This is a genomic window from Bradyrhizobium sp. Bra64, assembly GCF_024519875.1.
Lineage (GTDB): Bacteria > Pseudomonadota > Alphaproteobacteria > Rhizobiales > Xanthobacteraceae > Bradyrhizobium > Bradyrhizobium japonicum_G.
The window spans coordinates 151232-206320 of the sequence record NZ_JALJRD010000006.1 but is presented as its reverse complement, the minus strand read 5'-3'; the positions used below and the strand labels follow the sequence as shown (position 1 = coordinate 206320).

Genomic DNA, 55089 nt, shown 5'->3' with positions numbered 1-55089 from the left:
AATAGGCGTCCGCCGTGTCGATGAAATTGATGCCTGCCTCGTGCGCCTTCGCGATGATCCGCTTCGACGTGGCTTCATCCGTCGGCCCGCCGAACATCATGGTGCCCAAACAGATTGGCGACACTTTCAGGCCGCTGCGGCCGAGTTGGCGGTATTGCATGGGCTGTTTCCTCGACTTTATCGGAAGCTTCAGCATAGCCGCCCGGTTCGGTCATTGCGAGCGCAGCGAAGCAGTCCAGGAATGCGTCATCTCTCGTCGTCCCGGCCTTCGCCGGGACGACAGCTGTGGGTGGGGAGCGCGGTGGCAGTATGACCGGCCGCCTACTCCGGCCCCTTCAATATCTTGAAGACGCCATTCGCCATCACCACGCAGCGGTCTTCAACCAACACCTCCGTGCTCATGAAGATCAGGCTGCGCGTCGTCCGCACCACGCGCGGGCGGGAGATCAGGATGTCGCCGATCTTGCCGGCTTCGACGAAATGGGTGTCGAGCTGCACCGTCGCCATGTAGTGCTTGCCTGTCTCGTAGCGGGCGGTCATGCCGCAGGTGCGGTCGGCGAAGGTCATCATCACGCCGCCCTGGACCATGCCGCGGCGGTTGTGGTGCTTGTCCTCGGTGGCCAGCGCGAACTCGTAGTGGCCATCGACCTTGCGTTCCCAGAGCGGGCCGATGAGGTGAATGAAACCGCTGGTGTCGACGATCGTCCAGCCGTCTGATTTGAGCTTTGCGGCGGTCTTGTCGATCATCGCCCAGTCCATCCTTGCACGCGTCTTTCTCCTCGTTTCATCAGATGCAGTCCTGGTGTAGTCAAGCATCATGAGAGCTTTCGATGATGCCACCAGACGGAATATCGCAGACGCCTGCGCGTCCTTCGCGCGGCTGCCTGACGAGGCCGAGCCGTCCAAGTTGAAGCGTGCTGCGGTGGTGCTTGCGCTGACCGCATCCGATGAAGGCGACGACACCGCCTTCCTGCTCACGCTGCGCGCATCGCATCTACGTGCCCATCGCGGCCAATGGGCCTTGCCGGGCGGACGCTGCGACGCCGGCGAGACACCGGTCGAGGCGGCGCTGCGCGAGCTCGACGAGGAGCTTGGCCTTCGCCTCACCGGCGCAGAGGTACTCGGCACGCTCGACGATTATCCGACCCGCTCGGGCTATCTGATCACACCGGTCGTGGTCTGGGCCGCCGATAGCGCGGCGATCAAGCCAAACCCGGACGAGGTGGCTTCGGTCCACCGCATCGCGCTCGCGACGATCGAACGCACTGAGGCCTTCGATTTCGTCGCGATCCCCGAGAGCACGCGCCGCGTCATCCGTTTCCATCACCAGGCGAGCCTGATCCACGCGCCGACGGCGGCGCTGATCTACCAGTTCCGCGAGGTGCTGGCGGGACGGCATACCCGTGTCACCGAGCTGGAACAGCCGGTGTTCGCCTGGAAGTGACGATGGTAAACGGCGCGTTAACGTGACGGTTACCGGATGCCTGCTAAGAGGGCGGCATGCGTCATTCGATTCGAAATGCCGTGAGGCTGGTTCCACTCGCGCTCGTTCTGCTCGCGCCCGCCGCGCGTGGTGGCGGGGCCGACGCGCTGGCGCCCGCCGTCCGCGATGCCAAGGCGCAGTTGCTGTCGCAGTTTTTTGCGCAAGGTGGGGCGTCGCCCGCCGTGCTCGAATATCGCCGCAAGCTGCAGGAATATCAGGCCGCACGCGCGGCCTTCGACGAGGAGGCCGGCGCCTATTGGAGCCAGATCTCCGAGAAGCGGAAAGGTCGCAACGCCAAGCGGCGCAGCGGGCAGCAGATCACGCTCGACGACTATGTGCTGGAGCATCCGCCGCTCTACAGCGGGCCGAAGCGGCCGGTGAACCCGGAGCCGGAGGAAACGCCGGATCGCCCGACCAGGAAGCCGATACCCGTCGTCGCCGATCTCCTCCGCGCGGCGCAGGACCTCTACCATTTCACGCCGCAGCGGCCGGCCAGCGAGATCGAGTTCAAGCGTGCCTATGCGCGTTACGCGCTCGCTTCGGGCCTGACGCGCGAGCAGGCCGTGCGGGTCTATTCGTTCGAGACCGGCGGCACCGGCAGCTACGACGTGCAGGCGGGAATCGAGCATGGCGGCAAGCGCGCGATCTCGACCGCGATGGGCTACAATCAGCTCTTGACCACCAACAGCGTCGAGCTGCTGGCCGAGCAGGGCCATGAATTCATTCGTGCGCTGAGTGAAAAGGTCGCACGGACCTCAGGGCCGGCGCGCCAATCGCTCGAGCACAAGCTCACTGTCCTGAAGAAAATGGTGGCGCATGCGAAGTCGGTGCCCGACTCCTGGTCGGAGCACGAGAAGATCGGCAATACCGCGCAGGGCTGGGCCATGCATGCGATGGTGCTCGACATCGATATCGGTCCGATGTTGCAGACCCACAAGCTGCTGACGTCGGTGCTGTTCGCGCGCGCCAAGGGCTACACCCGCCCGCTCAGCGCGGCCGAGCTCGAGATGATGAACCTCACCGGCGACGGCACCGGCCTCGACATGGTGACGATGCCGCAGGCGATGCGCGAGCAGGTGCCGACCTCGAACTTCTTCCAGCGCGGCGGCTATGAGCGCAACCCGGTCGCGATCCGGCACAACACGGTGGCCAAGCTGCTCGCGGTGACGGACACGCGGATGGACAGCAATGGCAAAAATGCCGGCGCGCGGGAGCTGGCGGGGGCGTTTTGACGGCAGCGCTATGAAAGGTGACGTCCCCTCCTTCCGGGACGACGCCGAACGCGTGGCGCCGCGCCGCCCGCCTGCTAATTCGACCCGAACTTGAACTTGCCGTCGCCTTCCAGATACGGGCCGCTGCGCATGTAGAGCTGGCCGTTCTGGCCGATGAAGAACAGCGTGCCCTTTGGCACCTTCTTGGCACCCTTCAGCAGCTCGCCGGCATTGTTGGTGCCCATCTTGTAGGAGAGGGTCTTGCCTTCCTTGTCATAGGCATAGCCGGTGTCGGATTTGAGCTCCCACGGCGTGGCTGTGGTCTGCGCGAATGCCGGCGCGGCGAACGCGCCGAGCGCCGTTACGAGTGCAACCGAAACAAGTGCAAATGTCTTTGTTGAAAATGCCATCATCCATCCTCCCCGCCATTGGGGTCCGCGACTTGAACAAATCACGAACGATGTGTCCTGGTCAATTTGCGAAAGCGCCGCAGCGCATCACGTCTTTCCCAGCAGTTTGTGATTTTCCCTTCGTCCCCGCGCGACTATGTTCCGCTTTCCGTCTAGAACGCAATTCGACAAAAATATGGGGTAGGGGATGATTCGGATGAACCTCGTCACTAAAGCTTGCTCGGCCGCCGGCCTGTTGCTGACCGCGTTGGCGCCGGCCGCCTGGGCCGATGATTACCAGCTCAGCCACAACCAGCGGATTTCGTGCAGCCGCGGCCTTGCCCCGGGCAAGCTGAACACCGCGACCTGCAAGTCCTACACTTACCTCTTCAACACCAAGACCTCGGAATATTTCCGCTGCCAGGTCTCGCTGGCGCTGACCCGCGACAACAAGGAAGTCATCAACGTCCAGACCGACGGCGGCTGCACCAAGAAGCCGCGCATCTTCGAGGGCGACGGCCATTATGATTTCGACGTGACCGAGACCGAGCCGCCGAACACCAATTCGTTCTTCGGCCCCGGCGGCTACTCGGTCTGGGCCGCCGACGTCAACGCGCAGAAGATCCGCGGCTGCATCACCATCTCCTCGGGCCTCGGCTCCGACATTTCCAAGTGCCTGGACATGACTTTCCAGTAGGGCTTGCCAGTAGGGCATGCCAGTGAGCTGGTCGCGCGCTCGAACCCGATCGGTTCGGGCGCAGCCATCGTCTCCGGCTGCGCCACCTCGCCGCACCCGCCGGGTTCCCCAAAAGCCGAGCCGGATCGGCCGTTTACTGCAGTCCTGTTTTGCCTATTGGATGGGTTGACCCGCACCCCTCATCCGGCCAATTTCGCCGCCGGTTTGGGGAGTACAAAATCATGAAACGGACGATCATCGGCGTGGCCGCGGCTCTTGCTCTGGCGGCGTCGGCACCTTGCGCCCAGGCGCAATCCTTCATCAACGTGCTGACCGGCGGCACCTCCGGCGTCTACTATCCGCTCGGGGTCGCGATCGGGAAGATCTACGGCGACAAGATTCCGAACGTGAAGACGCAGGTGCAGGCCACCAAGGCGTCGGTCGAGAATTTGATCCTGCTCCAGCAGGGCCGCGGCGAACTGGCGTTCACGCTGGGCGACTCGCTCAAGGCCGCCTGGGATGGCGACGAGGAGGCGGGCTTCAAGACCAAGCTCGACAAGCTGCGCACCATCGGCGCGATCTACCCGAACTACATCCAGATCGTCGCGACCGCCGAGAGCGGCATCAAGACGCTGGCCGATCTCAAGGGCAAGAGCCTGTCGGTCGGTGCGCCGAAGTCGGGCACCGAGCTCAATTCGCGCGCGATCCTCGCGGCGGCCGGCATGAGCTACAAGGACCTCGGCAAGGTCGAGTATCTGCCGTTCGCCGAATCCGTCGACCTCATGAAGAACCGGCAGCTCGCAGCGACGCTGCAATCGGCCGGCCTCGGCGTCGCCTCGCTGAAGGATCTCTCGACGTCCAGCCCGATCACGGTGGTGTCGGTGCCGAAGGAGACCGTCGACAAGATCGGCCCTCCGTTCATCGCTGCGATCATTCCGGCCAACACCTATGCCGGCCAGGACAAGGACGTTCCGACCGCAGCCGTCGTGAACTACCTCGTCACCAGCTCGGCGGTGTCGGACGATCTCGCCTACCAGATGACGAAACTGGTCTACGAGTCGCTGCCGGAATTGCAGAACGCGCACGTGGCCGGCAAGGAGATCAAGCTCGAGACGGCCGCCAATGGCAGTCCGGTTCCGCTGCACCCCGGCGCGATCCGCTATTACAAGGAAAAAGGGCTGATCAAGTAGGACAGGTGTCATGGCCGGGCTTGACCCGGCCATCCATCCTCAAACAATCGCCTTTCGATGGATGCCCGGGTCTACGCGAAGACGCGCTTCGCGCTTTGGCCCGGGCATGACGTATTCAGGGCGCAGCGCGAATGCTGTAAGAACGCCCCAGCAGGGCGCGGGGACATATCGATGTTGCAGGCAGAGGGTAGCCAAGCGGCGCCCATCAAGGTCGAGTTCGACAATTTCGAGCATGGGTTCCCGGAAGGGTTCGGTCCGGGCTGGTGGGGCCATCTCGCCTACTGGATCGGCATCGCGTTCGCGACCTTCCAGCTCTATGTCGCCGCCTTCAACTATCTGCCGAGCCAGGTGGTGCGCGGGGTCCATGTCGGCTTCCTCGTTCTCCTCACCTTCGGCCTGATCGGCAACTTCACCGCGAAGAGCGCGGCCGGCCGCGCGCTCGGCTGGGTGATCGGCGGCGCCGGCTTCTTATGTGGTCTCTATCAGTGGATCTTCTACGCGGATCTGATCGCGCGCGACGGTGATCCGACCCGCCTCGATCTCGTGGTCGGCACACTGCTCGCGGTGCTGATCTTCGAGGGCACACGGCGCCTGATGGGCGCGGCGCTGCCGCTGATGTGCGGCGCCTGCCTCGTCTACTGGTTCTTCGGGCAGTATCTGCCGTCGCCGCTCAACCATCGCGGCTACGATTTCGACCAGATCATCACGCATCTGTCGTTCGGCACCGAAGGTTTCTACGGCGTGCCGATCTACGTCTCGGCGACCTACATCTTCCTGTTCATCCTGTTCGGCTCGTTCCTGGAGCGCGCCGGCATGATCCAGCTGTTCACTGACGTTTCTCTTGGGCTATTCGGCAGGACCCGCGGCGGCCCGGCCAAGGTCGCGGTGTTCGCCTCGGGGATGATGGGCACGATCTCCGGCTCGGGCGTCGCCAATGTCGTCACCGTCGGCCAGTTCACCATTCCGCTGATGATCAGGTTCGGTTACCGCCGCGCCTTCGCCGCCGGCGTCGAGGCCACGGCCTCGATGGGCGGGCAGATCATGCCGCCGGTGATGGGCGCGGTCGCCTTCATCATGGCGGAGACGCTCGGCGTCCAGTATTCGGAGATCGTGAAGGCGGCCGCGATCCCCGCGATCCTCTATTTCGCCTCCGCCTTCTGGATGGTGCATCTGGAAGCCGGCAAGCACGGTCTCACCGGCATGAAGCGCTCGGAGATACCGAGCGCCTGGAAGGCGCTGGTGACACGCTGGTATCTCGTGCTGCCACTCGCCGCGCTGGTCTACATGCTGTTCGAAGGCTTCACGCCGCTCTATGCCGGCAGCATGGGCCTCGCGCTCACGGTGGCGTTAATCCTGGGCGCCAGCATCACGGCGGGCGTCTCTCACACGGCGATCCGCACCATCTTCTGGATCGGGCTTGCGCTCGTCGTCGCGGCGCTGTCGCGTGACGGCCTTCAGATCGTGCCGGTTGCAGGCGTCGTCGTCGGCTTGATCGTCATCACCGCGTTCGTGCGCGGCGGGTTTGCCGCCCTGCGCGCCTGCCGCGATGCGCTGGCCGAAAGCGCCAAATCCGCCATCACCGTCGGCATGGCCTGCGCCATCGTCGGCGTCATCATCGGCATGATGTCGCAGACCGGCGTCGGCACCATCTTCGGCGGCTGGGTGATCGGTCTCGGCGAGAAGAGCCTGTTCCTGGCGCTGATCATGACCATGCTGCTGTCGATCCTGCTCGGCACCGGCATTCCGACCATCCCGACCTACATCATCACCGCTGCGCTCGCCGCGCCCGCGCTGGCGAAACTCGGCGTGCCCCTGATCGCGAGCCACATGTTCGCGTTCTATTACGGCATCATGGCCGACCTCTCGCCGCCGGTGGCGCTGGCAGCGCTCGCGGCGGCTCCGATCGCGAAGGAGAACCCTGACAAGATCGGCTGGGAGGCGATGCGCATCGCGCTCGCCGGCTACGTCATTCCCTTCATCTTCGTCTATTCGCCGGCCCTGATGCTGCAGGCCGGCGATCCCATGGCGGCCAAGCTCGGGTTCTACGGCGCGGTGGCGCTCGCGAGTTTCAAGGCGCTGGTGGCGATTGCGCTGTTCGGCATGGTGGCGATCGGCTTCCTGTTCACGCGCCTGACGCTGCTCGAACGCCTGGTCGCGCTCGGCGCCGCGCTCTGCCTGCTCGGCGACTTCCCGTTCAGCGACACCGCAGGCTTTCTGCTCTCTGCCGCGGTGGCGCTGTGGCAGTGGCGGCAGCGTCCGCCGGCAACGGTCGAGGCGGTGTGAGCCTCTGTCTTGCGACAGCCTCGGGCGTGAAGGCGCTGGCGCTGACCGCCTTCACGCTGGTGTGGACGCATTCGATCGCAAGGGTCGACTGGCAGGAGGACTGGCGCGTCACCCCCGCCGGTCTCGAACTGGTGCAGGCGCGGGTGAAGGGCACCGGCCCCGGCATGGAGCCGCCGCCCGAGGCGCGGCTGGTCGACGGCTGGTTTCAGTGGAGGCCTGAGCGCGCGCCGATGCCGGAGGTCGTGCTCGGCAATTCCGGCGCGGCGGGGGAATGGCGGCTCTGCCATGACGGCACGTGCCGGACGTTGTCGGAGATTGTCGGTCATCCCATTGGTGCTAACGTCACCACGATGAAGGTCTGCGAAGAACAGCAGAAATAAGGGAGACACGCGATGGATCGGCTCAAGGGCAAGGTTGCGATGGTGGTGGGCGCCGGTTCGATCGGACCGGGCTGGGGCAACGGCAAGGCTACCGCGGTGACCTTTGCGCGCGAGGGCGCGCAGGTGTTTTGCGTCGACCGCAACGGCGCGGCGGCCGAGGAGACCGCGAAGCTCATCACGGATGAAGGTGGCAACGCGACCGCTTTCACCGCCGACGTCTCGCGGCCTGCCGAGATCGAGGCGATGGTCGCGGCGTGCCTGAAGGCCTATGGCCGCGTCGACGTGCTCGACAACAATGTCGGCATCGCCGAAATGGGTAGCGTGGTCGAGGTGACCGAGGAGAGCTGGGACCGCGTCTTCAGCGTCAATCTCAAGAGTGCCTATTTCGCCATGAAGCATGTCATTCCTGTCATGGTGAAGCAGGGCGGCGGCTCGATCATCAACATCTCCTCGATCGCCTCGATCCGCCACATGGGCATCTCCTACGTCACCTACGGCACCTCGAAGGCGGCGATGAACCAGATGACCCGCACCACCGCGATCGAGTTCGCGCGCCATCATGTGCGCGTCAACGCGATCCTGCCCGGCTTGATGAAGACGCCGATGGTGGAGCATTCCGCCGGACTTGCGAACAGCTACGCCAAGGGCGACGTCGAGGCGATGTGGCGCGCGCGCGATGCGCAGGTGCCGATGGGCCACATGGGCGACGCCTTCGACGTCGCCAACGCCGCGCTGTTCCTGGCGTCGGACGAGTCGAAATATGTGACGGGGATCGAGCTGGTGGTCGACGGCGGGATCACCTGCAAGGCGGGCGCGTAAGCCGTCTCATACTCCGCTGTCGCCCCGGGGCGCGCAGAGCGCGAACCCGGGACCCATAGCCACAGGGTAGATTTGTTTGCTGAGTAGTCACTCCGAGAATTCGTAAACACGGCGTCCTGTGGTTATGGGCCCCGGATCGGCGCTGCGCTTGTCCGGGACGACGGTGGAGTGTCTGGCTGCTACTGCGCCAGCGCCAGAATCCCGCCGGCGAAGGAATGCCACGCCGTCGTCTCGCTGATCGGCCAGTTCAAGACCTTCACCGCCAGCAGCGCGAGCGTGCCCGTGATGTAGACCGGATGCACGCGGCCCTCGGTGCGCCAGTCGCGCACCATGGCGACGACGAGCAGCAGCGAGGCGACCACGGCCGGCGCGATCGTGACCGGCACCGGCGGCGGGCCGGGCGGTCCCGGAGGCGCGAGGAAGGTGAGGAACCAGCGCGCGATCGCGGCATCGAGGATCGAGACCGCTGCGAGCAGCATCAGGCGCTTGTGAATATCGGGCTTCCGCGTGTTCATGATCGCGAGCACGAACGCACCTGCGAAGAACGCTATCCCGCTCATCGGCACGATCGAGAAGGCGATGCCGGCGTCTTTCTGCCCGAGCGCGGCGGAATGCTGCATCACATGCACGGAGGCGAGGAAACCGAAGATCGTCATCGCGGTCGCGAGCGAGACGCCGGCGATGCCGAGCGCCCGGTGATTGACCACGCGGCCTGAGGCTGCGAGCCAGGTCTGGATCACGAAATAGAGAGACCAGGTGAAGAACAAGAGTCCGTGAAAATGGATCACCGGGCTTGCGGAAAATGTCCGGTGGGCGAGCGGCACAAAATAGGTCGGTGCAAAGCCGAGAAATGCGGTGGCAGCACAGGCCAGGGACATGTGGAAATAAAAATATCGTGCAGGCGACGCATCACGCGCGCGTACACGACGGTCGTCGATCAGGGTCGTCATGAGTGATGAGTCTGGAGAGGCGGCGTTTGGTTCAAACGCCAATGTCGTCCCGGATCGGCGCGCGCCTGTCCGGGACGACGAGCCTCATCCCCCCGCGCTCAATTCCGCGCGATCGAGCTCCTCCTCGATCCGGTGAAAGGCGTCGTCACCGATCACCTCGGTGGCGCGCAGGCTGAAGATCGATTTGCGCGCGGCTTCGATGGCGCGGCGGCGCAGGGGATCGGCAGGCAATTCGCCGTTGGTGATGCCGCCGTTCGGATCGTCGTCCGCCTGCATCAGGATGGCGCGATATTCGAGCCGCAGGATCTCCGCTTCTTCCGACGGATCGTCCTCGATCGCGTCGAGCGCGGCGCGATAGGCCGCCGCGCGAGCGCGCGCGACCTCGATGCCGACGGGATCGTCGTCCTTGAGGTTGAAGGCGAGGATCAGCGGCCGCAGCGTCAGGCCCTGGATCACCAGCGACCCCAGCACCACCGCAAAGGCGATGAAGACGATGAAGTCGCGATAGGGAAAGTTCTCCGGCAGGGCAAAGGCGGTCGCGAGCGTGACGAGGCCGCGCATGCCGCACCAGGAGATGATGAGGCCGCCCTTCGGCGAGGCGACGGCCTTGGGATCCTTCGGATGATAGATCCCGCGCGCGATCAGCACGCGCAGCGTGGTGCGGTAGAATGTGATCCAGAGCAGCCGCACCAGCACTACGGTGAGCAGGATCCAGCCCGCCGCCACGCAATATTCCCAGCGTACCTCCGCGTCCAGCCGGGTCCAGATCGGGCGCATCTGCATGCCGATCAGCATGAAGGCGAGCACGTTGAGCACGAACACCATCGTCTCCCAGACCGCGTAGGACGGCACCCGCAGCCGTGCCGGCATGCGCTCGCCCGCCGTGCGCGCGATGGTGATGGCGTAGACCACGATGGTGAGGATGCCGGAGAGGCCGAGATGCTCGGCGGCGATCCAGACCATGAAGGTGGTGGCGAACTGCACGATGATCGCGCTCGGCGCTTCCTTCACGCGCTCCATGAACAGCGGAATGATGCGCCCCGCGACAAGACCCGCCACGACGCTGCCGACCAATCCCAGCGCGATCGTCGGCGCGACCTCGCTCCATTTGAGGTGCTCCATGACGACGGCGCCGACCGCGATCCGATAGATCAGGAGCGCGCTGGCGTCGTTGAGCAGGCTCTCACCCTCCAGCACCTTCACCATGCGGTGGGGCAGCTTGACCTGGCTCAGGATCGCGACGGCGGCCGCGGCGTCCGGTGGCGCCACAATGGCGCCGAGCGCGATTGCGGCGGCCCAGGGCATGTCAGGCATCAGCCGGTGCGCGACATAGGCCACGCCGACCGTGGTCAGGCCGACAGCGGCCACCACCAGGGTCGAGACCGGAACCCAATTCTTGCGCAGATCGCGCAGCGAGGTGTCGAAGGCGGCATCCAGCAGCACCGGTGCGACAAAAAGGGCCAATGCCAGGTCGGGTTCGAGCGTCCAGGACGGGCTGTTCGGCACGAAGGCGATCAGCGCCCCGCCGATGGCAAGAAAGGTCGGGTAGGGGACCTTGATCCGCCGGGCCAGCGCCGATAATGCAACGGCGCCGAGCAGCAGTGCGATGATCCATTCGAATGTCGACACGTCGATCCCCGAAACCGATTTGACCGGCGCCACAAGCTAGCACCAATCCGGCCGTATGATGGATAGTGCGGCCCAAAGGCAAGACCCCAAAGGCAAGATCCGAGGCAAGACTTTCCGACTGTGATCAGCATGCGTTCCTTTCTCGTTCAGTTGCCCGGCGCCGCACTGCTCTGCGCGCTCTCGCTCGTCGCGGCCCAAGGCGCGGCCCATGGCGCGACCGGCGGCGAGCCGGTTGCGGCGGCGCCGCAGGTCGACGTCGCGCCATGCCTCACGGCTGCCGCGGCCGACGACGTCGACAAGGCGGCCACCGCCTGCGCGGTCGTGATCGACAACGAGAAGACGGCCAAGGCTGACCTGATCAAGGCGCTGATCGCGCGCGGCGCGCTGTATGCGCGGCACGACCAGACCGACCGGGCGATCGCCGACGACAGCCGTGCTCTTTTGCTCGATTCCAGCCTCGCCGATATCTTCAACGCGCGCGGCGAACTCTGGCTGAAGAAGGGAGACAGGCCCAAGGCGGTACAGGATTTCGGTGCGGCGCTGAAGATCGACCCAAACCACGAAAAGGCCAAGGCCAACCACAAGGCGATGGCGCGTGAGCTCGAGCGGATCGGGGCGCAGATGGCGGTCGCCGGCAAGCCCAGCTTCAATTGCAGGAGTGCGCGCCGCGCGGTGGAGAAGGCGATCTGCGCCAACCGCGAACTCGCCGACCTCGATCGCGAGGTCTTTGCATCCCATGCGCGTGCCGTCCGCGAGGCGCAAAGCATGCGGAACCCCAACCCCGACGCGCGAACGCTCCAGCGCGAGCAGGACGACTTCGTCGCGCGCCGCAACGCCGAATTCGGGCGTCCCGGCTACGATCTGAAGAAGGCAATGCAGGAGCGCTTGCTGCGGCTGAACGGGGTGGATGGGTATTGAGATTCTTCGCCTCTCCCCGCAGGCGGGTGAGGAGAGCAGGCACCGTCCGCCTCTGATGACGGGCCCGGTTTTGAACCGATTCTTTGCTCCCCGCGACAATGGTGAAAACCTGACGTCATGGAGCCCTCTGTCATGTGCGGCACGCAACCTTCCGCGCAAACCTTGCCATTTACCGGGTCGCCGCTGCGCGCCCTGCTGCTCGGCGCGGCGATGAGCCTTGTCCTGGCGGCGCCAGCGTCGGCCGCCGTCGATTGCGCGCTGGGCAGCAAGGCCGCGCCCGCCGAGTTGATCCCTGCATGCAGTGCCATCATTGATCAGGCTGCCAATCCAGCTTCCGACCGCGCCGGGGCACTGCTGGTTCGCGCCGACGCCAATGCGCGGACTTCGGGGGGCCTCACGCAGGCGCTGCGTGATATCGACCGCGCCATCGCGCTCGACGGCAGGAATGCAAAGGCCTGGCGCCTGCGCGGCGATCTGCTGCGCGAGGCCGGCGGCGATCTCAACCGCGCCGCGGCGGACCTCGGCAAGGCGATCGAGCTCGATCCGCAGGATGCGGAGTCCTACGAGCTGCGCGGCGTGGTCTACACCAATCAGCGCCGGCTCGACCGCGCGCTCGCCGACTACGACCAGGCGATCAAGCTGAAGCCGGACTATGCGCAGGCCTGGTCCGATCGCGGCGTTACCTACTATCTCGGCGGCGACAACGAAAAGGCGATCCGCGATCTCAGCGAGGCGCTGCGGCTCGATCCGAACCGGCCGCGGAGCTACACCAATCGCGGCGCCGCCTACAAGAAGCTCGGCCAGCTCGACAAGTCGGTCGCCGATGACGGCGAGGCGATCAGGCTCGATCCGAAAGTGCCTGAGTATTACGACAATCGCGGCCTGTCGCTGGCTGCGATGGGCGAGTACGACAAGGCGATTGCCGACTACGATCAGGCGTTGCGGCTCGCGCCGAAGCCGAATTTCTTCACCAACCGCGGCGATTCCTATCACCTCAAGGGAGAACTGGGTGCGGCGCTGAGCGATTACGACGCCGCGCTGAAGCTCGACCCGAATTTCGCACAGACCTACAACAATCGCGCCGTGCTCTACAAGAAGATGGGCGAGCGCAGGAAGGCGCTGGCCGATTACGAGACCGCGTTGAAGCTCGATCCCGGCAATGACAACGCCGCCGCCGGCCGCCGCACCATGATCGCGGAGATCGCCAAATTCGGCGCCGAACCGCTGCGGCCGCTCGCGGCGAATTCCGGCAGCGGCCCGTCGTTCGATTGTGCCACGGCTAGGCGCGAGGTCGAGAAGGTGATCTGCGCCGACCCGCAGCTCGGCGTGCTCGACCGCCAGATCGCCGAGACCTACGAGCGGCTGCTGAAGGCGACGAAAGGGCGCCCGGCGAGCGACCTGCGCAAAACACAGCGCGATTTCCTCACGACGCGCAATGCGAGCTTCGGCCGGCCGGGCTATGATCTGAGGAGGGTCATGCAGGAGCGGTTGCAGCGGCTGAACGGGATGGAGAGCTAGCCGTCTGCTCGCCTCTACCCGCAAGAACGGGAGAGGGAGAAGATTCGTTCTTTCAGCTTGAACCGCAGCCCGTTCCCGGGAAAATACCTCCCAAACGAGGCCGGCACTTGATCCGGGTCATGGCGGGACTTTTGTCCTGCCGTCAGGTCAAGGCCAAGCCAATAAAGGGAACGGGAGCGCGGGACATGAGCATCCAGGGGAAGAGCAGCTATCACGAGGTCCATGCGCGGTCGCTGGCCGATCCCCAGGGCTTTTGGGCCGAGGCGGCGACGGAGATCGACTGGATCGAGCCGCCGAAGACCATCTTCGATGCCTCGCAGGGCGTCTACGGCCGCTGGTTCAGCGGCGGCGTCGTCAACACCTGCTACAACGCGCTCGATCGCCATGTCGAACGCGGCCGCGCCGACCAGGTCGCGCTGATCCATGATTCGCCGCTGACGAACAGCGTCACCAAGTTCACCTATGCCGAGCTGCTCAGCGAGGTGCAGGCGCTCGCCGCCGTCATGCAGGATTTCGGCGTCGCCAAGGGTGACCGCGTCATCCTTTACATGCCGATGGTGCCGGAGGCGGTGGTCGCGATGCTCGCCTGCGCGCGTATCGGCGCGGTGCATTCCGTCGTGTTCGGCGGCTTTGCCGCCAAGGAGCTCGCCACTCGCATCGACGATGCGCAGCCGAAGCTGATCCTGTCGGCGAGCTGCGGCATCGAGCCCGGCCGTATCGTGCAGTACAAGCCGCTGCTCGACGAGGCGATCAGGCTTGCCGGCAGCAAGCCGAAGGCCTGCATCGTGCTGCAGCGTCCGCAGCTCACCTGCGACCTCACGTGGGGCCGCGACTACGATTGGGCGAGCCTGCGCCGCAAGGCGATGAACGACAGCAAGAAAGCGCCTTGCGTGCCGGTTGCCGCCACCGATCCGCTTTACATTCTCTACACCTCGGGCACCACGGGCATTCCCAAGGGCGTGGTGCGCGACAATGGCGGGCATCTCGTCGCGGTGAAATGGTCGATGTTCAACCTCTATGGCGTCAAGCCCGGCGAGGTCTGGTGGTGCGGCTCCGACATCGGCTGGGTGGTCGGCCACAGCTACATCGTCTATGGCCCGCTGCTGCATGGTGCGACCTCGATCATGTATGAGGGCAAGCCGATCGGCACGCCCGATGCCGGCGCATTCTGGCGCGTCATCAGCGAGCACAAGGCGGTCGCACTCTTCACCGCGCCGACCGCGTTCCGGGCGATTCGCAAGGAGGATCCGGAAGGCAAGTTCATCCGGCAATACGATCTCTCCCAATTCCGCACGCTGTTCCTCGCCGGAGAACGCGCCGACCCGCCGACGGTGGAATGGGCGGAGCAGCAGCTGAAGGTGCCTGTCATCGACCATTGGTGGCAGACCGAGACCGGCTGGTGCATCGCCGGCAATCCGGTCGGTCTCGGCATGTTGCCGGTGAAGCACGGCTCGCCGACGGTGCCGATGCCGGGCTATCAGGTCGACGTGGTGGACGAAGCCGCAAAGCCGGTCGGGCCCAACACCATGGGCTCGATCGTCATCAAGCTGCCGATGCCGCCGGGCTGTCTGCCGACGTTGTGGAATCAGGATTCGCGCTTCAAGGAAGCCTACCTCAGCGAATTCCCCGGCTACTACAAGACCTCCGACGCAGGCTACAAGGACGAGGACGGCTATGTCTTCGTCATGGGCCGCACCGACGACATCATCAACGTCGCCGGCCACCGGCTCTCCACCGGTGGCATGGAGGAGATCCTGGCTTCGCATCCGGATGTCGCCGAATGCGCCGTGCTCGGCGTCAAGGACGCGATCAAGGGCGAGGTGCCCTGCGGCTTCCTGGTGCTCAAGGCCGGCGTGAAGCGCGCGCCTGCCGAGATCGAGAAGGAGATCATCGCGCTGGTGCGCGACAAGCTCGGTCCCGTTGCCGCGTTCAAGCTTGCGATCACCGTCGGCCGCCTGCCCAAGACGCGCTCCGGAAAGATCCTGCGCGGCACCATCAAGAAGATCGCCGACGGCGAATCCTGGACCATGCCTGCGACGATCGAGGACCCCAAGGTGCTCGACGAGATCGGCGAGGCGCTGAAGGGGCGGGTGTGACGGTCGCGATGGGGCTTGAATAGGCCGCATTTTTCCGCTCAACCCTCATCCTGAGCCGCGCGCCTGGCGCGCGTCTCGAAGGATGAAGGGCCTGCCATGAATTCGAAGCCGTTTCTTGCGATTGCGTTTGCGGGCCTCGTCCTTTCCGCCTGCTCCGCGCGCTATCAGACGCCGGTGGCGATGGGCGGCGATGATGACGATGCGGTCTGCCAGGGTCGTGGCTATGCGGCCGGCTCTCCCGAATACGTGGCCTGTCGCAAGGACCGCGACGTCCAGCGCAGCGCCGCCACCGCACGCTCCGACCGCCGCCAGCGTGATCTCGGCGAGTACATGCTGAACCATCCCGATCGGCCGTAGGGCATTGAGACCTGTAGCCCGGATTGCGCTGCGCCCCATCCGGGCCACGTCGTGCCCCGACGGATTGCCGGGCCTCGTTCAGAAGCCGAAATAAAAACGCGGCAGGTTTCCCCGCCGCGTCCAAATCTCATCCGATGGTAAACGAAGAAGCGGAGCTCTACTCCTCGTCTTCGTCCTGCTTCTTGCCGCCGAGCGTCTTCAGCTTGGCGAACACGGCGTCGACGTTGAGGTCGTCGCTCGATCGCTCCGCCGGCTCGAACTCGTCCTTCTTGGTGGTCTCGGAGGCCGGCAACAGGGTCGCGCCGCCATAGGCTGTGTCGATCGGCTTTTCCTTGGCTGCGCGCGCGACCTCGAAATCCAGTTCGATCTGCGAGCAGAGACCGAGGGTGACCGGATCGATCGGGGTCAGCGACGACGTATTCCAGTGGGTGCGATCGCGGACGCTGGCGATCGTGCTCTTGGTGGTGCCCACCAGGCGCATGATCTGGGCGTCCTTGAGCTCGGCATGGTTGCGCAGCAGCCAGAGGATGGCGCTCGGGCGTTCATGGCGGCGCGAGACCGGAGTGTAGCGCGGGCCCTTGCGCTTGGGCTGGGGGGGCAGCACCACCTTGCTCTCCTGGAGGCGGAGCCTGTAGTCCGGGTTCTTCTCGCCCTTCTCGATCTCCTCACGGGTCAGCTGGCCGTTGGAGAGGGGGTCCATGCCCTTGATGCCCTGGGCCGCGTCGCCGTCGGCGATCGCGCGCACCTCGAGGGGGTGCATTTTGGTGAAATCGGCGACCTGGTCGAAGGTCAGCGCGGTGTTGTCGAGCAGCCAGACGGCGGTCGCCTTGGGCATCAGAGGTGCGTTGCTCATGGCAAATCTCCTTTGTGCTTCGCCCACCCCTCAGGAGGCGAAACCGGTAGTCATCAGCGATGACAGGGAATTGGCGCTATATAAGCCCGGAGGGGGTAGCCACGCAATGGTTCTGCTATAGATAGTGCCTTGACAGCGCCCGAAAGGGGGCCCAATTCCCTCTCAGGTCGCCGTAAGCTCGTACCTTAGCCCTATTCCATCCATCGACCGCTTCCCGCCATTTGGCGAGGTGATTCGGTCCCGAGATCGCTCAATGTCAGCCAAACCAGACCTCAAGATCGTGCTTTGTTCTCCCCGCGGCTTCTGCGCCGGGGTGGTCCGGGCGATCGACACCGTGGAACGGGCGCTCGATAAATACGGCGCCCCCGTCTATGTTCGCCACGAGATTGTGCACAATAAATACGTCGTCGACGGGTTGAAGAAAAAGGGCGCGATCTTCGTCGAGGAGCTCGCCGAGATCCCGGAAAATACCACCGCGCCGGTGGTATTCTCGGCCCATGGCGTGCCGAAATCGGTTCCGGCCGACGCGACGTCCCGCAATCTGTTCTCGCTGGATGCGACCTGCCCGCTGGTGACCAAGGTGCACCGCGAGGCCGCGATCCATTTCAAGCGCGGCCGCGAGATCTTCCTGATCGGCCATTCCCATCACCCCGAGGTGGTGGGCACGCTCGGCCAGCTTCCGGTCGGCGCCGTGACGCTCATCGAGACCGCCGAGGACGCCAAGACCATCTCCCCGAAGGATCCGAACAATCTCGCCTTCGTGACCCAGACCACACTGTCGATCGATGACACCGCGGAGATCGTGGCGCTCCTGAAGGAGCGCTTCCCGAACATCAACGGGCCGCACAAGGAAGACATCTGCTACGCCACCACCAACCGCCAGCTCGCGGTGAAGAAGGTGGCGCCGGTGGTCGACGCGCTGATCGTGGTCGGTGCGCCGAACTCGTCGAACTCGCAGCGCCTGCGCGAGGTCGCCGAGCGTGAAGGCTGCCCGATCGCAGTGCTGGCGCAGCGCGCCACCGAGATCGACTGGAAGCGGTTCGAAAACATCACCAGCCTCGGCATCACCGCGGGCGCCTCGGCACCGGAAGTGATCGTCGAGGAGATCATGGACGCGTTCGCCGAACGCTTCACGCTGCATGTGGAGACGGTCTCGGCCGCGGAAGAGAACGAGTTCTTCCCGCTGCCGCGCCAGGTGCGCCCCGAAGCCGCCGCCGAGTAGACCTTCATGGCGGTCTACACCGACGTTGCCGCCGACGAACTTGCGGACTTTCTGAAACAATACGATCTCGGCGAATTGCTCTCCTACAAGGGCATCGCCGAGGGTGTCGAAAATTCCAACTTCCTGCTGCATACGACCAAGGGGTCGTTCATCCTCACGCTCTATGAGAAGCGCGTGGCGAAGAACGATCTGCCGTTCTTCCTCGCGCTGATGACGCATCTGGCCGAGCACGGCGTCAACTGCCCGCTGCCGGTGAAAGGAACAGACGGCGAGGCGCTGCGCGAGCTGTCGGGCCGGCCGGCCGCGATCATCACGTTTCTCGAAGGCGTCTGGCCGCGCAAGCCGAACGCCGCCCATTGCGCCGGCGTCGGCGAGGGGCTCGCCAGGATGCATCTGGCCGGCGCCAATTTCGCGATCGAGCGGGCGAACGCGCTGTCGGTCTCGGGCTGGCGGCCGCTGTTCGATACGGCGTCGCCCCGGGCCGACGAGGTTCAGCCGGGTCTGCGCGCGTTTCTTGCGGCCGAGCTCGACTATCTCGCGAGCGGAATCTGGCCGACCGATCTGCCGGAGGGCGTGATCCACGCCGACCTCTTCAACGACAACGTCTTTTTCCTTGGCGACAAGCTCTCGGGGATCATCGACTTCACCTTCGCCTGCAACGACATGCTGGCCTATGACGTCGCGATCTGCCTCAACGCCTGGTGCTTCGAGCCGGATCACTCCTTCAATGTCACCAAGGCGCGCGCCTTCCTCAACGCCTATGGCCGGGTGCGCAAGCTCTCGGAGGCGGAAGAGGCCGCGCTGCCGCTGCTGGCGCGCGGCGCCGCGATCCGCTTCCTGCTGACGCGGTTGGTCGATTGGCTCAACGTGCCGCCCGGCGCGCTGGTTCGCCCGAAGGATCCGCTGGAATATTTTCGCAAGCTGCGTTTCCACCAGAGCGTTTCGAGCGTGCGCGACTACGGGCTGATGCCGTCAGGACTGGTCGCGTGAGCGAGCTTCCCAATGTCACGATCTATACGGATGGCGCGTGCTCGGGAAATCCCGGGCCCGGCGGCTGGGGCGCGATCCTGAAGTTCGGCGACAAGGAAAAAGAGCTGAACGGCGGCGAGCGCCACACCACCAACAACCAGATGGAATTGATGGCGGCGATCTCCGCGCTCGAAGCGCTGAAGAAGCCGTGCACCGTCGATCTCTACACCGACAGCCAATATGTCCGTCAGGGCATCACCGGCTGGATCCACGGCTGGAAGCGCAACGGCTGGCGCACCGCCGACAAGAAGCCGGTGAAGAATGTCGAGCTATGGCAGCGCCTCGACGCCGCGCTGAAAGCACACGAGGTCCGCTGGCACTGGGTCAAGGGCCACGCCGGCCACCCGGAGAATGAGCGGGCAGATCAGCTCGCACGCGACGGGATCGTGAAGGCGCGGCTGCAGCAGCGGGTGGCGGAGTAGGCGCATTGCGCCCACTTACTACCGTCATCCCGGCCTTCGCCGGGACGACACGGAGGATATGGCTGATAGCAGGGGTCGTGTTACAGCTGCCCCAGCAGCGTATCGCCGCCGGACACTTCGACCTTGCCGGGCATCGCCTCGAGGTTCAGTTTCTTGACCACGCCGTCCTCGACCAGCATCGAATAGCGCTTCGAGCGGATGCCGAGGCCGTTGCCGGAAGCATCCAGCTCCATGCCGATCGCCTTGGCGAATTCGGCATTGCCGTCGGCGAGGAAGATGGCCTCGTCGCGCTGGTCGGTATCGCGCTTCCAGGCGTTCATGACGAAAGCGTCGTTGACGGAAACGATGGCGATGGTGTCGACGCCCTTGTCCTTCATGGCGTAGGCGTTGAGGAAGATGCTCGGCAGATGCATCTTGTGGCAGGTGCCGGTATAGGCGCCGGGCACCGCGAACAGCGCCACCTTCTTGCCCTTGAAGATATCGTCGGTGGTCTTCACCTGCGGGCCTTCCGCCGTCATTACGCGGAATTTGGTCTCGGGCAGCTTGTCGCCAGTCTGGATCGCCATCGTCAGTCTCCCTGAAAATCGGTCCCGCTTTTTAGACTGTGCGGCGGGCCTGCACAATATTGCCGGCAGGGAAAGCGGCGACGGATGCCGCCCTTCACCTTGATGTCATCAGCCGGAAAAGCCGCCATTGTCGAGGAAGGCCTGTTCTTCCTCGGTGGTCGGGCGTCCGAGGAGGCGGTTGCGGTGGGGAAAGCGGCCAAATCGCCGGATGATGTCGGCGTGCTCGCGCGCGTATTTCAGGTTTTCGGCATTCTCGGTGCTTTGAAACAGCGCGACGCAGTGCATCTGGTCGGGCAGGTGCTCGGAATGCATGAAGGGCATATAGAGGAATTCGAGCAGGACCGGATCGATCCTTTGATCTGCGCCGCGCTCAATGGCGCGGCGGGCGACGTCGCGCGCCAACGCATCGCTGGCAAAGGCCTGCGTTGTACCGCGAAACATGTTGCGGGGAAACTGATCGAGCACGATGACGAGCGCGAGCGCGCCGTCGTCGGTCGCCTCCCATGACGCGAGTTCGCCGGCGGCCGCCGTCTGCCACAGCGCGAGAAAGCGGCGCCTGACTTCCGCGTCGAAAGCGTCGTTGCGCTTGTACCAGGCATCGCGGCCGGCCTCGCGCCAGAAGGCGAGGATGCCGGCCGGGCCGATGTTGCCGACGTCAGTCATGAACGAAAGAGGCGCTTACGCCGCCTCCGCCTTCTTCTCGTCGCGCAGCTGCCGGCGCAGGATCTTGCCGACATTGGTCTTCGGCAGGTCGGCGCGGAATTCGATGTGCTTGGGCACCTTGTAGCCGGTCAGCTGCTCGTGACAGAACTTGACCACGGCCTCCGCCGTGAGGTTCGGGTCCTTCTTGACCACGAACGCCTTCACCGCCTCGCCCGACTTGGAATCGGGGATGCCGATCACGGCGCATTCGAGCACGCCCGGATGGCTCGCGATCACTTCCTCGATCTCGTTGGGATAGACGTTGAAGCCGGAGACCAGGATCATGTCCTTCTTGCGGTCGACGATCTTGGTGTAGCCCTTCTCGTCCATCACACCGATGTCGCCGGTGCGGAAGTAGCCGTCCGATGTCATCACCTTGGCGGTCTCCTCCGGCCTGTTCCAGTAACCCGACATCACCTGCGGGCCCTTGGCGCAGATCTCGCCGGGCTGGCCGAGCGGCATCTCGTTGCCGTCGTCGTCGCGGATCGAGATCCAGGTCGAGGGCACGGGAATGCCGATCGATCCCGAGAATTCGGTCGTGGTCGCGGGATTGCAGGTCAGGGTCGGCGAAGTCTCCGACAGGCCGTAGCCTTCGGCGATGAAGCAGCCGGTCACCGCCTTCCACTGCTCGGCCACGGGGCGCTGTACCGCCATGCCGCCGCCGTTGGAGATCTTGAGCTTGGAGAAGTCCAGCTTCTTGAAGTCGGGATGATGCATCAGGCCGTTGTAGAGCGTGTTCACCGCCGGGAAGCTGTTGACCTGGTACTTCGCCAGCTCCTTGACGAAGCCCGCGATGTCGCGCGGATTGGGGATCAGCAGATTGCAGCCGCCGGCGCGCACGGCGAGCAGGTAGCAGGCCGTCAGCGCGAAGATGTGATAGAGCGGCAACGCGCAGACGATCATGAGCTGATCGACATGCGGCGGCGAGGCGAGCGCCGGCTGCAGCCACGCGTCGTTCTGCAACACGTTGGCGACGATGTTGCGGTGGAGCAGCGTGGCGCCCTTGGAGACGCCGGTGGTGCCGCCGGTATATTGCAGGAACGCGACATCGCCGGGCGACAGCTTGGGCTTGTTGAAGCTCAGAGAGCGGCCGGCCGAGATCGCGTCGTTGAAGGACACCGCGCCCGGCAACGACCAGGCCGGTACCATCTTCTTGACGCGGCGGACGACGAGATTGACGATCACGCCCTTGAAGCCGAGCAGATCGCCCATGCTGCCGACGACGACGTGCTTCACTTGCGTCTTCGCGATCACCTGCTCGACGGTGTGGGCGAAATTCTCCAGCACGATGATGGCTTCGGCGCCGGAATCCTTGAGCTGATGCTCGAGCTCGCGCGGCGTGTAGAGCGGGTTGACATTGACCACCGCGAAACCGGCGCGCAGCACGGCGGCGGTGGCAACAGGATATTGCAGCACGTTCGGCATCATGATCGCGACGCGGGCGCCACGCTGCAGACCGCGGCCTTGCAAATAGGCCGCCATCGCCAGCGACATCTGGTCGAGATCGCGATAGCTGATCGACTTGTCCATGCAGATGAACGCCCTGCGGTCGGCGAACTTGGTGAAGCTCTCCTCCAGGAGGTCGACCAGCGATGCGTATTGCGTCGGCTCGATATCGGCGGGGACGCCGGGCGGATATTGCTTGAGCCAGATGCGCTCCATGGAAAACTCCCCTCATCTACCAGAGCCCGTTGTGTCTCGGGCTTGCCTCATTGCAGACAGTATCGAGCCTGCCGGAACGGGTGGCAAGCCGTCGAGGCTTAGGACAAAGGTCAGGGAGTGGCTACCGGAATCCTCGCAAGCGGCGCCGCCGCAAGTGCGAAGTGCGCCGCGGTCTCGCCTCGCCGGGGCCGCTAACTATTGTTGGCCGGCTTGGCGGCGGGCTTGGTCGCTGCCTTGGGCCTGGCGGGCTTGGGCGCCCGATCGCCGGCCGCCGCAGGTTTTGCCGCCGCATCGGGCTTGGCCGCGGCATGCTTGGTGCCGGCCGGCTTGGCTGCGGACTTGCCGTCGGTCTTGACGTCGGCCGGCTTGGCATCCGGTTTCGCCGCCGCCGTCTTGGCATCCGCCGTCTTGGCATCCTTCGGCTTGTCGGCCGTCTTGTCTGCTGCGTCAGGCTTCTTGGCGACGCGCGACTTCTTGCCACGCGGCTTTGGCGTGGCCTGCTGGTCGGCATCGGCCGCGACCGCCGCGATCAGGGCGGTGCCCGTGCGTGTCGGGCCGGTATAGACCAGCACGGGCTCGGCCGCCGCCGGGGCCGAGGCCATCAGCTCGGAGGCTTTCATCAGGGGCGGCTGGAGGCCGGCCGTGAAGAAGGTGACCTGGGCTTCGCCGCCGGTGGCGGAGGCCGATCCGGACGTGCCGCCATTGGTCGCGATCAGCGCGTCGTCATCGTCGCTGGCCGGCCGCTTGCGATGGCCGCCGCACATGTCCTCGCGCAGGTTGGGCGGCGAGGCGTCGACCGGCACGAGATTCTCGACGGTGCCGAGCGAGGGGCGCAGCCACGACAGAGTGTCCTGGCTGAAGCCGCGCTCCAGGAGCTGCGCTGCCTTGATGGCGCGCGCGGTGCCGGAACTGGCGCCGAGCACCACCGCGATCAACCGGCGGCCGTTGCGCGTGGCGGAGGCGACGAGGTTGTAGCCGGAGGCGCAGATGAAGCCGGTCTTGAAACCGTCGGCGCCGGGATAGCGGCCGATCAGCTTGTTGAAATTCCCTGTGACGCGCTTGCCGAAGCGGATCGCCGGGATGTGCACGAAGTACTCGTATTCCGGCAGGTCGCGCAGGAAGGAGCGCGCCAAAATTCCGAGATCGCGCGCGGACGTGATCTGGCCGTCGGCAGGCAGGCCGTTCGGATTGACGTAGCTCGTCTGCGTCATGCCGAGCTTCCTTGCGGTGTCGTTCATCATCACCGAGAAGCCATCGATCGAGCCGCCAACGCCTTCGGCGAGTACCACGGCCATGTCGTTCGCCGACTTGACCATCATCATCTTCAGCGCGTTGTCGACGGTAAGCTGCGTTCCCGGGCGGAACCCCATCTTCGAGGGCGATTGCGAGGCTGCCGTCGGCGACACCGTGAGCAGCGTGTCCAGCGTAAGTTTGCCGTCCTTGACCGCCTTCAGCGTCACATAGGCGGTCATGATCTTGGTGACGGAAGCCGGATACCAGGGAATGGTCGCGTTATCCGCCTGCAACACCTTGCCGCTGTCGGCCTCGATCAGGAGCAGTGCTTCCGCGCTCGCCGCGCGCGGGGTTAGCAATGCGGCGCATGCGAGGATCGCAGCGAACAGGTTGAACAGCGATTTGCGAAGCAGCGGGCGAATGGCGTGCACTATCCGATTCCGGTCCTTGGAGACCCGCCGGTTCCGGAGGGCTTCTCGTGATCTGATGTTCGGTTCTGAAATCCAGCGTCGCCGCTTGCGGCGTCGCAAACCTATACCGGCTCGCGCGCCGGGAATAGGGGCTTCCAGCCGGTATTCCGCAATGAAATAGGCCGAATTTCGACGGTCCTGTGAGGACTTGCTAGGGAGACTTGGCGGCAGTCGCAGCAGCCTCAGCCGCCGTCACGCTGGCCCGTGCGTTCTCCTGAACCATGAACTGGGCCCTGGCGAGCTCGGCGAAATGCCCGCCTTTGGCCACGAGTTCATCGAAAGTTCCGCTTTCGATCACACGCCCGTTCTCGAACACCAGGATCCGCGTGGCATTGCGGATCGTGGAGAGACGATGGGCGATCACGAAAGTGGTGCGGCCCTTCATCACTTCGTCGAGAGCGGCATTCACCTTGGCCTCGGTGACGGCGTCGAGCGCGCTGGTGGCCTCGTCCAGGATCAGGATCGGCGGGTCCTTCAGCAGCGCCCTGGCGATCGACAGCCGCTGCCGCTCGCCGCCGGACAGCATGCGGCCGCGTTCGCCGGCATTGGTCTCGAAGCCGCCGCTGCGGTCGATGAAGTCGATGGCCTGCGCGCGCTCGGCTGCCTTGCGCATTTCGGCCTCGGTCGCGTCCGGCTTGCCGACGCGAAGATTCTCCGCGATCGAGCGGTTGAACAGCAGCGCCTCCTGGAACACCACGCCGATGTTCCGCCGCAGCGATGTCAGCGTCACCCCACGCACGTCCATGCCGTCGATCCTGATGAAGCCGGACTGCGGATCGAAGGCGCGATGCAACAGCGCAATCGCGGTGGACTTGCCGGCGCCGGTCGCGCCGACCAGCGCGATGGTCTGGCCGGGCAGTGCGGAGAAGGAGAGATCCTCGATCGCCGGCCGTTTGCCGTCGTAGGAGAAGGTGACGTCGTTGAATTCGACGAGACCGGAGAGCCGCCCCGCGTCGATCGCGTCGGGCCGGTCGTGCACGGCCGGCACGGCATCGAGCACGTTGAAGAATTCGCGCAGGCGCGGGGCTTCCATGAACACGCTGTTGATGAAGCTCACGACCTGCTCGAGCTTCTGGATCAGAAGCGTCGCGAAGCTCACGAACATCACGATTTCGCCGACCGATGTCAGTCCTTGGTCGTGCAGCGCGATGCCCAGCGCGAAGATCGCGAGCACCGTGATGGTGGTTGAGGCGCGCGTGATCACGGTGACGAGCGCCCACCACGACAGTACCGGCATCTGTGCGGCCAGCAATTGGTCAGCGACGGAGCGCAGACCCTGCACCTCGGATTCGACGCGGACGAAGCTCTGCACCAGTGCGACATTGCCGAGCGCATCGGAGGCGCGGGCGGAAAGCTCGCTATATTGCTCCTCGACCGCCATCTGCATGCCGAACGTCTTGCGTACGACGAAGGTGGTCAGCGCGGTGAAGACGATGCAGAGCACGAACAGCAGGATCGCGAGCCGCCAGTTCAGATAGAGCGACAGCGGCAGCAGCACGACGACCGAGAGGATCGCGGCAAAGTGCTCGCGGAAGAAGCCCAGCCACAGCCGCCATAGCGCATCGGTGCCGTTGAGCATCACCTTCATCAGCCGGCCCGAATGGGTGCCGGAGTGGAAGGTCAGCGGCAGTTGCAAAATGTGCTCGAAATAGTCGGTGAGCACCGCCTGGCGCTGGCGATGGGAGAGCCGGTCGGCTTGCAGCGCCACGATTGCGCTGCAGGCGATGGTGAACAGCCCGAACGCGACCCAGGCCATCAGGAACGGCCAGGCCGAGCTGGAGCCTGCGACCGTCTTGCCCGAGAGCACGTCGACGATCCGGCCGAACAGCACGGGCTCGGCGAATTGCGAGGCGGCGAGCAGGAGATTGGCGAACGCCAACAGCCAGCCCAGCCGCGCCTCCTTGCCGAGCAGCTCGAGGACGCGGGTATAGAGGCTGAAAATGGACATGCGGGCGAGGTGCTCGGGCTCAAAGCAGAAAGGTGGGCCTATATTCTAAACAGGGATTGCCAGCGAGATACAGCGGAAGCTGTCAGTTTTACTCAGTTGATCAGCCGCGCCGCGACCGGCGGAAGGAACCGGTCGTCGAAGATATCTCCTGCCGCGGGCCGCTTGCGGAATTTGAAGTCCCGGGCGATCTGGTCGATCGAGCGATCCAGGCGCGCCGGGTCGACGCCGCCGAGGCCGTTGCGGCGGACCTCGTCGGTCAGGATGTTGTCGACGAGGACGGTGCGCAGGCGTGCCAGCTCCAGGTCGCGGTCGCCGTCGTCGATGCGGCTTGCGGCCTCGTCCGCCGCGCGTGCCGGCTCTTTGACGGTTGCGTTGACGCCGGCGATCAATGCGCGGACGAATCCCTTCACCGCGTCCGGCTTCGCCGCGGCGAAGGCGGGATTGACTACCACGGCAAAGCCATAGGCCTCGCAGCCATAGTCGGCGTAACGCAGCACGACGAGATCGGCTCCGGGCACGCCGCGGTCGCGCAGGTTCACTGCCGAGAGATAGCTGAAGCCGGCGACCGCATCGACCTGTCCTGCGGACAGGATCGGTTCGCGCACTGCAGCGCTCATCTTGTGGAATTTCACATGCGATGCGTCGATGCCGTTTTGCTTCGCCAGCGCCGGCCACAGCCGCATCGACAGATCGCCATCGGCAACGCCGACGGTCTTGCCGTCGAGATCGGGCAGGAGGTGGATGCCCCGGCTCCTGCGCGCAATGATGGCGTAGGGCGCGCTGTTGAACAGCACGAACACCGCCTTGACCGGTGCCGCATCGTCCCTGTCGCGGAAGCGGATCAACTCGTTGATGTCGACCAGTGCGAGTTCGCTGTCGCCCTTGGCGACGCGCGCGAGCGCTTCCGGCGATCCGGCCGTCCTGCTGAAGGAGACGTTGAGGCGTTCGGTGCCGAAGCTGCCGTCCTTTGCGGCAAGGAAGAACGGCGCCATGCTCGCATCGATCGGGCGGTCGAAGGTGAAGCGGATCGCAATCGAGGGGCCGGCGGTCTCAGCCGCCGTGACGTCGCGTGCGGCCAGCGCGGCAAGCGAGATTGCAAGGGCCAACAGGCCGCGAAGGGCGATCGTCCTGAATCCTGACATCAGTCGCGCCGGTCCCGCATTGTTATGATTTGGTGACGCTCGCAGCGCCGGCTGACGAGGAGTCTGTCCGCGCCATTATGAACGGCGGATGAGCGGCAGTTGCGTCATGATCACGCAACCCCGTTCAGCTTGTGTTGGGGTTGGGGAACCCAACATGGGATACGGGTGTTTGAAAGACATGAGCCTGTCGTCAGGCACCATTCGAGGTCCCAAGGAGGGTCCAGGACATGTTTGACAGATTTTCGAGATTTGCCGGCCGCAAGGCCGTTCTTGCCACCGCCGCGGTGCTGGCGTTGACCGCAATGACCCCGACCGCTTCATACGCAGGCGGCCGTCACTGGCATGGCGGTGGCGGCGGAGCGGCGGCTGCCGCAGCCTTTGCCGGCATCGTCGGTACCGGTCTTGCGATCGCCGCAAGCCGCGACGCCTACGCGTATGACAACGGTCCGGGCTATTATTACGGCGGCGGCCCGGTCTACTACAGCAGCCCCGGCTACTACGGCCCGAGCTATCCGCAAGAGCGCTATGGCGGTTACGACAAGGTTTGCGCTCACGGCTATTCCGGCTACGGTTGCTATTAACCGATCCGCCCTGAGCCATCGACCAACAGGCCGTCGCGCTTGCCGCGGCGGCCTGTTTTCTGCTTTTATTGCCGTGCGTTAACACGCTTACAATGTGTTTCGAGTAGTTTGAGTACCATGAGTGATTCGCTTGAGCGGCTATATCTGGCTGTGCTCGCGGCCAGGGATCTTGATCCGGCAACATCGCGCACTGCGCGGCTGTTTCAGCGTGGTCCATCCAAAATGGCGAAGAAGCTGGCCGAAGAGGCGATCGAGGTCGTCATCGACGCGGTCAATCGCGATAGCGAAGCCGTGATCCGGGAAAGCGCCGACCTGCTCTACAATCTCACCGTATTGTGGGCCTCGGCCGGCGTTCGCCCCGAGGATGTCTGGCGCGAGATGTCGCGACGGGAAGACATGCTCGGCATCGCGGAAAAGCTGCCGAAGTCGCCGATGAAGCTGCCCAAAGTCGCGTCACCGCGCGTTGCCGCCAGGCGGCCAATTGTCGCGATCGAGGGCCGGGTGGCGCGCAAGCGCCACTAAAAGCGTCACAAAACGCTCAAAAACTCGCGATGGACAAATCCGTCTCATGGTGCTTCATCGCGGCGCCATGCTGAAACGTATCTACGACTGGTGCATCGACGCCGCCCACAAGCCCTACGCGCTCTGGATCATGGGAGCCGTGGCTTTCGCAGAAAGCTCTTTCTTTCCGGTCCCACCGGATGTGATGCTGATCCCGATGTCGCTGGCGCGCCCGCAGCGCGCCTGGCTCTATGCCGCGGTCTGCACCGCCACTTCGGTGGTGGGCGGTCTGCTCGGCTACGCCATCGGCGCGCTGCTGTTCGACTCGGTCGGCCACTGGCTGATCCAGGTCTATGGCCTCGGCGACAAGGTCGATGCGTTTCGCGCCTCCTACGCGGAGTGGGGCGCGGTGATCATCCTGCTCAAGGGACTGACGCCGATCCCCTACAAGCTCGTCACCATCACCTCGGGCTTTGCCGGCTACAATCTCGTCCTGTTCATCCTGTGCTCGATCGTTGCGCGCGGCGGGCGCTTCTTCATCGTCGCGATCCTGCTCAACCGTTATGGCGACTGGATCCGGGTCAGGATCGAGAAGCATCTTGGTCTCTGGGTGGCACTTGGAGCCGCGGTGCTGGTGCTCGGCTTTGTCGTTGCGATCAAGTTGATCTAGGGCTGCGGCGGCTTTGCCGCTGCGCCGGCTTCGGCTACGGTTGCCTCCATGATGGTTCAATCCGGCAATCCGGCCGTCCGGCTGGGGACGCTGACTTCAGCGGTGCTGCTGCTCCTGCTTGGCTCCGGCACAACCGGATGGCCGCAATCCGCGCCGCCCGCGCTCGGCCTGCAGGAGCAGGGGCCGCCGGCCGCGCCGCCGCCATCGACACCCGCTCCGCCGACAGGTGAGGAAAATCCCGGGCTGATCAACGAAATGGGCAAGCTGTTCGACAAGCTGCCCGCGATCCTCCCTCCGATCAAAAGCCCGAGCGAGACCTTGAACGATTTGTCGCGGCTGGCGAAGCCGTCGAGCATGGTGTCGGGTCGCATGGCTTGTCCGGCCTCGTCGAATGGCGCGCCGGATTGCAAGCAGGCAGCCGACCAGCTTTGCCAGAGCAAGGGCTACCGGGAAGGCAAGAGCCTGAATGCCGATTCCGCGGAAAAATGCTCGGCCAAGGTTCTGATCCCGGGCCGGCAACGCAAGCCAGATGACTGCCGGACTGACACCTTCGTCACCAGCGCGCTGTGCCAGAACTGAGGACGTCGCGCGAGCAAGCAAGGAGCGCCCATGAGCCGTACGGAGCAGGACTTCCTCGGACAGCGTGAGATCGCGGACGACATCTACTACGGCGTCCAGACCATCCGCGGGAAGGAGAACTTCCACATCACCGGCATTCCGATGAACCAGGAGCCTTACTTCGTGAAGGCGCTCGGTTACGTGAAGAAGGCCGCCGCCATGGCCAATCGCGACCTCGGCGCTGTCGACACCAAGGTCGCCGAGGCGATCATCACGGGCTGCGACCGTGTCATTGCCGGCGACATGATGGACCAGTTCGTCACCGACTTTATCCAGGGCGGCGCTGGCACCTCCACCAACATGAACGCCAACGAGGTGATCGCCAATCTCGCGCTGGAATCGCTCGGCTTCGCCAAAGGTGACTATCAGCACGTCAGCCCCAACGATCACGTCAATTACGGCCAGTCGACCAACGACACCTATCCGACCGCTTTTCGGCTGGCACTGATCCTGCGGCTCGAGAGCTATATGACGGCGCTGCGCCAGCTCCAGGAGGCCTTCTTCGCCAAGGGCCGCGAGTTCGAGCGGGTGCTGAAGATGGGCCGCACCCATTTGCAGGACGCGGTGCCGATGTCGCTCGGCGCGGAATTCCGGGGATGGGGCACCACGATCGGCGAGGAGGTCGACCGCATCTCGGAAGCGCGCGCGCTGCTGCGCGAGATCAATCTCGGCGCCACCGCGATCGGCACCTCTGTCACGGCGGCCCACGGCTATCCCAAGCTCGCGGTCCGGCATTTGAGCGCGCTCACCGGCGTCGACTTCATCCTTGCAGGCGATCTCGTCGAGGCGACCTCGGATACCGGCGCCTATGTGCAGCTCTCCGGCGTCCTCAAGCGCACTGCGAGCAAGCTGACGAAAATCTGCAACGACATCCGTCTGCTCGCCTCGGGCCCGCGTGCCGGTTTCAACGAGATCAACCTGCCGCAGCTCCAGCCGGGCTCCTCGATCATGCCCGGCAAGGTCAACCCTGTGATCCCCGAGGTCGTGAACCAGACCAGCTTCCTCGTCATCGGGCTCGACACCACGGTCACGCTTGCCGCAAGCGCCGGCCAGCTCCAGCTCAACGTGATGGAGCCGGTGATCTCATTCGCGCTGTTCTTCTCGATCCGCACCATGGAGCGCGCAGTCAACAGTCTGCGCGAGAACTGCGTCGTGGGCATCACTGCCAACGAGGAGCACACCCGCAACATGGTGCTCAACTCGCTCGGTATCGTGACGGTGTTGAAGCCGTTGCTCGGCTACAAGCAATGCGCCGAGATCGCGCGCGAGGGCTACAAGAGCGGCAAGTCGCTGCACCAGATCGTCGTGGTCGAGCGCAAGCTGCTGACGCAGGAGAAATGGGACGAGATGTTCTCGTTCGAGCGTCTGATCAATCCGGACCTGATTGCGTAGCTATTGCTCATCCGCAGCTTTCAACTCGTCATTGCGGAGGAAACGGAAAGGAGCGAATTCCGCGGCTTGGAATTGCGGTCGCGGCATCCGCAATGGCGTCAGGACGCAATACTTGACAGTGGAAAGATTGCCTTGTTGGTATGGTCCCCAACCTTCGATTTGCTCGTCAACAAAGGATCGTTCCGCAATGTCCATGCCTGCCTTGTTCAAGGGACGCCTGTCGATCCCCGTGATCGGTTCGCCGCTCTTCATCATCTCGGTGCCCGATCTCGTGATCGCGCAGTGCAAGGCGGGCGTGGTCGGCTCGTTTCCGTCGCTAAACGCGCGTCCGCCGGAGCTGCTCGACGAATGGCTGGCGCGAATCACCGAAGAGCTCGCGGCCTATGACCGCGCGCATCCCGACAAGCCGTCGGCGCCGTTCGCGGTCAACCAGATCGTGCACAAGTCGAACAATCGGCTCGACCATGACATGCAGCTCTGCGCCAAGTACAAGGTGCCGATGATCATCTCCTCGCTCGGCGCGCGCGAGGAACTGAACCAGGCCGTGCACGGCTGGGGCGGCATCGTCTTCCACGACGTGATCAACCAGAAATTCGCGCACAAGGCGATCGAGAAAGGCGCCGACGGCCTGATCCTGGTCGCGGCCGGCGCCGGCGGCCATGCCGGCACGATCTCGCCGCTGGCGTTCGTTGCGGAAACGCGAAAATGGTTCGACGGGCCGATCGCGCTGTCGGGCGCCATCGGCAACGGCAAGGCGATCCGCGCCGCGCGCATCCTCGGCGCCGACTTTGCCTATATCGGCTCGGCCTTCATTGCCACCAAGGAAGCCAACGCGGTCGAGCGCTACAAGGAGATGATCGCGGGTTCGACGGCCGACGACATCGTCTATTCCAACCTTTTCACCGGCGTGCACGGCAACTACCTGAAACCCTCGATCCTCGCCGCCGGCATGGATCCGGAAAACCTGCCGACCTCCGATCCGTCCAAGATGAATTTCGGCACCGATGCCTCCGGTGAGCGTGCCAAGCCCAAGGCCTGGAAGGAGATCTGGGGCTCGGGCCAGGGCATCGGCAGCGTCGACGGCATCCTGCCCGCCGCAGAACTGATCGCGCGCTTCAAGAAGGAATATGAGGAAGCGATCGATCCGCCGTTGTGAACCATGCTGTCGTCCCGGCCTTCGCCGGGACGACACTTTTTGTTTAACTCCGAATGTGCACCACGGAGAAGCGATGACCGCGATCTACCGCGTCGACGGCAACAGCGTCGTCACCAGCCCGGATGCGGCGGGTCCGTGGGACCGACGCATGCAGCACGGCTCGGCGCCGGCTTCGCTGGTGACGTGGGCGGCCGAACGCATTCCGACCCCGGTGCCGATGGATATCGCGCGCGTCACCATCGATCTGATGCGCCCCGTTCCGGTGGCGCCGCTGACGATTGCGACCGAGGTCTTGCGCGAGGGTCGCAAGATCCAGCTCTGCGAAATCAAGCTGCTTGCCGACGGCGTGCAGGTGGTCGGCGCCACCGTGCTCAAGATCAAGCGCCAGGCGCTGACGCTGCCCGACGACATCAGGGCGCTGCCGGTCGAGTTGCCCGCGCCCGAGGATTCGCTGGTCGAGGATGGTCATGCCGCCACCAGCCCGTTCGTGCGTTCGGTCTCGATGCGTGCTGCGCGCGGCCGCTTCGGCCAGGCTGGGGCCGGTGCGATCTGGTTTCGCGTCGACCATCCCCTGATCGAGGGCGAAGCGGTCTCGCAGGCGATGCGCGCCGTGGTCGCGGCCGATTTTTCCAACGGCACCGCCTCGACGCTCGACTTTCGCGCCTGGACCTACATCAACGCCGACCTTACCGTGAGCTTTTCACGCCAGCCGATCGGCGAATGGGTCCTGCTCGACGGGGACTCCTGGATCGGTCCGGATGGCGCCGGGCTCGCGATGTCGCGGCTCGCAGACAGGCAAGGCTATTTCGGCCGGGCCGTGCAGAGTCTGGTGATCGAGAAGCGGTGAGCGTGACGGCTTTGGCCGCGCCCAGTCCCGGTGCCATTTGAATGGCAGGCTTTGAATGGCAGACTTCCGCCGCCGCGGAAGGGATGCCCTGGTCGCGAACCCCTTCTTGTCCGGAGGCTCTCTTGTTCGACGCCAGCGTCCTGCCAGTTCACATGCCGTAGAAGATCTTGATCTCCCACAGCACCACAACGATAGCCGTGATCAACGTGACCGCAGCCACCGCACTTTCCAAGGAAGCGACTCTCATTTGATACTCCGCTTCCCAGCCCCGTTCAGCGATCTAGTTGATTCGTAGATTCGCCGGCAATTGCCCGCGCACCGCCTCTTCACGCTCTGTGGCGCGCTGTTGTTTGCGGGCCACAACAACCCGTAAAATCCCGGGTGAGGAAGCTGCGGCGCGTCGACTTTCCCGCGGCATGTGTGCAGGGAGGAGAGTGGGCTTCGGCCCCGAGTACAGTTAATCCCGCATACCTCCGGTCCGCTGCGTTTAACGGCAGATTAACCATCGCCAGCCCAGAATCCCCCTCACGGCCGCCAATCGGGGCCGAGAGGGACAGGCGATGGACTTCGATTTTCTCAACGCCAAGACGGCAGCTTCGCTGGACGAAATCCGCGTTCGCGTGGCGCATGCGCTGGCCCGCCACCCGTTGTGCCGCAATGTGCGCTTCGACATCCTCAGTGTCCCCCGCACCCGCCGGGGCGGCAATTGGACGGTGACGCTGCAATCGGTCGAGCCGCGCGCGGTCTGGGAGGCCTCGGAGATCGTAGCGGACATCCAGGACGCCTACGATCTCGCGCTAGCCGCCTGATTTCGTTGGATTTTTCTGATCATGTCGCGGCAGTCCGCGCGATTGCCGCCGCAATGGCACGCTTAAGCCTTAATTTTCGCCTAGTTTCCGGGCACTGATCACATGGACTTGAAGTCGGACGCGGAGAGACGTTTGTCCAGAGCCATCACCATCCTCGTGCTGACCTGTTTCCTCGTCCTCGGCGCTGCCACAACCGCCATTCTCGGCCGCGACAGCGTGCCCGATGTCAGCGCGGAAATGATCTCGCAGACGCCGCCCAAGCCGCTCGCGACCAACCGCGCAGCCAAGGCCGACCGCTTGGTTCCGACGCTGGCGCTGGCCTCGGCCGCGATCGACCCGGTGCAGGTTCCCGCGGACAAGCTGTCACGGATGCCGGTGCTGACCGAGCCGCTGCGCCAGGCGTTCGCTGCTGCGTCGCCGACGGATTTCCCGATGCCCAAGGCGAATGTGAACGAGGCACCCGCGGCGGCGGAGGTTCCGGCGGTCGAAGTCCCGGCCAAGCCCAAGGTCGTGGCCAAGCCGCAGCCGCAGAAATCCTATTCGCTGCTCTCCGACGTTCAGATATCGGGCATCAAGGATCGCCTGAAACTGTCGTCGTCGCAGGAGTATTACTGGCCCTCGGTCGAGGCCGCGCTGCGCAATGTCGTCCGCAAGATTTCGGCCAACAAGCTCTCCAATCCACATGGGCAGGCCGTGCCGATCGATCCCAATTGCGACGAGGTCCAGCAGTTGAAGTCGGCGGCGATGCCGCTGCTGTTCCAGTTGCGTGACGACCAGAAAGAGGAAGTGCGCAAGCTCGCCCGCATCATCGGGCTCGAGAAGGTCGCGCAGCAGATCTGACGCGCAGGTTCCTGCGGAAACTGCACCGGTATCAGGAACATCCGGCAATCGACAAGCGTTGCTCGCTCCAAAGAGGGAGTGGACCAATGCGCGCCTCGACAGCCTATTTCGTCGGTGCCGGAACCATCGTCGTGGCCATCGCCATCGGTCTCGGCGGCGGCATTGTCGCCGGCAATATCATGAATCCGGTCTCGCCCAAGCAAGGTCCGGACACGAGCAAGCTGGCGCAGCGCGCTGAAGCCGCCAAACCCGCAACGACGGACGCGCCATCCGAACGCCTGCAATATCTCACCGGTTCGCAAGCCTTCGGCACGATGATCGCCCCGCCGGCGCAGGCCGAAGCCAAGTCTGACAAGAAGTCCGAAGAAAAGTCCGAAGCCGCCAAAACCGAAGCCGCAAAGCCCGACACGCAGACCACTCAGGCGAACGCGGAGCCCCCGGCGCCACAGCCTTCGCAAGCGGCCGCAGTGGAGCCGCCCAGGCCGGCACCGGCATCGCATCCGCAAGTCGAAAAGCCTGCCGAGCGGCAGGCATCGACCGAGCCGTCATCCTCCCCCGACAACGCTTACGCCAAAGCCAGGGATTCTGACGTGAAGCGTGCCGCGTCCGAACGGCGCCGGACGGAGCGCCGCGACCGTTGGGCCGAGCGCCGTCACTATGATTCGCGCGAGCCGCGAAGTATGCGCGACCGCACGGATTGGGACGACGTCGCGCGCAACATCCGCGAGGATTCCGATGCGCGCGATGTCGCAAGCCGTCCGCGCGGCGGCTTCCCGCAGATCAGGCTGTTCGGGTCTGACGACGACTAGACTAAATTAGCCCGCAGGGTCGCGCGACCCCGTGAAGCTGCGCTCGCCCTGTCCCGTGGTCGCGCAGGAGTGTTGAGCCGAAAAGCCTTGAGCCGTGCGTCAGCCGAGAATCGCGGCCGCCGCGCATTCGGCGATCAGGATGGTCGGCGTCTGGATGTTGCCGGAGATCATGATCGGGATCGCCGAGGCGTCGGCGACATGCAGGCCGTCGATGCCGCGCACCTGCAGGCGCTGCGGATCGACGACGGCCATGGCATCCGTGCCCATCCGGCAGGTCGAGGCGGCGTGATAGAGTGTCGTGCAATGACCGCGAATATAGTCGGCGATTTCGCTGTCGCTCACCGCTTCCGCGCTCGGCGTCACCTCGCTTGCGACCATCTCCTTGAGCGGTGATTGCGCGGCGATGCGACGATTGAGGCGCACGCCTTCGATCATGGTCGCGAGGTCGTTGCCGCCGGCGTCCGACGAGAAATAGCCGGGGTCGATCGCGGGATGCTCGATCGGGTCCGACGAGCGCAGCGTGATCCGGCCGCGGCTGTTCGGCCGCTGCAAGGTCGCATGCAGCGTGATGCCCGGCTTGGACGACAGGAAACGAACATAGTCGCGGTGCGGGCTGATCGCGCCGTAGAGCTGAAGGTCGGGCTCGACGCCGGGACGGCTCCGCACATGTGCGCCGGCGGCGACCCAGGGAGACGTGCGCGGGCCGCTGCGGTGCGCCTGCCATTCCGCAAGGCTCGCGGCGAGACTCTCGTCGGTCCAGGCACCGACGCCGATCTTCTCCTTCGTGTAGAAGGTGATGGGAATGTTGATGTGGTCCTGGAGATCCTTGCCGACGCCTGCCAGCTCATGCACGACGTCGACGCCGACGGCCTTCAATTCGTCAGCCGGGCCGACGCCCGACAGCAACAATTGTTGTGCCGAGCTGATGGCCCCGGAGGCGAGCACCACCTCGCCGGTTGCGAAGGCGCTCTTTGGCTGCCCGTCCTCGAGATATTCGACGCCGATCGCGCGGGAGCGCTCGATGATGATGCGGGTGACGCGCACGCTTGTCTTCAGCGTGAGATTGGCCCGCGTCAGCGCCGGCCGCAGATAGGCCTTGCCGGTGCCGAAGCGCTCGCCGTCCTTGATGACGAACTGGAACAAGCCGGCGCCTTCCTGGGTCGCGCCGTTGAAATCGGGATTGTACGGGAGCCCTGCGGCCCGTGCCGCCTCGAGCCATTTCAGTTCGTTCGGGTCGACATGGGGAACGTCGGCGACGTGCAGCGGCCCGCTCGTGCCGTGCAGGGGATCGTCGATGAAGCGCGCATTGTTCTCGAACGCGATGAACTTCGGCAGCACGTCGCGCCACGCCCAGCCGGCGCAGCCTGCCTTCGCCCAGCCGTCGTAATCGGAGGGCAGGCCGCGGATATAGATCATCGCGTTCATCGCGCCGGAGCCGCCGACCATCTTGCCGCGCGGCCAGAAGATCCGCCGGCCGCGGCAGCCGGCTTGCGGTTCGGTGTAATAGCCCCAGTCGACCGCGGTGTTGAACATCGTCGGCCAGTCCGCCGGAATGTCGGACGCCAGCGGCGCCGCACGGCCTGCCTCCAGCACCAGCACCTTGCGGTGCGGATCGGCCGACAGCCGGTTGGCCAGCACGCAGCCGGCCGAGCCGGCGCCTACGATGATCGTGTCGTACATTGGGAAACGCTCCGCGAAGACCTTCATCCCGCGGAGCGCTTGCAAGATTTGTGCTTCGGAAACGATCGTACGCTCTCACCCTTCCCTCCAGAGGAGGGTGAAACCGTGCTCATCCCCCACGCGACTCGACGACCTTGCGGCAGGCATCGGAGAGCTTCGACTTGTTCTCGCGCAGGCAAGCGTTCATCTGCGGCGGCTTGCCGACATGTTCAGCGCAGAATTTGCTAGCGTCGCCGCGGCAGGCCATCTGCTCCTGCAGCGTCGGGCCGGATTGCGCCGCGGCGCGCAGGGCGGTGGCGGCGAGCAGCAGCGCGGCAAGAACCGAAATCTTCATAGAGCACCTCATTGGGAATGTCGTTGGTCCCGCTTGGGATCGAACGAGCCGGACCATCTCGCGAAGGCCGGGCGCAGGTCCATGCCATGTTCATGGCGTCGGCCGGTCCATCAGGCTGCCGTACCCCCATTTTCATGGCATGTATCTGTCCGCCGTCTTTTGCCATTCAGGCTGCACGTCGGCTGCGAGACCCGGTGATTGCATCGGGACGCCGAACGGGAAGCAGGAGAGCAAGATGTCGAAAAGAGCGGGAGCGCTGAGCGCCGGGCTGACGATCATGGCGCTGGCGGGTGCGGCGATGGTGTCGATGGGCACGAGCCCTGCGCAAGCGGTGGTCTATTGCAAGACGGTCGGCGTGCCCAAGGGCTGCGTGGTGCGGCCGACCGCGGCGGTGGTGGTCGCGCCGGGAGCGCCGGTTGCGGCGGTCGCGGTCGCGACACCCGGTGTCGGTGCGCCCGGTGTTGGCGTGCGCGCGGGCACGCCGATGAATCGCGGTGGTCCGGTCAATCGCGTCGGCGTGCGCTGAGCTTGTCTTCACCTCGTCCCGCTCTTGTCCGCCGAAGCTTTGGCGAACGCGGATGAGGGATGAGGGATGAGGGATGAGGGAGAAGAGTTCGGGCGAAGGAGCCTTGCGGACGAACCCCCCGTCCTCCGCGGGCAAAACATCCGGCCCGTCCCTCTCTCCGCGCGTCCCACACGTTCGGAGAGGGGGCTTTTCAGCTCGCGGCGGCATCGCTGTCGGGAAAAATCTGCGGCAGTTGCAGCCGCACGCGCGTCCCCGAGGAATCCGAATGCAGATCGAACGCCGCCCCGCAGCGCGCGGCGCGGCTCCTCATGTTGCGCAGGCCGCGCGCGGTCTGGCCTGCGCTCGCAACCTCGCCGGCGAGCGCGAAACCCTTGCCGTCGTCGGCAACGCTGATCACGCCATACGGCCCACGACCACCATGACCACCCGCTTGACCATCCCCCTGGCCATCGCCACGCGTCTCGATGGTGACGGTGATGTGGCGGGCCTGGGCGTGCTTGACCGCATTGGTCACGGCTTCGTCGAGGATGCGCACGATCTGGATGACGTGCCATGGCCTGAGCTCGGGATGCAGCGGCAGCCCCTGTGGCGTCGCCACGTGCCAGTCGAGCGCGATGTCGTGCGGTCGCAACTGCGCGGTCGCACGTTCGCGCCAGGAACCGAGTGCAAGCATCAGGTCGCCGCCGATGTCGTCCATGGAATCTATGACGAGGCGGAGGTCCTTCAGCGCGGCGCGGGCGGCGTCGGTGATGGTCGGGCCCTCATGGCCGCGCTCGGAGAGTGCGACGATGCTGACCAGCTGGCCGCCGAGGCCGTCATGCAGGTCCCGCATCAGCCGCGTGCGCTCATCGGCGAGCGCGGCGGCGCGGGCGCGCGCCTCCTCGCGGACGAAGCTCGCCTTCAGCCGCTCCTCGACCTCTCGCACGCGCGTCACGAGCTGGCCTGCAAAACTGTCGACCTGGTTCAACGCGCGGGCGAAGCGCCAGGTCAGGCCGGCGCCGATCGCGACCAGCATCGCCGAATAGGACAGGCGCGAGACGAAGATGCGCTCGTTGGACATGATCTCGAACACCGACAGCATGTCGTGGACCCAACAGGTCAGCACGATCGACACCGCGCAGCCGAGCGTGAAGCTGGCCGCGTCCTGCCGCCGCACCACCGCGGCCGCGGTCACGCAGGCCATCAGGAACAGGCAGACCCCGACCGTCGGGATGCCGAGAACGAGAAAGAGAATGCGCGGCAGCGGCGGGCCGGCGATCAGTCCGACGACGAACACGACAATCCCCGGCGCGAACAGCAGTGTGCCGTAGCGCGGCCAGCGCCAGCCGAAGAACAGCACGCCGAACACCACGATCAGCGCACTCTCCATCGGAGCGGACGCCAGCAGCACGGCGGCGAGCCGGGATACCGTGGCCGGCGGCACCGGCGGCGGCGAGAAGGCCTGGATGACGCCGAGCACCATTGCCGCGGCCAGCACGCCATAGACCGGCTCGCGGCGGCGCATCAGCCACATGATGGCGAGGATGACGGCGAGGATCGACTGCCAGGCGGAGAACACCACGGGCAATGTGACGAACAGCAGCGTGCGTGTTTCATAGGCGGGCCGCAAGGCGGCATCCGGGCCGACATAGACGGTGTCGAGAAAGCCCTTGAGCGGTCCCCACACCAGCAGCCGCACCGTGATCTCGTTCGCCCCCTCGCGCAGCAGCGAGGACGGGATCGCTGCGATCTGGGGTGTGTTCCGGTCGGGCCGGTTGGCATTGGCATCGCGCCGGGAATCCAGGACGACGACGCCGTTGACGGCGACCTCCACCGCGTTGCTGAAGCGCGGCAGGAATACCGACCATCCGGGCGCTGCATCGCCGCGGCGGAACGTGAAGGCGCCGGTGTAGAGCGGTGGGTCGGCGAGCGAATAGCGTGACGAGGTGAAATGCGGCAGCATCACGGGGCGCGCCACGCCGTCCTCCCGCAGCGAGAATTCGCCCAACGCAAAAGCGTCGGGATCGCTGGGCTGGAGCAGCCGCAGCCCGAGGATGGTGGCGACCACGATCAGCGCCTGGATCAGCAGATAAGGCACAAGGCGCGAGGCCAGCAGCCGGCGCCGCGCGGGTTTGACCGCTGCCTTTGCCGCGATCTCGCTCACAGCTTGATCAGGCCCTGCTGCACCGCCTCGAACACCGCTTCGCTACGGGTGTGCACTTCGAGCTTGCGATAGATGTTCTTGATGTGGCCGGGTACGGTCTGCCTGGAAAGGCCGAGATGGCTCGCGATCTCGGCGTAGCTGAACCCTTTTGCGATGCCCCAGAGGATGTCGATCTCGCGTGGAGTGAGTCTGGCGGTATTGAGCACGGGACCCGGCGGAGGCTCGGCCGAATTCTGCGCGGCACCTTGCGTTCTGCGCACGATGAAGCGGGCAATCGAGGCCGAGATCGGCGAATGGCCGGCGACCAGATCGCGCACGGTGGTGGCGATATCGGTGGGGAACGCATCCTTCAGGAGATAGCCGGTGGCGCCGACCGTGATCGCGGAGATGACACTCTCCTCGTCGCCGAGCGCCGAGATCACCATGATCTCGGTGTCGGGAAAGCGCTGCCTTGTCTCGCGGATCAGCTCGACGCCATGGCCGTCGGGCAGCCGCAGATCGGTCAGCAGCACACGCGGCGCACGCTCGCCGAGTCCGGTGCGGGCCTCGGCGAGCGTGCCGGCGCTGCGCACCTCGTAGCCGGTCTTGACCAGCGCGTCCTGGAGCCGCCAGCAGGTCGGCGCGTCGTCCTCGACGAGGAGGATGGTGATGGCTTCACCCGTCTCGCCCTGTTCGCTCATGTTCATCGTCCTGCACCGCGTGTCCCCCGCGGCGCAAGGCCAACTTTAGCGGCGGCGCGGACGCCGCGACACCCATAATCATGGGGGCCGAATAATCAGGGGGGCCAAGGCGGCGACACCGGAAACCGCTGCATCGTGATGTGCATGGTGTCGCTGGTCATGGGCCTGGCCTCTACCTGCCATTGCCGCGGCACGCGCCGCCGGGGCCGATATGGTAGCCGCGCGGGCAGGCATGCGCGGCCGGGTTGGCGTAATTTCTGAGGCAGCCGCCATTGGGGCCGCGGTGCCAGCCGGGGCCGCAGCCGCCGGCGACCGCGATGACGTCGCCATTCGCGCTCCCGCCGGGCGAGGCGAGCGGCATGGCCTCGGCAGAGCCCGTGATTGCGCCGAGCGCGAGGGCTGCGGCGAACATGGTTCGCATCATGTCTTGTGCTCCCGAATGCCGTTGCTTCAATGGCCGGCGGCGAACGCAATGCCGGCGCGCACCTCGGCGATCGCCTGGTCGATCAGCCCGAGCGCTTTCTCGCGATGGCCGCCCTTGTTCGGCTCGGCCTTGCCGAGCTCGGCGCGGGCGGATTGCAGGATCGCGATGGCTTGGTCCATGTGCGGCTGCGCGCCCAGCGCGTAACCGACGCAGAGGCTGGTCGCGATGCCGCCGCCGAGCACGAGGCTGCGGGGTAGAGAGGTTCGCATGTCTTCTTCTCCTCCAGCGGGCGTCAGGCTGAGGCCGCCCGTTTGCCCGGACGCAGTCCGTCATGTCGCGGAATGCCGCATCCGCCGCTTGAATAGGGCTCGCCCGTGCAGTCAGTCTTGGACTGTCCGGCGCCGGCGGCGTCGAGGCTTGGACTGACCGGCGCAGCTTGATTCACGTTGGCGTGCTGATACCCTGCGCTCGCCGGGCTTCAACAGGCGTTCGTTTCAGGCCTGGACAGACTTCGGCACGCTTTCGTGCACGAGCTTTTCCCAAAAGTCTTTCTTGGAAATTCTTTCGATGTCCGTCATCAGGAAGGCGCTCTCGACAGACATGCTGCCGCAGGACCTGTCCGACCGGCAGCGCTTCATCCGCTTCGCCGAGCTGTTCGAGCATTTCTCCAACACCGGCGAGCTCGATCCGGCCTCCGACGTGCCGTTCCGCGCCACGATGAACTCGATCCACATCGGCACCACCATGCTCGGGCGCTGCGACGGCAGCTTCGTGACGGTTCGGCGGGAAAAACGCCAGGTGCTCGAGACCGGCGACGACCGCTTTTGCCTCGCGCGCAACACGGGCGACCGCTCTTCGCAGGTGGTTCATCGCGGCCGCGAATTCACCATGCGGCCGGGATCGATGGTGCTGCTCAAGCTCGACGAGCCGTTCTTTGCCGCCGACGGCGCAAGCCACAAGCGCTTCACCAACGTGCATCTGCCGGTCGATACGCTGCGTGCGATGGTCGCCGACGTCGACGATCTTGTCGGCTGCGAGCTCGAGCCCGGCGGAGCATTGTCGCTGGCCATGGACTACAGCGATCTCCTGCTGCGTCATTCAACGGCGGCGGACGAAGCCGGAATGGCAATCGCTGCGCACCTGCTCGACCTCGCCGCGATCGGTCTCGGCGCCCGCAGCGATATCGCGACTGCGGCGCGACGCCGGGGCCTGCGCGCCGTACGGGTCAAGGCCGTGCTGACGATCCTCGAGGCGCGCTTCCACGAACCGGATTTTTCCGCGCAGAGGTTAGCCGCCGCAGCCGGTCTCTCCGAACGGTACGTCAACGAGTTGCTGTTCGAGGCCGGCGCCAGCTTCACCACGCGCCTCAACGAGCTCCGCCTGCGCAAGGCGGCCGATCTTCTCGCCCATCGCGAAGGTCGCATCAGCGACATTGCCTTCGCCTGCGGCTTCAACGACCTCTCTTATTTCAACCGCTGCTTCCGCCGGAGGTTCGGGCTGACGCCGACGGCGGCACGCGGGAAGTAGCGAGACCGCACTCTATGAACTTTCCACCCTTGGCGGCGGATAGCGCCGGGCCAGCATCGACAGCGACAGTTGCCGTTCGTCCTCGGGCAGCGCCAGAAAGGCCAGCACCAGCGGCCGCTTCCAGTCGCCGACGCCGAAATCCATCGCCCTCCATTTCTGCGGCTCGGGGCCTTCGAGACCCCGGACCCAGACGAAATAGCGGGGAAGGTCGTCGGCGTCCGCTTGCGTCGTGCGTCCCCTGGCCATCCGAGCTGCTCGCTGCATCGATCTGAATTGCCACACGATATAGGGATAGGCGCGGCGAAGTCGAACCCGGCGAGGGAGGCTCGTGCCGGGAAGTACGCGGCTCTCTGCTGGCGAAGTGTCTCAGGACCCGGATGCGGGCCGTACGGCCGCACGCGCCGTCAGTGCCAGAGTTCGCAGGTTGCAACCCGATTGATGTCGGCGAGCCGCCGGCTGGGGTCGCCCTCGAGATCGAGGCTCGCGACCAGCGTCAGCAGGCGATGATAGGCGCCGTCAGCGATTTCGACGGGCAGCGGGGCTTCGTCGAATGTCTCGACATAGCTGCCGACGAGACCGCTCAACAGGCGGCACAGGCCGCGCTGTTCGGGATCGTCCCGGCCGAGCGTCTCGAGCTTTTGCTGGAAGATACGGAAGGTCCGCAAACCGTGGTGCTGCTGTGAAAGCCACGCGTGCAGGTCGTTCATATGAGCTCCTTCGAATGAGAGAAGAAGCTACCGGCTTATACAGTGCAGGTGTGACGATTGCCAGGGAGGGGAGGGGCTGGATTCGTTGAACCAGTCCGCCTTCGCCAAGGCTTCGGCGGGACAGCCTTCACCGCTTCGCATGGATAGGATTGCGCCTGGCTTGCCAAGCCGTAGCTGCGAAGCAGCGAAGGCTGGTGCCCCTGGCCGGAATCGAACCAGCACTCCTTGCGGAACTCGATTTTGAGTCGAGCGCGTCTACCAGTTCCGCCACAGGGGCCCTCGGTCGGCCCCAAACAGGGCGTCGCGAAGCCGGCGGACTATAGCTATGGACAAAGCGGGGTCAACCCGCGCCAAAGTGATCCCGGCTGTTCTCGACAGCCGCATGGGCCGGGGCTAGAGGCTTGGGAGCGCGACCCATCCGAAGAGGCTGCCGTGACGACCCAGAGTGCCGCAATACCTGCGTTCAAACCGGCGGCCACGAACCCCGCGCTGACCGCTTCGCTGCTCGTCACGCTGATTGCGGCAGCCACGATCGCGGGCGCCTGGTTCTTCCAGCTCGTGCTGGAGATCCTGCCCTGTCCGCTCTGCCTCGAGCAGCGTTACGCCTATTATCTCGCGATCCCGCTTGGCGCGCTCACGGCGCTTGCGGCGCGGAGCGGCGCGCCGCGGCCGCTGCTGCTCGCGGCCCTCGCGATCCTGGCGCTGGCGACCCTCGCCAATGCCGGGCTCGGCACCTATCACTCCGGCGTCGAATGGGGTTTCTGGAAGGGACCGACCGACTGCTCCGGTCCCGTCGTCAAGCTCGGCAATGCCGCCGATCTCCTGTCGAAGCTCGACACCGTGAAGGTGGTGCGCTGCGACGAGGTGCAGTGGCGCTTCCTCGGGCTCTCCCTCGCCGGTTACAACGTGCTGATCTCGCTGCTCATGGCCGCGACCGCCGCTTGGGGATTCGTGGCAACGGCGAAGCGCTAGAGCTTAGTCGTCCACGTCGTCCTGCGTGCGCCCGAACAGGTGCACGATACCCGGCGTCGCGATCGTCACGAACACGAAGCGCGACAGATGATGGGCGCCGACGAAGATCGGGTCGATGTGCAGCGTCAGGGCCAGTGCCAGCATGGCGTCCATCGCGCCCGGCGCGTAGGCGACCACGACGTCCGAGAACTTCACCTGCGTGGTGAGCGCCACGATGCCGACGAAGATCGCGGAGACGGCGATGGCCACCGCAAACGAGCCCAGCGCCGCGTTGATGTGGCCGGCGAGCGTCCTGATCCGCATCCGCGCGAAGCGGCTGCCGATCAGGGCGCCGATGCCGACCAGCGCCACGCCGCGCACCCAGTCCGGCAGGCCGCCCTCGACCCAGCCTGCGCCATGCAGCACGCTGGAGCCGATCATCGCGCCGAACATCCAGCTCGCCGGAAACCTGATCAGGCGCAGCAGGAGTGCCGCGGCCAGTGAGGCCGCGACCAGTTCGACGAGGTCGAGCGGCGAGGCAATCGTCGTCGTCAGCGATGGCGCGACGGAGGGCGCCACGCCGGCGAGCGCCAGCACCAGTGGCAGCGCCGCGGTGAGGATGATGACGCGCATGGTCTGCACCACCGCAATGCCCGGCAGGTCGGCGCCGCGCTCGACCGCCAAAATCGTGATCTGCGACAGCGCGCCGGGACTGCCGGCGAGGAAGGCCGAGGTGCGGTCCCAGCCGTGGACACGCTGGAGGTAATAGCTCGAGCCGAAGGTCGAGCAGAAGGTCGCGAGCGCAAGCAGGCCGATGGTGAGCGGATACGCGCTGACCTGTTGCAGCAGGTGGCGCGAGACGACCGATCCCAGCGAGATGCCGAGCAGCACCAGCACGGTCTGGGTCAGGATCGGCGGCAGCGCCAGCTGGCGGCCGGCGACCGCGGCGATCCCGACCGCGATCATCGAGCCCGAGATCAACCCGCCGGGCAGGCCCGCGAGCAGAAACACGAGGCCTCCGGCGGAGCCGATGACGAGCGTCTCCACCGTGCTCAAGATCTTGGCACGGCTCGGCCATTCGAACGGCAGGGAGGCGGTGATTTGCTTCACGCCACCTTATCGCAAATCAGCGAGAGGCGCACAATTGCAGGCTCGTCATGCCGCAATGCGCGCGCCACTCGCCGACCCTCGCGAACCGTATTGTGCCGGATTTACTTCTTGTCGGCCGCGGGGGCGGCGGTGCCGGCCTTCGCTTCCTTCTTGCACTCGCGGCGGAATTTCTTGCGCTCCTTGCCCTTCAGCCCCTTGGCGTCCGCCTGCTTCGAGCATTCGAGCGACTCGGCCGAGCGCTCCTTCGTTACCTTCTTGTCGGCGGTGGTAGCTGCGTCGGTCTTGGCCGCCGGCGCGGCGGTCTGCGCGAAGGCAGTGCCGGTGGCGAGCAGGGAGGCGAGGGCGACGACGGCGAGGCGAGACGTGAAGGTCATGGTGTTGCACTCATCTTGCGAGAATGGCGAAGGGTTGGGACCGTCGGCTCGCCTTGCTGAACGCGACATGAATAATCCGAACCGGCGGGATCACTATATTTTGGCGGCAGGAGCCATCGCTTCCTTGTCGCCAATCGCCGGCACGCTAGGATAGCAATCCTCGTTTCACTTCCCCCGGGGGAAGACCAAGGAGGAGACCCAAGGATGACCATTCGATCAAAATTGCTGTGTGCGGTGGCTTTGTCGGGCTTCGCGGCGCTGGTGGTGAGCGCGCCGGCGCAGGCTCTGACCTCGCAGGAGTGCAGCGCGAAATACCAGGCCGCCAAGAAGGACGGCTCGCTCGGCACCACGAAGTGGAATGACTTCCGCAAGGCCCAGTGCGGTGCGGACGCGACGCCTGCGGCTGCGCCGACCGCGGCCGCGCCTGCCGCTCCCGCCGAGCCGAAGCAGGCGAAGAAGGAGGCCGCCCCCGCTGCCGCGCCGACCCTGCCGGCCGGCCCCGCGATCTATCCGAACGCGGTCGATCCGAAATATGCCAAGGAGACCGCCGGCAAGGCGCGCCTCCACACCTGCGTCGACCAGTACAACGCCAACAAGACCACCAATGGCAATGGCGGCATGAAGTGGATCGAGAAGGGCGGCGGCTATTACAGTGAATGCAACAAGAAGCTGAAGGGCGCCGCCTGAGCTTCGACCTGATGCGATGGCCGGAGCAAAGCTCCGGCCATTTCGCTTGATCCGATGGCCTAGCCCAACAGCTTCTCGGCCGATTTCGCCACCAGGTGCGTGCGCTTGCGCGGGCTGCGCTCGACGAACAGCAGGCTCTGGCCGAAGATGAAGCAGTAGAACAGGAAGGCCTGTGCTTCCGCCTCGTCGGCTTCGAGGCCAGTCGCGCGATAGAGCTCAGCGACATGCTTGAGCCGCGCCGCGTCCACGTTCGCTACCGCTGCTGCGGCGCTCTCGTCCGAGCGGGCCCATTGCCGGATCGCCAGCTCGATCGCCATGCCCTCCGGATTGAGCCGCTCGGAATAAAGCTGGATCACGGCCCTCAGCCGATCGCGGGGTTTCTGCCCGTCGAGGCTCGTCTGCTGAGCGATCGCCGCCGAGCGCCCCTCGCGCCAGCGCTCCAGCATGGCGCCGAGTAGCGCGGCACGGTCGGCGAAGCGGCGGTAGAAGCCGCCCTTGGTGACGCCGAGGTTCTTGGCCAGCACCTCGACCCGCACCCCCTCGACTCCCGAGCGCGCGAGTTCGGTAAACCCCGCCTCGACCCAGACGTCACCCTTGCCGTCGCTCATGAAGGAAGCCTCACCGGTTCTTGATACGGTGCCGTATTGCTAACGCGAGGGCACCTTGATACGCTACCGTATCAAAGATCGAAGGGCGGAAAAGAACAAGGGAGGACTGGCGATGGCGCAGGGGGCGACCTATCGCGGCACGGTCTATCCGTGGCAATGCGATCACGTCGGCCACATGAACATCATGTGGTATGTCGGCAAATTCGACGAGGCCAACTGGAATCTGTTCGCCCGCCTCGGACTGACGCCGAGCTATCTGCGCAGCTCCGGCCGCGGCATGGCCGCCGTGCAGCAGAACATCACCTACAGGCGCGAGCTCCTCGCCGGCGACATCGTCGAGATCCGCAGCCATCTGCTCGAGCTTCGCGACAAGTCGATCTGCTTCCGGCACGACATGGCCAACGCCGAGACCGGCGAGATCGCCGCGTTTTGCGAGATCACGGGCGTGCACATGGATCGCAGCCAGCGCAAATCGGTGCCGTTCATGGATGCCATCCGCGAGATCGCCTCGAGGCATCTCGCTGCACCCGCCGAGGTCTGAACCATGGCCGCATTCGAGCCGAAAAACCCGGGCTATCGCGCGGCGGCCATCGCCATGTTCGACGGCCAGACGGCGATGCACACGCTCGGCATCGTGATCGTCCGCCTTGCGCCGGGCGAGGTCGAACTGGCAATGCTGCACTCGAGGGCTTTCACGCAGCAGAACGGCTTTGTTCATGCCGGCATCATCACGGCGGGGCTCGACAACGCCTGCGGCGTTGCCGCCTTCACCTTGATGCCGCGCGAGGCGGATATCCTTACCGTCGAGTTCAAGACCACGCTGCTCGCGCCAGCCCGCGGCGAGCGTTTCGTTTTCAAGGCCGAAGTCGTCAAGCCAGGCCGTACGCTGACCTTCTGCGAGGCCAGGGCGTTTGCCGAGCATGACGGCAAGACCACGCTGATTGCCACCATGACCGGAACGCTGATGGCGATGCTGCCCCGGGCTACGGCATCGCAGGTGGCGGCCCCGGTCCGCGCATAGCATCGCGGTGACATCGCGCCCGCAACGCTCTATATGACCCGTAACATTTCCCGGTCCCGAACCGTATTTGCGGCGATGGGACCGAAACGGGACGAGATATGGCTGAATTCAGGAACAAGGGCCTTGTGCCGACGCGGCGCGCGGCGCTGACGCTGATCGGGGCGGGCGCTCTCGCCGCGACCGGCGGGATTACCTTGGCGCGTGCGGCTACCGACGATGACGAGGTGCTGACCGAAGCCAAGGTGCTGCGCGATCCCGATGTTCCTGTCGCCGGAAATCCCGACGGCAATATCAGCATCATCGAATGGTCCGACTACAATTGTCCCTATTGCCGCAAGCTCGAGCCCGAGCTGCGCCAGGTCGTCCAGGACGACGGCAAGGTCAGGCTGGTGATGAAGGACTGGCCGATCCTCGGACCGGTCTCGGTCACGGCGGCGCGGATCGCGCTCGCGGCCAAATATCAAGACAAGTACCATCAGGCCCATGACGCCATGATGGCTGTGAGCTCGCGCCTGACCGAGCCGCGTATCAACGAGCTGCTCGCGTCTGCCGGTGTCGACATGGATCGCCTGAAGCGCGACCTTGCCGATCGCGCCAAGGACATCGATGCCGTGCTCAAGCGCAACAACGACCAGGCTGAAGCCTTCGGCTTCCGCGGCACACCGTCCTTTATCGTCGGCAAGTACCGCGTACCGGGCGTTCTGAGCATGACCGAGTTCGAACAGGTCATCGCCGACGCCCGCAAGGCCAAGATGAACTGACGCGCCGATCGCCAGCAACGCAAAGGCGCCGCCGCGAGCCGCGACGGCGCCTTGTTCATTGGTCGGTGGCGTTACTTCGAGAAGTTATTTGGACGAGATGCGGACCCAGTCCTTGTGCGCGCGATCCTGCAGCGCGTTCCAGTCGGCCTTGGCGACGTCCCAGTTCACGATGGTGCGATTGGCCGTCGCGACCTCGCCGTTGGCGACCGACGATGTTTGCATCGAGTCATACACGTACACGCCGCAGCCGAGCAGCAGCGCTCCCAAGATCATTCCGAAAAAAGTCTGCATGGCGAACCTCCGGTGACGGGCGATAACGTCGGCCCGGAGTGATGGTTCCGCAGCAGTACGGCGCAGGCAAGGAGAGGTTGTTCATTCTCCATTCAGCCACTCCACCAGCTCCACGTTGATCTCGCGCGGATAGGTGTGGCTGAGGTCGTCGATTTCGCGATAGACGACATCGGCGCCGGCGGCGGAGAGGGCCGCCTGCGTCTGCCGCGCGGTCTGCACCGGAAACATCCAGTCGAGCTTGCCGTGGGTGATGAAGATCGGCAGGCGCTGCAGGCGTGCGGCGTCGGCCATTTCGGCCATCAACGGATGGAAGGTCGCCGACACCGGCGCGAGATGCGTGAAAGGCGAGGCGCCATCGAGCCCGGTGACGTAGCAGAAGGTGCCGCCGTCGCTCATGCCGGTCAGCAGCATGCGCGAGGCGTCGATGGTCCAGCGGCCGCGCACGGTTTCGAGAATCCGCATGAGGTTTGGTGTGTCGGAATCGCCACCCATCAGCGCCCAGGTCGGGCCGGTCGCGGTCGGCGTCACCAGGATCGCGCCCAGGGTGCGGGCGTCGCGCAGCCAGCTCCACAGAAAACCGCGGCCGTTGCCGCTGCCGCCATGCAGCGCCATCACCAGCGGCATGGCGCGGTCGGGCGTGTAATATTCGGGCACGTAGACCGAAAAGCCGCCGCGGGTGCCGGGCTCGTTGTGATCGTGGAAGATTCCGCTGTGCTCGCCTTGGACTGCTTCCAGCCGCGACAGCAGGTCGGTATTCTCGCGATTGGCGGCGTTGAGGAAGAAGCTGCTCACCGGCGGAAACTGCACCGCCAGCGGATAGAGTGCCTCCTGGGCGCGCGGCACGTGGCGCATCGCGCGGAAGACGGCGACGAGATCGCCGTTGCCGCGCTCGACCTCGCGGATGCCGGCAAAGGCGGCGAGCGTCTCGTCGCAGGCGCGATCGAGCCGCTCGCGCAGTCCGGCGAACTGCTCCGGCCAGGCGCCGATCGCCGTGCGCGCCGTTTGCAGCGTCTCGTCCGGCGTGCCGATCGCATTCATCACCGAGCCAAAGGCCGGCGGATGCAGATGCCGGGCGAAGAAGCCGAGTGCTTCCAGTGCATTGAGCAGCCGCGGCAGCACGGTCACGATGTCGTCGATGACCGCCTCGCTCATCGCCGCTTGTCCTTGCCTTGGTTCGGTTTGTCAGTGCAGCTTCGGCGCCTTCAAGAGCTTGAAGCGATCGGTCGAGGTCACGGTGACGTCGAAGGTGACGCCCTCATGGTGCACGGTCAGCGGCACGTCGACACCGGCGGCGCCGAGCCCCCACAGCTTCTTGTAAAAGCCGGTCTGGCTCGTCACCTTCTCGCCGTCGACAGCGAGGATGACGTCGCCGGTCTTGAGCTCGGCACGAGCGGCCGGACCGTTGGCGGAGATCCCGATCACCACCACGCGGTTGTCGATCTCGGTCGAAAACAGTCCGAGCCACGGCCGTGCCGGCTTGTTGACGCGGCCGAACCTGCGCAGATCGTCAAGGATGGGTTTCAACAGGTCGATCGGCACGATCATGTTGACGTGCTCGGCCTTGCCGTCGCGTTCGCGTTCGAGCTGGAGCGAGCCGATGCCGATCAACTCGCCGCGCTCGTTGAGGAGCGCCGTGCCGCCCCAGTTCGGGTGCGCGGGATGGGTGAAGATGGCCTCGTCCAGCAGATATTCCCAGTAGCCTGCGAATTCCTGCTTGGCCACGATCTGGCTCGCGACCGAGCGCGTGCGTCCGCCGGCGCCGCCGACCACGACGCGGTCGCCGAGCCGGGTCTCGGCCGAGATGCCTAGCGGCAAGGGTTCGACGTCGAGCCGGCCGAGCGCCTGCACCAGGCCAAAGCCGGTGACGGAATCGAAGCCGAGCACATGTCCCTCCACCACGCGCCCGTCGCCGACATGCAGCCACACGGACTCGGCTTCGGTGATGAGATAACCGATGGTGAGCACCAGCCCCTCGTCGATCACGACGCCATTGCCGGCGCGTTCGGTGCCCAGCGTCTCGGCGCTGAAGGCGTCTGGTGGGATGATGGCGTGCAGGCCGACGACGGAGGCTAGCGCGCGGTCGAGATCGAAACCGTAATCGCTCGCACGCGGCTGATTGGCCGGCGGCACTCTCCATTCGGTCAGGGCGGGCATGGAGTTCTCCTGGCTGAGTGCATCGCCCGCCGCGGCTAGCGGAAAGACGCGCGAAGCACGCATAATTTAGGCCGGTGGAGGCCGTCTTGAAAGCCTCGTCCCCCAACTATTCCGGAGAACGCCGCGTGAAATATTCGAAATGTACGGGGCGGTTCGCGCGCGGTCGGCAAGCAGGTGGTCGTTCGATCCGGCATCCGCCGCATGGCTGGTGTCCGGCGAGGTGCTAGGCGCCATGCAGTGAAGCTGCTAACCATTGCCGCTTCGTTTGACCCAGGGATCACGGACCGAAGCATGGACAATCGCAGCGACATCTGGCGTGGCATCGACACGATCAAGGCACGTTTCATCGACCTCAGCGACAAGGTCTGGGGCATGCCGGAGGTCTGCTACACCGAAGCGCGGTCCGCCGCCGAGCATCTCGCCGAGCTCCGCCACCAGGGTTTCCGCATCACCGAGCAGGTCGCGGGCATTCCGACCGCGGTGTTGGGCGAATGGGGTGAGGGCGGACCGGTCATTGCCTTCATGGGTGAATATGATGCGCTGCCGGGCCTCAGCCAGGAGGCCGGCGTTGCCGAGCACCGTCCGGTCGAGACCGGCGGCCACGGCCATGGCTGCGGTCACAATCTGCTCGGTTCCGCGGCGCTGCTCGCCGCCACCGCGGTGAAGGACTGGCTCGCCGAGAACAAGGTGCCGGGCCGCGTGCGCTATTACGGCTGCCCGGCCGAAGAGGGCGGCGCGGCAAAAGCGTTCATGGTGCGCTCCGGTGCATTCGAGGATGCCGACATCGCCATCACCTGGCATCCGCACAGCTTCTGGGAAGTGGCGGTGACGCCGTCGCTCGCCAACACGCGCGCAGACTTCATCTTTACCGGCCGCACCTCGCATGCCGCGGCTTCCCCGCATCTCGGCCGCTCCGCGCTCGACGCGGTGGAATTGATGAATGTCGGCGTGAACTACATGCGCGAGCACATGCCGAGCGATGCGCGCGTGCATTACGCGTTGCTGGACACCGGCGGCATTGCCCCCAACGTGGTGCAGGCGCATGCGCGCGTGCGCTACTCGATCCGCGCCCGCGATCTGCCCGGCATGAACGAGCTCGTCGGACGCGTGAGCAAGATCGCAGATGGCGCAGCGTTGATGACCGAGACCAAGGTCGAGATGAAGATCATCTCCGCGGTCTCCAACATCCTGCCGAACACGCCGCTGGAGCAGGCGCTGCATCGGGTCATGGAAGAGCTCGGACCGCCGCATTTCGACGACGCGGACAAGGGTTTTGCCAGCCAGATCCGCGCGACGCTGAGCGACAAGGACATCGCGTCGGTCTATTACGCGATCGGCATGGAGCCGACCGATCGGCCGCTGGCCGACTTCCTGGTGCCGCTCGATGCCAAGCGCAACCCGCTGGTCGGCTCGACCGACGTCGGCGATGTGAGCTGGGTCGTGCCGACCGTGCAGGTTCACGCACCGACGGTTGCAATCGGCACGCCGTTCCACACCTGGCAGGTGGTGGCGCAGGGCAAGAGCGGACACGCCCACAAGGCGATGGTGCAGGCTGCCAAGGCGATGGCGGGTATCGGCATCAAGGCGCTGACGGATCCGGAGCTGATCAAGGCCGCCAAGGCTGACCTCAAGAAGCGGACTGCCAAGACACCTTATGTCTGCCCGCTGCCGGACCACGTGGCGCCGCCGCTCAACATGTCCGTGGCGTAGAATTTCGCCTCGATACTTCGTCTGATGTGGCGAACAAATTTTCTGCAGTGCAACGCGGAATCCGGCGTGTTTTAGCGCCGGATTGCCGAACGCTTGGGCTGCGGAACATGGTTTTGCCCAACAGACAGCCACAACACTGTTTGCATACACACGGTCGCAGTTGACGCGCGGCCCATTCGGTGTGCCATCTACCGCGAGCCAAAACCCGGCGGCCGCCCCGCGGCTGCCTTCATCCATACGGGAACCAGACGGGGGACAACCATGCTGGATAAAGAACTGCGTTCGATGATCGGCGACGTGAAGGACGGGCGAATGGATCGCCGCGCCTTCATCAAGCGCATGGTCGCTGTCGGTCTCACCGCTCCCCTCGCCAATCAGATCCTCGCGCTCGGCGGCGTTGCCATGGCCGAGGGCGCCTCGACATACAAGCCGACCAAGCGTGGCGGCGGCGGTGCGCTGAAGCTGCTGTGGTGGCAGGGCCCGACCCTGCTCAACCCGCATTTCGCCACCGGCACCAAGGACCAGGATGGCTCGCGCCTGTTCTACGAGCCGCTCGCCTGTTGGGATCCGGACGGCAACATGAAGCTGGTGCTGGCGACGGAGATTCCGTCCATCCAGAACGGCCTGCTCGCGGCCGACGGCAAGTCGGTGACCTGGAAGCTGAAGCCCGGCGTGAAGTGGCACGACGGCAAGCCGTTCACGGCCGACGACCTCGTGTTTACATGGCAGTATGCCAAGGACCCCGCGACCGCAGCCGTCACGATCGGTGTCTATCGCGATATCACGGTCGAGAAGATCGACGATCTGACGGTCAAGATCACCTTTCCCAAGTCGACTCCGTTCTGGGCCGATGCCTTCGTCGGTGCGGGAGCAGGCCAGATCCTGCCGAAACATCTGTTCGCCGATTTCATCGGCTCGAAATCGCGTGAGGCTCCGACCAATCTCGCACCAGTGGGCACCGGCCCCTACAAGTTCGTCGAGTTCAAGCCGGGCGACCTCATCCGCGGCGTGATCAATCCCGACTACCACATGGCCAACCGGCCCTATTTCGATTCGATCGAGATGAAGGGCGGCGGCGACGCCGTCTCGGCGGCGCGCGCGGTGATCCAGACCGGCGAATATGATTTCGGCTGGAACATCCAAGTCGAGGACGATGTTCTGCTGCGCCTGGAGAAGGGTGGCAAAGGCAAGACGGTCTATGCCGTGGGGGGGGATACCGAGTTCATCGCGCTCAATTTCACCGATCCGAACGTCGAGGTCGATGGCGAGCGCTCGTCGATGAAGACCAAGCATCCGCTGTTCTCGGATCCGGTCGTGCGCAAGGCGCTGTCCCTGCTGGTCGATCGCGAGTCCGTCAAGAAGGCGATCTACGGCCGCGCCGGCCGCACCACCGCGAACTTTCTCAATGGCCCCGAGAAGTTCGTCTCGAAGAACACCAGCTGGGAATTCAACATCGAGAAGGCCGCCAAGATGCTCGACGACGCCGGCTGGAAGCCCGGCGCCGACGGCATCCGCGAGAAGGACGGCAAGAAGCTGAAGCTGCTGTACCAGACCTCGATCAACGGTCCGCGCCAGAAGACCCAGGCCATCGTCAAGCAGGCCTGTCAGAAGGCCGGCATCGACGTCGAGCTGAAGTCGGTGGTGGCCTCGGTGTTCTTCTCGTCCGACGTCGCCAATCCCGACACCTATCCGAAGTTCTACGCCGACCTCGAGATGTTCCAGATCCCGCTGAGCCAGCCGGATCCGTCGCAGCACATGCGCCGCTATTTGTCCAACAGCGTCGCGACCAAGGAGAACAAGTGGCAGGGCACCAACTTCCCCCGTTGGGTGAACAAGGAGTACGACGAGGCGATCACGGCGGCCGATATGGAAATGGACCCGGTCAAGCGCGCCGCGTACTACATCAAGGCCAACGATCTGATGTGGCAGGACACCGTGTTCATCCCCGTGATGCATCGTCTCAAGGTCGAGGCAGCCGCGAACAATTTGCGTCCGGTGATTTCGGGCTGGGCCAACGAAACCGACAATCT

Annotated in this window: 59 protein-coding genes and 1 tRNA gene (2 of these 60 only partly in view); 33 read left to right on the top strand and 27 right to left on the bottom strand. The window is 65.1% G+C overall.

Annotated elements, in window-relative coordinates; translation table 11 throughout:
* Together NR187_RS19800 and NR187_RS19795 are read right to left on the bottom strand one after the other, a co-directional pair.
* Positions 1 to 160 carry the beginning of an aldo/keto reductase gene (locus NR187_RS19800; RefSeq protein WP_211381152.1) on the bottom strand. The gene continues 863 nt to the left of window position 1, outside the view, so only the first 160 of its 1023 coding nucleotides appear in the window; the start codon lies at positions 158 to 160; the stop codon falls past the left edge of the window.
* Positions 161 to 321: 161 nt separating this feature from the next.
* On the bottom strand, positions 322 to 747 hold the full coding sequence (locus NR187_RS19795) for a PaaI family thioesterase (protein WP_249128789.1): 426 nt from the start codon (positions 745 to 747) through the stop codon (positions 322 to 324).
* 67 nt (positions 748 to 814) lie between these two features.
* Between NR187_RS19795 and NR187_RS19790 the strand changes: the two genes are divergently transcribed.
* Positions 815 to 1444: a CoA pyrophosphatase gene (locus tag NR187_RS19790; RefSeq protein ID WP_372703222.1), complete on the top strand. Its 630-nt coding sequence runs from the start codon at positions 815 to 817 to the stop codon at positions 1442 to 1444.
* Positions 1445 to 1500: 56 nt separating this feature from the next.
* Positions 1501 to 2715, top strand: coding sequence for a hypothetical protein (locus NR187_RS19785; RefSeq protein WP_211381155.1), 1215 nt, complete (start codon positions 1501 to 1503; stop codon positions 2713 to 2715).
* A gap of 74 nt (positions 2716 to 2789) precedes the next feature.
* Here NR187_RS19785 and NR187_RS19780 read toward each other — a convergent pair whose 3' ends face one another.
* Positions 2790 to 3104: a hypothetical protein gene (locus NR187_RS19780; protein ID WP_211381156.1), complete on the bottom strand. Its 315-nt coding sequence runs from the start codon at positions 3102 to 3104 to the stop codon at positions 2790 to 2792.
* A gap of 196 nt (positions 3105 to 3300) precedes the next feature.
* Here NR187_RS19780 and NR187_RS19775 point away from each other — a divergent pair, with 196 nt between their 5' ends.
* From NR187_RS19775 to NR187_RS19755, 5 genes are all read left to right on the top strand, one after another.
* Positions 3301 to 3780 (top strand): hypothetical protein, encoded by a 480-nt coding sequence (locus NR187_RS19775; RefSeq protein ID WP_211381157.1) that lies wholly within the window; start codon positions 3301 to 3303, stop codon positions 3778 to 3780.
* A gap of 221 nt (positions 3781 to 4001) precedes the next feature.
* Positions 4002 to 4949, top strand: coding sequence for a TAXI family TRAP transporter solute-binding subunit (locus NR187_RS19770; protein ID WP_211381158.1), 948 nt, complete (start codon positions 4002 to 4004; stop codon positions 4947 to 4949).
* Between the two features lie 171 nt (positions 4950 to 5120).
* Positions 5121 to 7232: a TRAP transporter permease gene (locus NR187_RS19765; RefSeq protein ID WP_211381159.1), complete on the top strand. Its 2112-nt coding sequence runs from the start codon at positions 5121 to 5123 to the stop codon at positions 7230 to 7232.
* Entirely contained in the window at positions 7229 to 7612 is a 384-nt protein-coding gene (locus NR187_RS19760) for a DUF1850 domain-containing protein (protein ID WP_256807318.1), read from the top strand. Before NR187_RS19765 ends, NR187_RS19760 begins: the two co-directional genes overlap by 4 nt.
* 12 nt (positions 7613 to 7624) lie before the next feature.
* On the top strand, positions 7625 to 8431 hold the full coding sequence (locus tag NR187_RS19755; protein ID WP_211381161.1) for an SDR family NAD(P)-dependent oxidoreductase: 807 nt from the start codon (positions 7625 to 7627) through the stop codon (positions 8429 to 8431).
* A gap of 179 nt (positions 8432 to 8610) precedes the next feature.
* On the opposite strand, the gene NR187_RS19750 is transcribed toward NR187_RS19755, so the two are convergent.
* Both NR187_RS19750 and NR187_RS19745 read right to left on the bottom strand, forming a co-directional pair.
* Complete coding sequence (locus NR187_RS19750) at positions 8611 to 9381, bottom strand: hypothetical protein (RefSeq protein WP_211381162.1); 771 nt, start codon at positions 9379 to 9381, stop codon at positions 8611 to 8613.
* Positions 9382 to 9465: 84 nt separating this feature from the next.
* Complete coding sequence (locus NR187_RS19745) at positions 9466 to 11043, bottom strand: sodium:proton antiporter (protein WP_211381163.1); 1578 nt, start codon at positions 11041 to 11043, stop codon at positions 9466 to 9468.
* Positions 11044 to 11139: 96 nt separating this feature from the next.
* Between NR187_RS19745 and NR187_RS19740 the strand changes: the two genes are divergently transcribed.
* The 4 genes from NR187_RS19740 to NR187_RS19725 all read left to right on the top strand — a co-directional run bounded on the left by NR187_RS19740 (position 11140) and on the right by NR187_RS19725 (position 15899).
* Entirely contained in the window at positions 11140 to 11928 is a 789-nt protein-coding gene (locus NR187_RS19740) for a tetratricopeptide repeat protein (protein WP_211381164.1), read from the top strand.
* A 132-nt stretch (positions 11929 to 12060) separates the two neighbouring features.
* Complete coding sequence (locus tag NR187_RS19735) at positions 12061 to 13446, top strand: tetratricopeptide repeat protein (RefSeq protein ID WP_256807317.1); 1386 nt, start codon at positions 12061 to 12063, stop codon at positions 13444 to 13446.
* Between the two features lie 185 nt (positions 13447 to 13631).
* On the top strand, positions 13632 to 15542 hold the full coding sequence (locus NR187_RS19730; RefSeq protein ID WP_256807316.1) for a propionyl-CoA synthetase: 1911 nt from the start codon (positions 13632 to 13634) through the stop codon (positions 15540 to 15542).
* A 96-nt stretch (positions 15543 to 15638) separates the two neighbouring features.
* On the top strand, positions 15639 to 15899 hold the full coding sequence (locus NR187_RS19725) for a hypothetical protein (protein ID WP_211381167.1): 261 nt from the start codon (positions 15639 to 15641) through the stop codon (positions 15897 to 15899).
* A 157-nt stretch (positions 15900 to 16056) separates the two neighbouring features.
* Here the strand turns inward: NR187_RS19725 and NR187_RS19720 are convergent, their stop codons facing one another.
* Positions 16057 to 16752 carry a DUF1013 domain-containing protein gene (locus NR187_RS19720; RefSeq protein ID WP_211381168.1) on the bottom strand — a complete coding sequence of 232 codons (696 nt, stop codon included), beginning with the start codon at positions 16750 to 16752 and terminating at the stop codon, positions 16057 to 16059.
* Between the two features lie 253 nt (positions 16753 to 17005).
* Between NR187_RS19720 and ispH the strand changes: the two genes are divergently transcribed.
* The 3 genes from ispH to rnhA are packed head-to-tail and all read left to right on the top strand — an operon-like array spanning position 17006 to position 19425.
* Positions 17006 to 17974, top strand: coding sequence for a 4-hydroxy-3-methylbut-2-enyl diphosphate reductase (ispH, locus tag NR187_RS19715; RefSeq protein ID WP_211381169.1), 969 nt, complete (start codon positions 17006 to 17008; stop codon positions 17972 to 17974).
* 6 nt (positions 17975 to 17980) lie between these two features.
* Entirely contained in the window at positions 17981 to 18964 is a 984-nt protein-coding gene (locus NR187_RS19710; protein WP_211381170.1) for a homoserine kinase, read from the top strand.
* Complete coding sequence (rnhA, locus tag NR187_RS19705) at positions 18961 to 19425, top strand: ribonuclease HI (RefSeq protein ID WP_097662137.1); 465 nt, start codon at positions 18961 to 18963, stop codon at positions 19423 to 19425. Before NR187_RS19710 ends, rnhA begins: the two co-directional genes overlap by 4 nt.
* Positions 19426 to 19505: 80 nt before the next feature.
* Here rnhA and NR187_RS19700 read toward each other — a convergent pair whose 3' ends face one another.
* The 6 genes from NR187_RS19700 to NR187_RS19675 form a co-directional block, all read right to left on the bottom strand.
* Positions 19506 to 19991 carry a peroxiredoxin gene (locus tag NR187_RS19700; protein WP_256807315.1) on the bottom strand — a complete coding sequence of 162 codons (486 nt, stop codon included), beginning with the start codon at positions 19989 to 19991 and terminating at the stop codon, positions 19506 to 19508.
* Between the two features lie 108 nt (positions 19992 to 20099).
* Positions 20100 to 20654 carry a DUF924 family protein gene (locus tag NR187_RS19695; RefSeq protein WP_211381171.1) on the bottom strand — a complete coding sequence of 185 codons (555 nt, stop codon included), beginning with the start codon at positions 20652 to 20654 and terminating at the stop codon, positions 20100 to 20102.
* A 15-nt stretch (positions 20655 to 20669) separates the two neighbouring features.
* Positions 20670 to 22355 carry a long-chain fatty acid--CoA ligase gene (locus NR187_RS19690; RefSeq protein WP_256807314.1) on the bottom strand — a complete coding sequence of 562 codons (1686 nt, stop codon included), beginning with the start codon at positions 22353 to 22355 and terminating at the stop codon, positions 20670 to 20672.
* A gap of 191 nt (positions 22356 to 22546) precedes the next feature.
* Positions 22547 to 24019 carry a D-alanyl-D-alanine carboxypeptidase family protein gene (locus NR187_RS19685; protein WP_256807313.1) on the bottom strand — a complete coding sequence of 491 codons (1473 nt, stop codon included), beginning with the start codon at positions 24017 to 24019 and terminating at the stop codon, positions 22547 to 22549.
* A 190-nt stretch (positions 24020 to 24209) separates the two neighbouring features.
* Positions 24210 to 26006, bottom strand: a complete 1797-nt coding sequence (locus NR187_RS19680) for a glucan ABC transporter ATP-binding protein/ permease (protein ID WP_256807312.1) — start codon at positions 26004 to 26006, stop codon at positions 24210 to 24212.
* A 92-nt stretch (positions 26007 to 26098) separates the two neighbouring features.
* Positions 26099 to 27148, bottom strand: coding sequence for an ABC transporter substrate-binding protein (locus NR187_RS19675; protein WP_256807311.1), 1050 nt, complete (start codon positions 27146 to 27148; stop codon positions 26099 to 26101).
* Positions 27149 to 27375: 227 nt separating this feature from the next.
* Here NR187_RS19675 and NR187_RS19670 point away from each other — a divergent pair, with 227 nt between their 5' ends.
* The 10 genes from NR187_RS19670 to NR187_RS19625 all read left to right on the top strand — a co-directional run bounded on the left by NR187_RS19670 (position 27376) and on the right by NR187_RS19625 (position 35371).
* Positions 27376 to 27729, top strand: coding sequence for a hypothetical protein (locus NR187_RS19670; RefSeq protein ID WP_211381176.1), 354 nt, complete (start codon positions 27376 to 27378; stop codon positions 27727 to 27729).
* A 117-nt stretch (positions 27730 to 27846) separates the two neighbouring features.
* On the top strand, positions 27847 to 28251 hold the full coding sequence (hisE, locus tag NR187_RS19665) for a phosphoribosyl-ATP diphosphatase (protein WP_211381177.1): 405 nt from the start codon (positions 27847 to 27849) through the stop codon (positions 28249 to 28251).
* Between the two features lie 46 nt (positions 28252 to 28297).
* A complete protein-coding gene (locus NR187_RS19660) occupies positions 28298 to 28900 on the top strand; it encodes a YqaA family protein (RefSeq protein ID WP_211381178.1) in 603 nt (200 codons plus the stop codon).
* A gap of 48 nt (positions 28901 to 28948) precedes the next feature.
* A complete protein-coding gene (locus tag NR187_RS19655; RefSeq protein ID WP_211381179.1) occupies positions 28949 to 29479 on the top strand; it encodes a hypothetical protein in 531 nt (176 codons plus the stop codon).
* A gap of 30 nt (positions 29480 to 29509) precedes the next feature.
* Entirely contained in the window at positions 29510 to 30910 is a 1401-nt protein-coding gene (locus NR187_RS19650) for an aspartate ammonia-lyase (RefSeq protein WP_211381180.1), read from the top strand.
* 187 nt (positions 30911 to 31097) lie between these two features.
* Complete coding sequence (locus NR187_RS19645; protein ID WP_211381181.1) at positions 31098 to 32066, top strand: nitronate monooxygenase family protein; 969 nt, start codon at positions 31098 to 31100, stop codon at positions 32064 to 32066.
* Positions 32067 to 32139: 73 nt separating this feature from the next.
* Positions 32140 to 32913, top strand: coding sequence for a thioesterase family protein (locus NR187_RS19640; protein ID WP_211381182.1), 774 nt, complete (start codon positions 32140 to 32142; stop codon positions 32911 to 32913).
* A gap of 560 nt (positions 32914 to 33473) precedes the next feature.
* Positions 33474 to 33722 (top strand): hypothetical protein, encoded by a 249-nt coding sequence (locus tag NR187_RS19635; protein ID WP_211381183.1) that lies wholly within the window; start codon positions 33474 to 33476, stop codon positions 33720 to 33722.
* A gap of 132 nt (positions 33723 to 33854) precedes the next feature.
* Complete coding sequence (locus NR187_RS19630) at positions 33855 to 34562, top strand: hypothetical protein (RefSeq protein WP_211381184.1); 708 nt, start codon at positions 33855 to 33857, stop codon at positions 34560 to 34562.
* An 86-nt stretch (positions 34563 to 34648) separates the two neighbouring features.
* Positions 34649 to 35371, top strand: coding sequence for a hypothetical protein (locus NR187_RS19625; protein ID WP_211381185.1), 723 nt, complete (start codon positions 34649 to 34651; stop codon positions 35369 to 35371).
* A 99-nt stretch (positions 35372 to 35470) separates the two neighbouring features.
* Here NR187_RS19625 and NR187_RS19620 read toward each other — a convergent pair whose 3' ends face one another.
* Both NR187_RS19620 and NR187_RS19615 read right to left on the bottom strand, forming a co-directional pair.
* The gene (locus NR187_RS19620; RefSeq protein ID WP_211381186.1) at positions 35471 to 37051 is read right to left on the bottom strand and encodes a GMC family oxidoreductase; all 1581 of its coding nucleotides are present in this window, start codon (positions 37049 to 37051) and stop codon (positions 35471 to 35473) included.
* Positions 37052 to 37160: 109 nt separating this feature from the next.
* Complete coding sequence (locus NR187_RS19615) at positions 37161 to 37385, bottom strand: cysteine rich repeat-containing protein (RefSeq protein ID WP_211381187.1); 225 nt, start codon at positions 37383 to 37385, stop codon at positions 37161 to 37163.
* Between the two features lie 235 nt (positions 37386 to 37620).
* Between NR187_RS19615 and NR187_RS19610 the strand changes: the two genes are divergently transcribed.
* Complete coding sequence (locus NR187_RS19610) at positions 37621 to 37911, top strand: hypothetical protein (protein ID WP_211381188.1); 291 nt, start codon at positions 37621 to 37623, stop codon at positions 37909 to 37911.
* Between the two features lie 190 nt (positions 37912 to 38101).
* Here NR187_RS19610 and NR187_RS19605 read toward each other — a convergent pair whose 3' ends face one another.
* From NR187_RS19605 to NR187_RS19590, 4 genes are all read right to left on the bottom strand, one after another.
* A complete protein-coding gene (locus tag NR187_RS19605) occupies positions 38102 to 40054 on the bottom strand; it encodes an ATP-binding protein (protein ID WP_211381189.1) in 1953 nt (650 codons plus the stop codon).
* The gene (locus NR187_RS19600) at positions 40051 to 40734 is read right to left on the bottom strand and encodes a response regulator transcription factor (RefSeq protein ID WP_211381190.1); all 684 of its coding nucleotides are present in this window, start codon (positions 40732 to 40734) and stop codon (positions 40051 to 40053) included. The genes NR187_RS19605 and NR187_RS19600 overlap by 4 nt, the downstream gene beginning before the upstream one ends.
* A 172-nt stretch (positions 40735 to 40906) precedes the next feature.
* Positions 40907 to 41158, bottom strand: a complete 252-nt coding sequence (locus tag NR187_RS19595) for a GCG_CRPN prefix-to-repeats domain-containing protein (protein ID WP_372703193.1) — start codon at positions 41156 to 41158, stop codon at positions 40907 to 40909.
* Between the two features lie 26 nt (positions 41159 to 41184).
* Positions 41185 to 41427, bottom strand: coding sequence for a hypothetical protein (locus NR187_RS19590; protein ID WP_211381191.1), 243 nt, complete (start codon positions 41425 to 41427; stop codon positions 41185 to 41187).
* A gap of 298 nt (positions 41428 to 41725) precedes the next feature.
* Between NR187_RS19590 and NR187_RS19585 the strand changes: the two genes are divergently transcribed.
* Positions 41726 to 42685: a helix-turn-helix transcriptional regulator gene (locus NR187_RS19585; RefSeq protein ID WP_256807310.1), complete on the top strand. Its 960-nt coding sequence runs from the start codon at positions 41726 to 41728 to the stop codon at positions 42683 to 42685.
* Between the two features lie 12 nt (positions 42686 to 42697).
* Here NR187_RS19585 and NR187_RS19580 read toward each other — a convergent pair whose 3' ends face one another.
* The 3 genes from NR187_RS19580 to NR187_RS19570 all read right to left on the bottom strand — a co-directional run bounded on the left by NR187_RS19580 (position 42698) and on the right by NR187_RS19570 (position 43669).
* Complete coding sequence (locus tag NR187_RS19580; RefSeq protein WP_211381193.1) at positions 42698 to 42931, bottom strand: hypothetical protein; 234 nt, start codon at positions 42929 to 42931, stop codon at positions 42698 to 42700.
* A gap of 158 nt (positions 42932 to 43089) precedes the next feature.
* On the bottom strand, positions 43090 to 43392 hold the full coding sequence (locus NR187_RS19575) for a hypothetical protein (protein ID WP_211381194.1): 303 nt from the start codon (positions 43390 to 43392) through the stop codon (positions 43090 to 43092).
* Positions 43393 to 43584: 192 nt separating this feature from the next.
* Positions 43585 to 43669 (bottom strand) — tRNA-Leu (locus tag NR187_RS19570).
* A 155-nt stretch (positions 43670 to 43824) separates the two neighbouring features.
* Here NR187_RS19570 and NR187_RS19565 point away from each other — a divergent pair.
* Positions 43825 to 44364, top strand: a complete 540-nt coding sequence (locus NR187_RS19565) for a disulfide bond formation protein B (protein ID WP_211381195.1) — start codon at positions 43825 to 43827, stop codon at positions 44362 to 44364.
* A gap of 3 nt (positions 44365 to 44367) precedes the next feature.
* Here the strand turns inward: NR187_RS19565 and NR187_RS19560 are convergent, their stop codons facing one another.
* Together NR187_RS19560 and NR187_RS19555 are read right to left on the bottom strand one after the other, a co-directional pair.
* The gene (locus tag NR187_RS19560) at positions 44368 to 45453 is read right to left on the bottom strand and encodes an AbrB family transcriptional regulator (RefSeq protein ID WP_211381196.1); all 1086 of its coding nucleotides are present in this window, start codon (positions 45451 to 45453) and stop codon (positions 44368 to 44370) included.
* Positions 45454 to 45554: 101 nt separating this feature from the next.
* Positions 45555 to 45827 carry a PsiF family protein gene (locus NR187_RS19555; protein WP_211381197.1) on the bottom strand — a complete coding sequence of 91 codons (273 nt, stop codon included), beginning with the start codon at positions 45825 to 45827 and terminating at the stop codon, positions 45555 to 45557.
* 204 nt (positions 45828 to 46031) lie between these two features.
* On the opposite strand from NR187_RS19555, the gene NR187_RS19550 reads away from it, so the two are divergent.
* Positions 46032 to 46514: a hypothetical protein gene (locus NR187_RS19550; RefSeq protein ID WP_211381198.1), complete on the top strand. Its 483-nt coding sequence runs from the start codon at positions 46032 to 46034 to the stop codon at positions 46512 to 46514.
* A gap of 59 nt (positions 46515 to 46573) precedes the next feature.
* On the opposite strand, the gene NR187_RS19545 is transcribed toward NR187_RS19550, so the two are convergent.
* Positions 46574 to 47122: a TetR/AcrR family transcriptional regulator gene (locus NR187_RS19545; RefSeq protein WP_211381199.1), complete on the bottom strand. Its 549-nt coding sequence runs from the start codon at positions 47120 to 47122 to the stop codon at positions 46574 to 46576.
* A gap of 112 nt (positions 47123 to 47234) precedes the next feature.
* On the opposite strand from NR187_RS19545, the gene NR187_RS19540 reads away from it, so the two are divergent.
* From NR187_RS19540 to NR187_RS19530, 3 genes are all read left to right on the top strand, one after another.
* Entirely contained in the window at positions 47235 to 47663 is a 429-nt protein-coding gene (locus tag NR187_RS19540) for a thioesterase family protein (RefSeq protein WP_211381200.1), read from the top strand.
* Between the two features lie 3 nt (positions 47664 to 47666).
* Complete coding sequence (locus tag NR187_RS19535) at positions 47667 to 48143, top strand: PaaI family thioesterase (protein ID WP_211381201.1); 477 nt, start codon at positions 47667 to 47669, stop codon at positions 48141 to 48143.
* Between the two features lie 98 nt (positions 48144 to 48241).
* Positions 48242 to 48904, top strand: coding sequence for a DsbA family protein (locus tag NR187_RS19530; RefSeq protein ID WP_211381202.1), 663 nt, complete (start codon positions 48242 to 48244; stop codon positions 48902 to 48904).
* An 84-nt stretch (positions 48905 to 48988) separates the two neighbouring features.
* Here the strand turns inward: NR187_RS19530 and NR187_RS19525 are convergent, their stop codons facing one another.
* From NR187_RS19525 to NR187_RS19515, 3 genes are all read right to left on the bottom strand, one after another.
* Entirely contained in the window at positions 48989 to 49195 is a 207-nt protein-coding gene (locus NR187_RS19525) for a hypothetical protein (RefSeq protein ID WP_045005422.1), read from the bottom strand.
* Positions 49196 to 49276: 81 nt separating this feature from the next.
* Entirely contained in the window at positions 49277 to 50347 is a 1071-nt protein-coding gene (locus NR187_RS19520) for a phospholipase (RefSeq protein WP_211381203.1), read from the bottom strand.
* 30 nt (positions 50348 to 50377) lie between these two features.
* Complete coding sequence (locus NR187_RS19515) at positions 50378 to 51349, bottom strand: S1C family serine protease (RefSeq protein WP_211381204.1); 972 nt, start codon at positions 51347 to 51349, stop codon at positions 50378 to 50380.
* A 291-nt stretch (positions 51350 to 51640) separates the two neighbouring features.
* On the opposite strand from NR187_RS19515, the gene NR187_RS19510 reads away from it, so the two are divergent.
* Positions 51641 to 53059, top strand: a complete 1419-nt coding sequence (locus NR187_RS19510; RefSeq protein WP_211381205.1) for a M20 family metallopeptidase — start codon at positions 51641 to 51643, stop codon at positions 53057 to 53059.
* 261 nt (positions 53060 to 53320) lie between these two features.
* Positions 53321 to 55089, top strand: partial view of a peptide ABC transporter substrate-binding protein gene (locus NR187_RS19505; protein ID WP_211381206.1) — the 5' portion only. It continues 25 nt past the right edge of the window; the window shows 1769 of its 1794 coding nt (coding positions 1–1769); the start codon lies at positions 53321 to 53323; its stop codon lies beyond the right edge, outside the window.

Excerpts from the sequence above, each read along its gene's own strand:
- NR187_RS19585 (WP_256807310.1), top strand. The coding sequence starts at position 41,726 with ATGTCCGTCATCAGGAAGGCGCTCTCGACAGACATGCTGCCGCAGGAC.
- NR187_RS19635 (WP_211381183.1), top strand. The coding sequence starts at position 33,474 with ATGGACTTCGATTTTCTCAACGCCAAGACGGCAGCTTCGCTGGACGAA.
- NR187_RS19765 (WP_211381159.1), top strand. The coding sequence starts at position 5,121 with ATGTTGCAGGCAGAGGGTAGCCAAGCGGCGCCCATCAAGGTCGAGTTC.
- NR187_RS19550 (WP_211381198.1), top strand. The coding sequence starts at position 46,032 with ATGACCATTCGATCAAAATTGCTGTGTGCGGTGGCTTTGTCGGGCTTC.
- NR187_RS19710 (WP_211381170.1), top strand. The coding sequence starts at position 17,981 with ATGGCGGTCTACACCGACGTTGCCGCCGACGAACTTGCGGACTTTCTG.
- NR187_RS19520 (WP_211381203.1), bottom strand. The coding sequence starts at position 50,347 with ATGAGCGAGGCGGTCATCGACGACATCGTGACCGTGCTGCCGCGGCTG.
- NR187_RS19675 (WP_256807311.1), bottom strand. The coding sequence starts at position 27,148 with ATGTCAGGATTCAGGACGATCGCCCTTCGCGGCCTGTTGGCCCTTGCA.
- NR187_RS19660 (WP_211381178.1), top strand. The coding sequence starts at position 28,298 with ATGGTGCTTCATCGCGGCGCCATGCTGAAACGTATCTACGACTGGTGC.
- NR187_RS19640 (WP_211381182.1), top strand. The coding sequence starts at position 32,140 with ATGACCGCGATCTACCGCGTCGACGGCAACAGCGTCGTCACCAGCCCG.
- NR187_RS19780 (WP_211381156.1), bottom strand. The coding sequence starts at position 3,104 with ATGGCATTTTCAACAAAGACATTTGCACTTGTTTCGGTTGCACTCGTA.
- NR187_RS19575 (WP_211381194.1), bottom strand. The coding sequence starts at position 43,392 with ATGAACGACCTGCACGCGTGGCTTTCACAGCAGCACCACGGTTTGCGG.
- NR187_RS19540 (WP_211381200.1), top strand. The coding sequence starts at position 47,235 with ATGGCGCAGGGGGCGACCTATCGCGGCACGGTCTATCCGTGGCAATGC.
- NR187_RS19755 (WP_211381161.1), top strand. The coding sequence starts at position 7,625 with ATGGATCGGCTCAAGGGCAAGGTTGCGATGGTGGTGGGCGCCGGTTCG.
- NR187_RS19600 (WP_211381190.1), bottom strand. The coding sequence starts at position 40,734 with ATGAGCGAACAGGGCGAGACGGGTGAAGCCATCACCATCCTCCTCGTC.
- NR187_RS19700 (WP_256807315.1), bottom strand. The coding sequence starts at position 19,991 with ATGGCGATCCAGACTGGCGACAAGCTGCCCGAGACCAAATTCCGCGTA.
- NR187_RS19535 (WP_211381201.1), top strand. The coding sequence starts at position 47,667 with ATGGCCGCATTCGAGCCGAAAAACCCGGGCTATCGCGCGGCGGCCATC.
- NR187_RS19510 (WP_211381205.1), top strand. The coding sequence starts at position 51,641 with ATGGACAATCGCAGCGACATCTGGCGTGGCATCGACACGATCAAGGCA.
- ispH (WP_211381169.1), top strand. The coding sequence starts at position 17,006 with ATGTCAGCCAAACCAGACCTCAAGATCGTGCTTTGTTCTCCCCGCGGC.
- NR187_RS19545 (WP_211381199.1), bottom strand. The coding sequence starts at position 47,122 with ATGAGCGACGGCAAGGGTGACGTCTGGGTCGAGGCGGGGTTTACCGAA.
- NR187_RS19735 (WP_256807317.1), top strand. The coding sequence starts at position 12,061 with ATGTGCGGCACGCAACCTTCCGCGCAAACCTTGCCATTTACCGGGTCG.
- NR187_RS19530 (WP_211381202.1), top strand. The coding sequence starts at position 48,242 with ATGGCTGAATTCAGGAACAAGGGCCTTGTGCCGACGCGGCGCGCGGCG.
- NR187_RS19615 (WP_211381187.1), bottom strand. The coding sequence starts at position 37,385 with ATGAAGATTTCGGTTCTTGCCGCGCTGCTGCTCGCCGCCACCGCCCTG.
- NR187_RS19785 (WP_211381155.1), top strand. The coding sequence starts at position 1,501 with ATGCGTCATTCGATTCGAAATGCCGTGAGGCTGGTTCCACTCGCGCTC.
- NR187_RS19525 (WP_045005422.1), bottom strand. The coding sequence starts at position 49,195 with ATGCAGACTTTTTTCGGAATGATCTTGGGAGCGCTGCTGCTCGGCTGC.
- NR187_RS19645 (WP_211381181.1), top strand. The coding sequence starts at position 31,098 with ATGTCCATGCCTGCCTTGTTCAAGGGACGCCTGTCGATCCCCGTGATC.
- NR187_RS19655 (WP_211381179.1), top strand. The coding sequence starts at position 28,949 with ATGATGGTTCAATCCGGCAATCCGGCCGTCCGGCTGGGGACGCTGACT.
- NR187_RS19580 (WP_211381193.1), bottom strand. The coding sequence starts at position 42,931 with ATGGCCAGGGGACGCACGACGCAAGCGGACGCCGACGACCTTCCCCGC.
- NR187_RS19720 (WP_211381168.1), bottom strand. The coding sequence starts at position 16,752 with ATGAGCAACGCACCTCTGATGCCCAAGGCGACCGCCGTCTGGCTGCTC.
- NR187_RS19650 (WP_211381180.1), top strand. The coding sequence starts at position 29,510 with ATGAGCCGTACGGAGCAGGACTTCCTCGGACAGCGTGAGATCGCGGAC.
- hisE (WP_211381177.1), top strand. The coding sequence starts at position 27,847 with ATGAGTGATTCGCTTGAGCGGCTATATCTGGCTGTGCTCGCGGCCAGG.
- NR187_RS19690 (WP_256807314.1), bottom strand. The coding sequence starts at position 22,355 with ATGGAGCGCATCTGGCTCAAGCAATATCCGCCCGGCGTCCCCGCCGAT.
- NR187_RS19750 (WP_211381162.1), bottom strand. The coding sequence starts at position 9,381 with ATGACGACCCTGATCGACGACCGTCGTGTACGCGCGCGTGATGCGTCG.
- NR187_RS19590 (WP_211381191.1), bottom strand. The coding sequence starts at position 41,427 with ATGCGAACCTCTCTACCCCGCAGCCTCGTGCTCGGCGGCGGCATCGCG.
- NR187_RS19730 (WP_256807316.1), top strand. The coding sequence starts at position 13,632 with ATGAGCATCCAGGGGAAGAGCAGCTATCACGAGGTCCATGCGCGGTCG.
- NR187_RS19770 (WP_211381158.1), top strand. The coding sequence starts at position 4,002 with ATGAAACGGACGATCATCGGCGTGGCCGCGGCTCTTGCTCTGGCGGCG.
- NR187_RS19515 (WP_211381204.1), bottom strand. The coding sequence starts at position 51,349 with ATGCCCGCCCTGACCGAATGGAGAGTGCCGCCGGCCAATCAGCCGCGT.
- NR187_RS19695 (WP_211381171.1), bottom strand. The coding sequence starts at position 20,654 with ATGACTGACGTCGGCAACATCGGCCCGGCCGGCATCCTCGCCTTCTGG.
- NR187_RS19725 (WP_211381167.1), top strand. The coding sequence starts at position 15,639 with ATGAATTCGAAGCCGTTTCTTGCGATTGCGTTTGCGGGCCTCGTCCTT.
- NR187_RS19680 (WP_256807312.1), bottom strand. The coding sequence starts at position 26,006 with ATGTCCATTTTCAGCCTCTATACCCGCGTCCTCGAGCTGCTCGGCAAG.
- NR187_RS19595 (WP_372703193.1), bottom strand. The coding sequence starts at position 41,158 with ATGATGCGAACCATGTTCGCCGCAGCCCTCGCGCTCGGCGCAATCACG.
- NR187_RS19625 (WP_211381185.1), top strand. The coding sequence starts at position 34,649 with ATGCGCGCCTCGACAGCCTATTTCGTCGGTGCCGGAACCATCGTCGTG.
- NR187_RS19620 (WP_211381186.1), bottom strand. The coding sequence starts at position 37,051 with ATGTACGACACGATCATCGTAGGCGCCGGCTCGGCCGGCTGCGTGCTG.
- NR187_RS19555 (WP_211381197.1), bottom strand. The coding sequence starts at position 45,827 with ATGACCTTCACGTCTCGCCTCGCCGTCGTCGCCCTCGCCTCCCTGCTC.
- NR187_RS19795 (WP_249128789.1), bottom strand. The coding sequence starts at position 747 with ATGATCGACAAGACCGCCGCAAAGCTCAAATCAGACGGCTGGACGATC.
- NR187_RS19775 (WP_211381157.1), top strand. The coding sequence starts at position 3,301 with ATGAACCTCGTCACTAAAGCTTGCTCGGCCGCCGGCCTGTTGCTGACC.
- NR187_RS19670 (WP_211381176.1), top strand. The coding sequence starts at position 27,376 with ATGTTTGACAGATTTTCGAGATTTGCCGGCCGCAAGGCCGTTCTTGCC.
- NR187_RS19610 (WP_211381188.1), top strand. The coding sequence starts at position 37,621 with ATGTCGAAAAGAGCGGGAGCGCTGAGCGCCGGGCTGACGATCATGGCG.
- NR187_RS19740 (WP_211381164.1), top strand. The coding sequence starts at position 11,140 with ATGCGTTCCTTTCTCGTTCAGTTGCCCGGCGCCGCACTGCTCTGCGCG.